The organism is Mesorhizobium sp. WSM4815 (genome assembly GCF_055811575.1).
Genome location: NZ_JBVVQS010000081.1, coordinates 1 through 53,179 on the forward strand (window position 1 = coordinate 1; position 53,179 = coordinate 53,179).

The 53,179-nt window shown below is 61.7% G+C and carries 52 protein-coding genes, 1 tRNA gene and 1 pseudogene; 25 read left to right on the forward strand and 29 right to left on the reverse strand.

Annotated features, from left to right (window positions below; all coding sequences use genetic code 11):
• The first annotated feature begins 646 nt into the window (after positions 1–646).
• Positions 647–1,174 carry a transglutaminase-like cysteine peptidase gene (locus AC0L2B_RS06515; protein ID WP_236389063.1) on the forward strand — a complete coding sequence of 176 codons (528 nt, stop codon included), beginning with the start codon at positions 647–649 and terminating at the stop codon, positions 1,172–1,174.
• Between the two features lie 197 nt (positions 1,175–1,371).
• Here AC0L2B_RS06515 and AC0L2B_RS06520 read toward each other — a convergent pair whose 3' ends face one another.
• A complete protein-coding gene (locus AC0L2B_RS06520; RefSeq protein WP_027156248.1) occupies positions 1,372–1,854 on the reverse strand; it encodes a hypothetical protein in 483 nt (160 codons plus the stop codon).
• Positions 1,855–1,862: 8 nt separating this feature from the next.
• A complete protein-coding gene (locus AC0L2B_RS06525; RefSeq protein WP_236377182.1) occupies positions 1,863–2,573 on the reverse strand; it encodes a helix-turn-helix transcriptional regulator in 711 nt (236 codons plus the stop codon).
• Positions 2,574–3,232: 659 nt separating this feature from the next.
• Between AC0L2B_RS06525 and AC0L2B_RS06530 the strand changes: the two genes are divergently transcribed.
• Positions 3,233–5,311 (forward strand): hypothetical protein, encoded by a 2,079-nt coding sequence (locus AC0L2B_RS06530; RefSeq protein WP_473744653.1) that lies wholly within the window; start codon positions 3,233–3,235, stop codon positions 5,309–5,311.
• A 147-nt stretch (positions 5,312–5,458) separates the two neighbouring features.
• On the forward strand, positions 5,459–7,462 hold the full coding sequence (locus AC0L2B_RS06535; protein WP_473744724.1) for a type I secretion protein: 2,004 nt from the start codon (positions 5,459–5,461) through the stop codon (positions 7,460–7,462).
• Between the two features lie 342 nt (positions 7,463–7,804).
• Here the strand turns inward: AC0L2B_RS06535 and AC0L2B_RS06540 are convergent, their stop codons facing one another.
• A complete protein-coding gene (locus AC0L2B_RS06540) occupies positions 7,805–8,455 on the reverse strand; it encodes a hypothetical protein (protein ID WP_473512709.1) in 651 nt (216 codons plus the stop codon).
• On the opposite strand from AC0L2B_RS06540, the gene AC0L2B_RS06545 reads away from it, so the two are divergent.
• The 3 genes from AC0L2B_RS06545 to AC0L2B_RS06555 are packed head-to-tail and all read left to right on the forward strand — an operon-like array spanning position 8,445 to position 13,388.
• Positions 8,445–10,328: a type I secretion system permease/ATPase gene (locus tag AC0L2B_RS06545; RefSeq protein WP_473512706.1), complete on the forward strand. Its 1,884-nt coding sequence runs from the start codon at positions 8,445–8,447 to the stop codon at positions 10,326–10,328. The genes AC0L2B_RS06540 and AC0L2B_RS06545 overlap by 11 nt on opposite strands.
• Positions 10,329–10,340: 12 nt before the next feature.
• Positions 10,341–11,678, forward strand: a complete 1,338-nt coding sequence (locus tag AC0L2B_RS06550) for an HlyD family type I secretion periplasmic adaptor subunit (protein ID WP_091597014.1) — start codon at positions 10,341–10,343, stop codon at positions 11,676–11,678.
• A gap of 21 nt (positions 11,679–11,699) precedes the next feature.
• On the forward strand, positions 11,700–13,388 hold the full coding sequence (locus AC0L2B_RS06555) for a GNAT family N-acetyltransferase (RefSeq protein WP_473744654.1): 1,689 nt from the start codon (positions 11,700–11,702) through the stop codon (positions 13,386–13,388).
• Between the two features lie 36 nt (positions 13,389–13,424).
• Here AC0L2B_RS06555 and AC0L2B_RS06560 read toward each other — a convergent pair whose 3' ends face one another.
• A complete protein-coding gene (locus AC0L2B_RS06560) occupies positions 13,425–14,105 on the reverse strand; it encodes a DUF2161 domain-containing phosphodiesterase (protein WP_473744655.1) in 681 nt (226 codons plus the stop codon).
• Positions 14,106–14,232: 127 nt separating this feature from the next.
• Positions 14,233–14,535: a DUF982 domain-containing protein gene (locus AC0L2B_RS06565; RefSeq protein WP_473744656.1), complete on the reverse strand. Its 303-nt coding sequence runs from the start codon at positions 14,533–14,535 to the stop codon at positions 14,233–14,235.
• A 302-nt stretch (positions 14,536–14,837) separates the two neighbouring features.
• On the opposite strand from AC0L2B_RS06565, the gene map reads away from it, so the two are divergent.
• Positions 14,838–15,665 carry a type I methionyl aminopeptidase gene (gene map / locus AC0L2B_RS06570; protein ID WP_023802538.1) on the forward strand — a complete coding sequence of 276 codons (828 nt, stop codon included), beginning with the start codon at positions 14,838–14,840 and terminating at the stop codon, positions 15,663–15,665.
• Here map and AC0L2B_RS06575 read toward each other — a convergent pair.
• Positions 15,662–16,165, reverse strand: coding sequence for a hypothetical protein (locus tag AC0L2B_RS06575; RefSeq protein ID WP_473744657.1), 504 nt, complete (start codon positions 16,163–16,165; stop codon positions 15,662–15,664). The genes map and AC0L2B_RS06575 overlap by 4 nt on opposite strands.
• Positions 16,166–16,401: 236 nt before the next feature.
• Here AC0L2B_RS06575 and radC point away from each other — a divergent pair, with 236 nt between their 5' ends.
• On the forward strand, positions 16,402–17,166 hold the full coding sequence (gene radC / locus AC0L2B_RS06580; RefSeq protein ID WP_473744658.1) for a RadC family protein: 765 nt from the start codon (positions 16,402–16,404) through the stop codon (positions 17,164–17,166).
• A gap of 45 nt (positions 17,167–17,211) precedes the next feature.
• Here radC and AC0L2B_RS06585 read toward each other — a convergent pair whose 3' ends face one another.
• Positions 17,212–18,660, reverse strand: a complete 1,449-nt coding sequence (locus tag AC0L2B_RS06585; protein ID WP_473744725.1) for an MFS transporter — start codon at positions 18,658–18,660, stop codon at positions 17,212–17,214.
• A 147-nt stretch (positions 18,661–18,807) separates the two neighbouring features.
• Between AC0L2B_RS06585 and AC0L2B_RS06590 the strand changes: the two genes are divergently transcribed.
• From AC0L2B_RS06590 to AC0L2B_RS06620, 7 genes are all read left to right on the forward strand, one after another.
• Positions 18,808–19,716, forward strand: coding sequence for a LysR family transcriptional regulator (locus AC0L2B_RS06590; RefSeq protein WP_473744659.1), 909 nt, complete (start codon positions 18,808–18,810; stop codon positions 19,714–19,716).
• A gap of 445 nt (positions 19,717–20,161) precedes the next feature.
• The gene (gene coxB / locus AC0L2B_RS06595; RefSeq protein ID WP_473744660.1) at positions 20,162–20,977 is read left to right on the forward strand and encodes a cytochrome c oxidase subunit II; all 816 of its coding nucleotides are present in this window, start codon (positions 20,162–20,164) and stop codon (positions 20,975–20,977) included.
• An 89-nt stretch (positions 20,978–21,066) separates the two neighbouring features.
• Entirely contained in the window at positions 21,067–22,836 is a 1,770-nt protein-coding gene (ctaD, locus tag AC0L2B_RS06600) for a cytochrome c oxidase subunit I (RefSeq protein WP_473744661.1), read from the forward strand.
• Positions 22,833–23,537, forward strand: coding sequence for a cytochrome c oxidase subunit 3 (locus AC0L2B_RS06605; RefSeq protein ID WP_287240594.1), 705 nt, complete (start codon positions 22,833–22,835; stop codon positions 23,535–23,537). Before ctaD ends, AC0L2B_RS06605 begins: the two co-directional genes overlap by 4 nt.
• Positions 23,538–23,550: 13 nt before the next feature.
• Positions 23,551–24,273 carry a heme-copper oxidase subunit III family protein gene (locus tag AC0L2B_RS06610; protein ID WP_023802546.1) on the forward strand — a complete coding sequence of 241 codons (723 nt, stop codon included), beginning with the start codon at positions 23,551–23,553 and terminating at the stop codon, positions 24,271–24,273.
• Positions 24,274–24,304: 31 nt separating this feature from the next.
• The gene (locus AC0L2B_RS06615; protein WP_287240597.1) at positions 24,305–24,709 is read left to right on the forward strand and encodes a cytochrome C oxidase subunit IV family protein; all 405 of its coding nucleotides are present in this window, start codon (positions 24,305–24,307) and stop codon (positions 24,707–24,709) included.
• Positions 24,710–24,889: 180 nt separating this feature from the next.
• Complete coding sequence (locus tag AC0L2B_RS06620; protein ID WP_023802548.1) at positions 24,890–25,363, forward strand: aminoacyl-tRNA deacylase; 474 nt, start codon at positions 24,890–24,892, stop codon at positions 25,361–25,363.
• Positions 25,364–25,420: 57 nt separating this feature from the next.
• Here AC0L2B_RS06620 and AC0L2B_RS06625 read toward each other — a convergent pair whose 3' ends face one another.
• The 3 genes from AC0L2B_RS06625 to AC0L2B_RS06635 form a co-directional block, all read right to left on the reverse strand.
• Positions 25,421–26,239, reverse strand: a complete 819-nt coding sequence (locus tag AC0L2B_RS06625) for a DUF2189 domain-containing protein (RefSeq protein WP_287240598.1) — start codon at positions 26,237–26,239, stop codon at positions 25,421–25,423.
• A gap of 405 nt (positions 26,240–26,644) precedes the next feature.
• On the reverse strand, positions 26,645–27,592 hold the full coding sequence (locus AC0L2B_RS06630) for a heme o synthase (RefSeq protein WP_287240599.1): 948 nt from the start codon (positions 27,590–27,592) through the stop codon (positions 26,645–26,647).
• A gap of 111 nt (positions 27,593–27,703) precedes the next feature.
• Positions 27,704–28,084, reverse strand: coding sequence for a c-type cytochrome (locus AC0L2B_RS06635; protein WP_091596987.1), 381 nt, complete (start codon positions 28,082–28,084; stop codon positions 27,704–27,706).
• Positions 28,085–28,379: 295 nt separating this feature from the next.
• Here AC0L2B_RS06635 and AC0L2B_RS06640 point away from each other — a divergent pair, with 295 nt between their 5' ends.
• Together AC0L2B_RS06640 and AC0L2B_RS06645 are read left to right on the forward strand one after the other, a co-directional pair.
• On the forward strand, positions 28,380–29,261 hold the full coding sequence (locus AC0L2B_RS06640; RefSeq protein WP_287240600.1) for an alpha/beta fold hydrolase: 882 nt from the start codon (positions 28,380–28,382) through the stop codon (positions 29,259–29,261).
• Between the two features lie 77 nt (positions 29,262–29,338).
• Positions 29,339–29,665 carry an antibiotic biosynthesis monooxygenase family protein gene (locus AC0L2B_RS06645; RefSeq protein ID WP_287240601.1) on the forward strand — a complete coding sequence of 109 codons (327 nt, stop codon included), beginning with the start codon at positions 29,339–29,341 and terminating at the stop codon, positions 29,663–29,665.
• Between the two features lie 94 nt (positions 29,666–29,759).
• Here the strand turns inward: AC0L2B_RS06645 and tig are convergent, their stop codons facing one another.
• Entirely contained in the window at positions 29,760–31,232 is a 1,473-nt protein-coding gene (gene tig, locus AC0L2B_RS06650) for a trigger factor (protein ID WP_287240686.1), read from the reverse strand.
• On the opposite strand from tig, the gene AC0L2B_RS06655 reads away from it, so the two are divergent.
• Positions 31,210–31,644: a hypothetical protein gene (locus AC0L2B_RS06655; RefSeq protein WP_287240602.1), complete on the forward strand. Its 435-nt coding sequence runs from the start codon at positions 31,210–31,212 to the stop codon at positions 31,642–31,644. The two genes, tig and AC0L2B_RS06655, sit on opposite strands and share 23 nt — an antisense overlap.
• Before the next feature lie 236 nt (positions 31,645–31,880).
• Here AC0L2B_RS06655 and AC0L2B_RS06660 read toward each other — a convergent pair whose 3' ends face one another.
• On the reverse strand, positions 31,881–32,681 hold the full coding sequence (locus tag AC0L2B_RS06660; RefSeq protein WP_473744662.1) for a hypothetical protein: 801 nt from the start codon (positions 32,679–32,681) through the stop codon (positions 31,881–31,883).
• Between the two features lie 342 nt (positions 32,682–33,023).
• Between AC0L2B_RS06660 and AC0L2B_RS06665 the strand changes: the two genes are divergently transcribed.
• Positions 33,024–33,106, forward strand: a tRNA-Leu gene (locus AC0L2B_RS06665).
• Positions 33,107–33,222: 116 nt separating this feature from the next.
• Here AC0L2B_RS06665 and AC0L2B_RS06670 read toward each other — a convergent pair.
• Positions 33,223–33,960, reverse strand: a complete 738-nt coding sequence (locus AC0L2B_RS06670; protein WP_473744663.1) for a hypothetical protein — start codon at positions 33,958–33,960, stop codon at positions 33,223–33,225.
• On the reverse strand, positions 33,957–34,118 hold the full coding sequence (locus AC0L2B_RS06675; protein ID WP_473744664.1) for a hypothetical protein: 162 nt from the start codon (positions 34,116–34,118) through the stop codon (positions 33,957–33,959). Before AC0L2B_RS06675 ends, AC0L2B_RS06670 begins: the two co-directional genes overlap by 4 nt.
• A 236-nt stretch (positions 34,119–34,354) precedes the next feature.
• On the opposite strand from AC0L2B_RS06675, the gene AC0L2B_RS06680 reads away from it, so the two are divergent.
• Entirely contained in the window at positions 34,355–34,495 is a 141-nt protein-coding gene (locus AC0L2B_RS06680; RefSeq protein ID WP_006335194.1) for a DUF1127 domain-containing protein, read from the forward strand.
• A 54-nt stretch (positions 34,496–34,549) separates the two neighbouring features.
• A complete protein-coding gene (locus AC0L2B_RS06685) occupies positions 34,550–34,690 on the forward strand; it encodes a DUF1127 domain-containing protein (RefSeq protein ID WP_023802557.1) in 141 nt (46 codons plus the stop codon).
• A 354-nt stretch (positions 34,691–35,044) separates the two neighbouring features.
• Here the strand turns inward: AC0L2B_RS06685 and AC0L2B_RS06690 are convergent, their stop codons facing one another.
• Positions 35,045–35,644: a hypothetical protein gene (locus AC0L2B_RS06690; protein WP_473744665.1), complete on the reverse strand. Its 600-nt coding sequence runs from the start codon at positions 35,642–35,644 to the stop codon at positions 35,045–35,047.
• 99 nt (positions 35,645–35,743) lie between these two features.
• Here AC0L2B_RS06690 and trmFO point away from each other — a divergent pair, with 99 nt between their 5' ends.
• From trmFO to AC0L2B_RS06705, 3 genes and pseudogenes are all read left to right on the forward strand, one after another.
• Entirely contained in the window at positions 35,744–37,153 is a 1,410-nt protein-coding gene (gene trmFO / locus AC0L2B_RS06695) for a methylenetetrahydrofolate--tRNA-(uracil(54)-C(5))-methyltransferase (FADH(2)-oxidizing) TrmFO (protein ID WP_473744666.1), read from the forward strand.
• 70 nt (positions 37,154–37,223) lie between these two features.
• The gene (locus tag AC0L2B_RS06700; RefSeq protein ID WP_091596942.1) at positions 37,224–37,526 is read left to right on the forward strand and encodes a type II toxin-antitoxin system ParD family antitoxin; all 303 of its coding nucleotides are present in this window, start codon (positions 37,224–37,226) and stop codon (positions 37,524–37,526) included.
• Positions 37,498–37,829: pseudogene (locus AC0L2B_RS06705) on the forward strand (type II toxin-antitoxin system RelE/ParE family toxin). Before AC0L2B_RS06700 ends, AC0L2B_RS06705 begins: the two are co-directional and overlap by 29 nt.
• Positions 37,830–37,891: 62 nt before the next feature.
• Here AC0L2B_RS06705 and AC0L2B_RS06710 read toward each other — a convergent pair.
• The 4 genes from AC0L2B_RS06710 to yajC all read right to left on the reverse strand — a co-directional run bounded on the left by AC0L2B_RS06710 (position 37,892) and on the right by yajC (position 42,365).
• A complete protein-coding gene (locus AC0L2B_RS06710) occupies positions 37,892–38,743 on the reverse strand; it encodes a phytoene/squalene synthase family protein (protein ID WP_473512677.1) in 852 nt (283 codons plus the stop codon).
• A 1-nt stretch (position 38,744) separates the two neighbouring features.
• A complete protein-coding gene (locus AC0L2B_RS06715) occupies positions 38,745–39,134 on the reverse strand; it encodes an Mth938-like domain-containing protein (RefSeq protein ID WP_023802563.1) in 390 nt (129 codons plus the stop codon).
• Between the two features lie 15 nt (positions 39,135–39,149).
• Positions 39,150–41,699 carry a protein translocase subunit SecDF gene (gene secDF / locus AC0L2B_RS06720; RefSeq protein ID WP_473744667.1) on the reverse strand — a complete coding sequence of 850 codons (2,550 nt, stop codon included), beginning with the start codon at positions 41,697–41,699 and terminating at the stop codon, positions 39,150–39,152.
• A gap of 327 nt (positions 41,700–42,026) precedes the next feature.
• A complete protein-coding gene (yajC, locus tag AC0L2B_RS06725; RefSeq protein ID WP_023802565.1) occupies positions 42,027–42,365 on the reverse strand; it encodes a preprotein translocase subunit YajC in 339 nt (112 codons plus the stop codon).
• A gap of 277 nt (positions 42,366–42,642) precedes the next feature.
• Here yajC and AC0L2B_RS06730 point away from each other — a divergent pair, with 277 nt between their 5' ends.
• The gene (locus tag AC0L2B_RS06730; RefSeq protein WP_473744668.1) at positions 42,643–43,518 is read left to right on the forward strand and encodes an ATP-binding protein; all 876 of its coding nucleotides are present in this window, start codon (positions 42,643–42,645) and stop codon (positions 43,516–43,518) included.
• Positions 43,519–43,712: 194 nt separating this feature from the next.
• On the opposite strand, the gene AC0L2B_RS06735 is transcribed toward AC0L2B_RS06730, so the two are convergent.
• The 10 genes from AC0L2B_RS06735 to nagZ form a co-directional block, all read right to left on the reverse strand.
• Entirely contained in the window at positions 43,713–45,218 is a 1,506-nt protein-coding gene (locus AC0L2B_RS06735) for a peptidoglycan DD-metalloendopeptidase family protein (protein WP_473744669.1), read from the reverse strand.
• Between the two features lie 199 nt (positions 45,219–45,417).
• Positions 45,418–46,083, reverse strand: a complete 666-nt coding sequence (locus AC0L2B_RS06740; RefSeq protein ID WP_027156219.1) for a protein-L-isoaspartate(D-aspartate) O-methyltransferase — start codon at positions 46,081–46,083, stop codon at positions 45,418–45,420.
• Positions 46,080–46,838: a 5'/3'-nucleotidase SurE gene (gene surE, locus AC0L2B_RS06745; RefSeq protein ID WP_473744670.1), complete on the reverse strand. Its 759-nt coding sequence runs from the start codon at positions 46,836–46,838 to the stop codon at positions 46,080–46,082. Before surE ends, AC0L2B_RS06740 begins: the two co-directional genes overlap by 4 nt.
• Entirely contained in the window at positions 46,838–48,142 is a 1,305-nt protein-coding gene (serS, locus tag AC0L2B_RS06750; RefSeq protein ID WP_473744671.1) for a serine--tRNA ligase, read from the reverse strand. Before serS ends, surE begins: the two co-directional genes overlap by 1 nt.
• A gap of 125 nt (positions 48,143–48,267) precedes the next feature.
• Positions 48,268–49,077, reverse strand: a complete 810-nt coding sequence (gene tatC, locus AC0L2B_RS06755; protein WP_051407946.1) for a twin-arginine translocase subunit TatC — start codon at positions 49,075–49,077, stop codon at positions 48,268–48,270.
• 44 nt (positions 49,078–49,121) lie between these two features.
• Complete coding sequence (tatB, locus tag AC0L2B_RS06760; RefSeq protein ID WP_473744672.1) at positions 49,122–49,802, reverse strand: Sec-independent protein translocase protein TatB; 681 nt, start codon at positions 49,800–49,802, stop codon at positions 49,122–49,124.
• A gap of 29 nt (positions 49,803–49,831) precedes the next feature.
• Complete coding sequence (locus tag AC0L2B_RS06765; RefSeq protein WP_023802572.1) at positions 49,832–50,053, reverse strand: twin-arginine translocase TatA/TatE family subunit; 222 nt, start codon at positions 50,051–50,053, stop codon at positions 49,832–49,834.
• A 177-nt stretch (positions 50,054–50,230) separates the two neighbouring features.
• Positions 50,231–51,010 (reverse strand): SMC-Scp complex subunit ScpB, encoded by a 780-nt coding sequence (gene scpB, locus AC0L2B_RS06770; RefSeq protein WP_473744673.1) that lies wholly within the window; start codon positions 51,008–51,010, stop codon positions 50,231–50,233.
• Entirely contained in the window at positions 51,007–51,807 is an 801-nt protein-coding gene (locus AC0L2B_RS06775) for a segregation and condensation protein A (protein ID WP_023802574.1), read from the reverse strand. The genes scpB and AC0L2B_RS06775 overlap by 4 nt, the downstream gene beginning before the upstream one ends.
• 126 nt (positions 51,808–51,933) lie before the next feature.
• A complete protein-coding gene (nagZ, locus tag AC0L2B_RS06780) occupies positions 51,934–52,953 on the reverse strand; it encodes a beta-N-acetylhexosaminidase (protein WP_473521749.1) in 1,020 nt (339 codons plus the stop codon).
• Positions 52,954–53,179: the final 226 nt, after the last annotated feature.

The window sequence follows — 53,179 nt, forward strand, 5'->3', positions numbered from 1 at the left end:
CCGCCGCCACCGCCGCCACCATTGCCGCCGTCGCCGTCGCCGTCACCATCGCCGTCGCCGTCGCCGTCACCATCGCCGTCGCCGTCGCCATCGCCGTCGCCGTCACCATCGCCGCCATTGCCGCCGCTGCCGCCGCCATTGCCGCCGTCACCATCGCCGCCCTCGTTCAAGGCGGCGGTGATAAGGGCCGTGGTAACCGGCGGGCACATGTCGATTTGCGCGGCGGAAAGAATGCTGGTGCGGTTGGCTGCAATACAGCAAAGCGCGAAATTGGCTTCAGTGAGAGGTTGGCACTGTGCAGCCGCAAGCCGAGGACGTTGACTCTGCTGTGCGGTTGCCGGTGTGATCATTGCCACCGTGAAGGCAGCGGATGAAAGGAGCAGTATTCTTAGAATCGTGCTTGAGACGTCAGGGTACAGGTGCATTTTCTTCCTCCTTGAGGGAAAAAAAGGCGCTCCCGTCCCCTTTGGTTGCGCGAAGGATCAATATTACCGACCATCGGTAACACTTTGTTAAGTATGGCAAACAATTTGTTCCTGCGCAATCGCGATTCTCAGGATTGATTTACCAACCCCCATAAGGATTATGGCGACCCACCAAAAGGGGACACTCAGTGATTCGTTCAGCGACGCTTCTCGCGGCGGCCATTTTGTTGGCCGGCTGCAGCAATCAAACAACCGGAACAGCAACGAAGATGGCCACGCAAGGCTACGCCTTTGCACCGGCCGCCTTCTACAAATTCTGCGCCAGCGATCCGGCGCTGTGCAGCACCCGCGGCAAGGTCAAAGCGGTCGAACTCACGCCGAGGCTGGAAGCGGAACTTGCGAGCGTGAACAAGTCGGTCAATCGCCGCATCAAGGAGAGAGGCGACAGAGACTCCGCAGGACGAGCCGACGTCTGGGGCTTGCCGACCGGCGAAGGCGATTGCGAGGATTTCGCCATCCTCAAGAAAGCCGAGCTGTTGAAACGCGGGTGGCCCGCATCCGCCATGTTGCTGACCGTTGCGACGCTTGGCGGCGCAGGTCATACGGTCCTGACGGTGCGGACGAACCAGGGCGATCTGGTGCTGGATAACAGGACGGGCGCGATCAGGAACTGGTCACGGACCTCGTACCGTTATTTTGCTCGGCAGTCCCAGTCCGAAAACGGCAAGTGGACGCGGATAAGAACCTGACACCCGTGCCTTGATCGCCCCGCGCCGATTTCGACGCGGCGCTAACCGGATCTATCTTTCATCTGGTGTCCTCAGCCCGACCGTTGGCCGCGACGTCACTGGCTCTGCGCGATAAGGCGTCCAGGCGGACGTCACGGCGGCCCGGACCCGATCGCCGCCTACGTCAACTTCGATGCGCGCGGCACAGGACAAGCAATTCAATGCGGGAAGGAATTGCTTTCGACGACCCGCCAAATATCCTTGTTGATTGCGCTGATCGCCTGGATGGAGGCGCTGATCCGCTTCATCTCGGAATCGTCGAGCTCCTCGATCTTCCCATATTTGATTGCATCCTTGCTGTCGAAGATGCGCATTAGTTGCGTGCTCGCATGCGTTCCCGTTTCGTCGAACGAATAGATGCAGTGGCTGTATTTGTTGCGCAGCTTTCCCTGCCGGGTAAGCTGGCTGGCGATCTCCAGGACCTGGCGTCGGCATTCAACCGGTGTTCCCGCCATCTTCGCCAACCGCTCGACCAGTTCGATCCGTGCACGCGTGGTGTTCAGCGTCAGGAAAATGACGATCGCAGTCTCCTTGTCTACTTTCGCCAGACCGGCAATCAGGTAAATAAGCAAGCTTTCTGTGTTGGTCCATGTGTAGTTCAATTGACCAACAAGCAGTAAAATCTCCTGGAAGCGTGGCATCGACCTGCTCACGTGAGAGTTGAGATCACCGGGCGATCCGCACCGGGAACCATTCCAGCGGCCGCAACCCGTCTGGCATGAAAAAGGGCTGCGGCTTCAGTCCTGTTGTGGGCGCCCAGCTTGTTGATGATGTTGTGCATGTGAATTTTGACGGTGTGTTCGGAAAGGCGAAGTGCGGCCGCTATGGTTTTGTTCTGCAGTCCCTGCGACGCCATCTCCAGGATCTGACTCTCCCGACATGTCAGCTGGCCTGACTCCTCTAGTGCGGCTTGCCGTTTGATGGCGGGCTTCGCTTCCTTCGCGTCGCTATGTGGGATGCCGTTGTTCAGGTACGGCTGGAACATGGCCAAGGGGAAATATTCGCCTCCGCGCAGCATGAGCCTGATTACGGAAAGCCACACATCCAGCTTCAGGTTCATGGGAAGCACGCCGCGCACCACTCGCGACGCAAAGACCTCATCGGGGGAAAGCGGCCTCCTGCCGTCGTCCTGCATCACAGCGGTCATGGCTGCCGGGTGGAAGCGGGCCAGCTGGGCGGAACAGGAATCGATCTCGCTCAGAAACACCGCATCGATCAGAATGAGGGAAACCGAGGGATCGAACGCAGCCCAGGTGGCGGACAGGTCGCGAACGCGCTCAGCCCCGATCCACGGGAATTCCCTTTCGACGGCATGCACCAGGCTATCGGAGATCGTGTCGTCAGGGGCGATGAACAGCAAGGTTCGTCGGGCCCAGGATTCTCTATCGGCTGTATCAGCTCGACCTCGTCCGCTCGCCTCCACCCCATCCACCCCACTCATGGCCCACCCCGTTACTAGCACTCACTAAAGGCCGGGAACCCCTACCCGGACGACACACGTTAACGACTTCCTAACTCAAAAATAGGCGAAAAAATATAGTCCTGACGAGCTAGGCAATTGCTAGGGCAACCCGTGCTGGCAGCGGCGCGGCGCGCAACTGTCCGCGATTCACGATTGCTGCCGACCTAGTCACCGTCCAGGATTTAACCCTTCATGGCGAGCAGCTCGTCCCAAACGGGCTAGCTCCAACTATCAGCTTACATTTTACCGCTGACGGTCACAGACTTCCAATGTTCCGAATTGGGAGCTTGGGGAACATCCAGAGAGTCACGAGAGCAGCGAGCGACCGCACCGTTGGGCGGCGCAGGCGGAAACTCGTGCGCAACCTGGCTGCCTCGCTCCCCCGTCAAAGGGAGGTGACGCCGTACAAACAGACGATGACCGGATCTCCGGCCTTAGTCCCCTAGGCGCAGGCGATCCAAACCAACCACATGAAAACTTAACGGCCGCGAGCAGCCCAAGACCACGTCAGAATGAATGTGGTTCGGTTGTCGCGGCCCCTAACCGAGGGAACGACAATGACTTCTCGCACCAACAATAACACCGGTTGGCAGTTCATCGGCGACGTCGCCGATGCCGATGCCGATGCAAAATCCGACGCTGACTCCAAGAGCGACGCCAGCGCCGACGCCAAGAGCGACGCCAGCGCCGACGCCAAATCCGATGCCGACTCAAAATCCGACGCTGACGCCAAGAGCGACGCTGACTCCACCGGTGTCGGCGTCGGCGTAGGCGTAGGCATCGGAGCCGGCATCGGCATTGGCGACGCTGACGCTACGGCCAATTCGACCAGCAACAACAACAACAACAATAGCAATTCGAGCAGCAACAACAACAGCAACAATAGCAACAACAACAACAACAACTCCAACTCCAACACCAACCACACCGACGTTAAAGCCAGTGTTAGCGCCCACGCGTCGTCGGACGGAAAGTCGGACGACGATTTCGCTGACCTCGACCACGTGGCTGTCGGCCTCGGCGGCGTCATGATGTTCAGCCGCGACGGCGACATCAGCTTCGATCCGGGCGACGACGTCAGCTTCTCGGATGTCCTGAACGGCGCGTTTGCCGGGGCTGGCAATGGCCACAGCGCCACCATCATCAACCAGACCGGCGACATGAAGGACAACGACTATCTCGGCAGCGCGACGGTCAAGAATGATGGCTACTTCGGCAACAAGGGCGACGCCAAGGGTGGCTACGCCAAGTCCGAGGAAGGCATTGATGCCGGCGGCGACGGCGGCCATGCTGGCGATTCGGTCGCTTTTGGTGGCTTCGGCGCCAAGGGCGGCGATGCCGATAGCGGCGACGCCAAGGCTGGCGACGCCAAGGGCGGCGGTGTGGCCGTGAGCGTGCCGATTGTCGTCGGCTCCGCTGACGCCAAGTCCGACGGCGGCAACGCCAATGGCGGCGACGCCGTGCCGATCGCGGTTAGCGGCGACGCCAAGGGCGGCGACGCGAACGGCGTGGCAGTCGGTGCAGGCCTCGGCGGTGACGGCAAGGGCGGCTACGGCGACAGCGGCGAAGCCGATGGCGGCGACAGCGGCGACGCCAAGGGCGGCGACGGCGGCGACGGCGTCGGGCTCGGTCTGGGCCTCGGCCTGGGCGTCGGCGTCGGCGGCGACTCCAAGGCCGACGGCGGCAATTCCGACGCCAAGGGCGGCGACGCTGGCGCGCTTGGCTTTGCCGACGCCAAGGCTGGCGACGGCGGCAACGGCGGCAATGGCGGCAACGGCGGCAACTCGACCGCGGTGCCGGTTGCCCTGGCGCTGATGGACGATGCCGAAGCTGGCAGCGACAGCGATGCCTGGTTCTCCAAGGATGACAACGTCGCCGTAGCTATCCCGATCGCCGCGAATGGCGACACCGATGCCGGCAACACCGGCGGCGGCGGCGGCGGTGGCGGCGGCGGCGGCGGCGGCGGCGCGAATGCCGGCAACTTCGCCGATGTCGATGGCGGTGCTGCAACCTCGACTGGCGGCGCCGCAGACTCGACCGGCGGCGCTGGCTCCGGCTCCGGCTCCGGCACTGGTTCTGGCTCTGGCGTCGGCGGCGCCGGCGGCAGTGGAACCAGCGGCGCGGGTGGGGCTGGCACGAGCGGCGACGCAACCGGCGGAGCCGGCAGCGGCGGCGCCGGCAGCGGCCTGGCAAGCAACGTCAACACCGGTGGCGCAGCTACCAGCGGTGCGGCCACGAACGGCGACGCGACTGGCGGCGATGCGACCGGCGGCGCTTCGACGGCGAACGGTGGAACGGGCGCGGTTGCTCTCAGCGGCGCTTGGGCTGACGGAGCGGACGGTGGCTATGCCTGGAGCGGCGACGCCACGGGCGGCGCTGGCGGCAACGGCGGCGCAGCGACTGCGACCGGCGGCGCGGCTGGCGCTGGCGGCGACGGCGGCAGCTGGGGGTCGAATATCGGCCACGACCAGCACATTGAAGCCATCAGCCAGGCCAACGCCAATGGCACCATCGACATGAACGGCTTCAACCAGCAGATCGTCATGGGCGCCAACCTGCAAGGCCACTCGGTCGACATGACCGTAGTGGGCGGCAACCTCACCAGCTCGGTGGTTGGCGAAGACGACGCGACATAACTGGCATGGCAGGTCTCGCAACGGCGGGACCTGCAAAAAAGGGACTGCGCGGGGGAAAACCCCGCGCAGTCTTTCGAACCAGAGAAGAGAAGCGCGACCCGGCAAGGGCGCGGATGATCTCGAAAACCGGAGGAAACTTCCGTGTATATGGACAAGATCACCGAGGCGATCAGCCACTTTGTGGGACTCTTTGAAATCACGCTGGAGCAAGCCCGTCTCAGGAAGGCCTATGACGAATTCAAGGCGGCCCAGGCGGTCGAGGAAGAAACGCCGGAGCTTGCTAGTCAGACGGTCAACGTCGACGCAGGATACACTCTGAAGGATTTCGTTCCCTCCATCGAGTATTCGCCAGTTCCACCAAAACTTGTCCTGTCGACACCCTGGTCGGATTTCCAATTCGTTCCTCCAGACATCCCCGCGATCCCGCAGCCGGACGTCGCCTATCCAGGTTTCCTGCTTCCCCAGGAAGCGTACCCGATGGGGAGTGCGCCCTCACGCCTGATCCTGCCCCATATCGAGCCCCCTGGCTCGGTGGCGGTCCTTATCAATCAGGAGGTTCGGCTCTCCGACAACGACTATACAGGCGCTGGCGGACATGGCCTGAAATTCTCTCCCGCAGCAGCGGACCATGCTGCCGAAATGGCAACCTTGCTGGGCGCGGCGGCGGATCTGTCGCCGATCGACGATCTGGAAATGCCGGGTTCGTCCGAGGAGATAGTGGCTGTCATCAAGACAGCCGGCGAACGGCTCAACGGCTATCCGGAGGAAACGGATGGCGAAGCCGATGTTTTCGTCGTCAAGGCCGACGTCATCGAGGGCACTTACGTCAATGGGCAATCCGTGGACGAAGCGCCCAAGCTCGACGATCACCTCCCGGAGAAGCACCGTCGAGCCGAGGAGGAGGACGAGGACAAGGAAGAAGAGGCCGAGCAACCCTCCTACACGCCTGGGTCCGGAAGCATCGACATCGATGTTTCGGTCGAGCTGGAAGCCGGCGGCAATCTCCTCGTCAACAGCGTGGCGATGGCCAACAATTGGCTGCAGTCGCCGGTTTGCGCGGTGATGGGCGACCATGTCGAGCTCAACGCGATCATTCAGATCAATGTCTCGTGCGACAGCGACCTCGTCAGTTCCTCCATCAACGGTTGGGGCCTGAACGCCACCGATCCGACCCAAGGCTTCAATATCGCGATGTTCAAGCGCATCGATCCGTCGGCGGAAGCTGCGGCGTCGCAGGCCAAGCAGGGTGACTTTCCCAAGCACTGGGTTGTCACCGAGGTCGAAGGCGACCTGCTCATCATGAACTGGATCCAGCAATACACCTTCATGATGGACAATGACGTTTCCATCCTGTCGTCATCGGGAGTCAAGACGCTGGTGACAGCCGGCGCCAACACGGCGGCTAACGACATTTCGCTGGACGAACTGGGCTTCAATTACGACCTGATCGTCGTCGGCGGAAACATTTACGACGCCAACATCATCCATCAGTTGAACGTGCTCCTGGACAACGACCTGATCGGCGCGGTCGACGGTTTCCAGACAACCGGCCAAGGCGCGGCCTCCACCAGCGACAATCTGCTTTGGAACCAGGCCAACATCGTCAATTACGGCGCCGGCGATCGCTTCGAGGCGATGTCTGAAGCTTATCGCAAGGCGTGTGAAAGCCTGCAGAACGGCAACGGCGACCTTTCCGACATACTGGGCGATGGCCCATTCGCGGGCATCGGGGCGATTCGGGTGCTCTACATCTCCGGCGACATCCTCAATCTGCAATACATCAAACAGACCACCATTCTTGGTGACAGCGATCAGGTGGCCCTGGCCATGAATGCGCTGGCGCATCCGGAGGCGGACTGGACAATTTCGACGGGAACCAACTCGCTGGTCAATTATGCCTACATTGCCGACGTGGATTCCACCGGCAAGACCTATGTCGGCGGCGGCATCTATTCGGACGAGATCCTCATCCAGGCAGAGCTGATTTCCACCGGCCCCGATCTTGGCGGCCAGAATCCCGACGTGCTGGTGAATGAAGCGGTCGCTTTCCTCGACGATGACATGCTGGCGCCGGAAGCCTCTCAAAACGTGGCGTATCCATCGCTCGTGCCTGAGACCTATTCCGATCCGATGCAAAGCGTTCTCGCGTGATTTTCGAACCGGGGTGGCAGCAATGACCGAAGATCGCGATCAAACCGGGCGCGCTTTCGCCCAGGAACCAGAATGGGATCGGCCGGATGACGGCGGCGAAGCAGTCGGGCGAAGCGCCGCCGAACCGATCGCACAGTCTTTGTTTCGTCACAGCAGGGCGGTCGATCGTTCGGTGGAAAAACTGGACGATGTCGTTGCCGAATTGTGGCGCATAGTGGACGCCCGGCCAGCCGAAACGCCGACATCGCTTCGCGACGCGACGCCAGCCAAGGTCACCGAACAAGCCAAGATCACCGAACAAGCGCGCCCTTCAACCGCGCCTTTACCTGGTGATAGAAGCGCTCAGCAACGCGAGGTGCAACCTCCCTCCCCGCAAGCAAAAGTGCCTTCGGCTCCGTCGCCGGCCACGCCCACTGCTCCAGCCGCAGACAGCATGAGAAGGCCCGACCCCATCCGGCCACCGAGCCCTCGGATCTCCGAGCCGGCCCAGCGCGCCGTAGCGCCAATGGAAGAGCCGGCGCGCCGGCCCGGGCCGGAAATATTGGAACGGAAGACGCCGAACGCACCGAAGGACCCGCCCGGCAAGCAGGACCAGCCGAGCGCGCGAGTAGAGCCGCCCACGCAGGAGATCCGGCCACCGAGCCCTCGGATCTCCGAGCCGGCCCAGCGCACCGTATCACCAAAGGAAGAACCGGCGCGCAAGCCCGAGCCGGAAATATTGGAACGCAACACGCCGAACGCGGCGAAGGACGCGCCCGGCAAGCAGCACCAGCCGAGCGCGCGAGTAGAGCCGCCCACGCAGGAGATCCGGCCACCAAGCCCTCGGATCTCCGAGCCGGCCCAGCGCGCCTTGCCACCAAAGGAAGAACCGGCGCGCAAGCCCGAGCCGGAAATATTGGAACGCAAGACGCCGAACGCGCCGAAGGACGCGCCCGGCAAGCAGGACCAGCCGAGCGCGCGAGTAGAGCCGCCCACGCAGGAGATGAAGAACAAGCCGGTTCTGCCCGGCGTGACAATCGAGGGCGACCGCGGTCCCTTGCTTGCCCGGGAAGTGCCTGGCGGCGGCGGCCCGACCGGAACCGGCAAGGGGGGCGGCGGTGGCGGCGGCAATGGCGGCGGCGGCGGCGCATTCCACAAGCGTCTCGGCCCAGTCGATCTCTCGGCCAGCCTCACAGCCGGCCTTCGCGCGGTCAAGAAGAACCTCATTGCGGTGATGATCTTCACGATCGCGACCAACGTGCTGGTGCTTGCGATACCTGTCTACCTCTTCCAGATTTCGGATCGCGTGCTGACGAGCCGCTCGGTCGACACCCTGGTGATGCTGACGATCGTGATCGTCGGCGCAGTCATCCTGCAGTCGGTTTTTGACGCCATCCGGCGCTTCATCCTCATGCGCACAGCGGTCGAGGTCGCCGCCCAACTGGGCGGACCAATCCTCAGCGCAGCCGCCAGGGCTTCACTGCACAGCAACGGGCGCGAATATCAGACGCTGGGGGATCTTCAGCAGCTGCGTACGTTTCTGGTGTCCGGCACGTTGCTGTCTCTTCTCGATGCGCCGATGGCCCCGTTGTTCATGCTGGCGATATTCCTGATCCACCCCGACCTCGGCTTTATCGTCGTGGCGACGGCGCTGCTGCTGCTGGCCATCACGCTCGCCAACCAGCGCGCAACCGCCAAGCCGTTCGGCGAGGCCAACACAAGCCAAACCAAAGCCAACCTCCACGTCGATTCGATGTCGCGCAACTCGCAGATCATCAACGCGCTGGCGATGATCCCCGAAGCCGTGTGGATCTGGGGCAAGGATACCGGCAACTCGCTCAAATGGCAGGTCATAGCTCAGGACAGAAACATAGCCTTTGCTTCTCTTTCCAAGGGCGTCCGGCTGCTGACCCAGGTCATAATGCTCGGCTGGGGCGCCTATCTGGCCATCGAAGGCTCGGTCACGGGCGGCATGGTCATCGCCGCGTCAATCATTGCCGGTCGCGCACTTGGCCCGATCGAGGGTGCGATTGAAGGGTGGAACCAGGTTGTGCAGTCACGCGCCGCCTTTGGCCGCATCAGTGCGCTGCTGAAGGAATCCCCGCTGAACTTCGAACGCCTGAAGCTGCCGCGTCCGGAAGGGCGCCTCGATGTCGAGCGGCTGCTGTTCGTGCCGCAAGGAACCAAACGTGTCGTGCTCAATGGCATCGGCTTTGGGCTGGAGGCCGGAGACTCGCTGGCGATCATCGGCAATTCGGGCGCCGGTAAAACGACCCTGGGCAAAATGCTCGTCGGCTCGATCCTTCCCACTTCGGGAAGCGTGCGGCTCGACCTGATGGACCTGCGGAACTGGGATCAGCGGCAATTTGGTGAAAGCATCGGCTACCTTCCCCAGGACGTGCAGCTTTTCCCGGGGTCGATCAAGGCGAACATCGCCAGAATGCGCGAAGACGTCGACGATGGCGCAATCTACGAAGCCGCCAAGCTGGCCGACGTTCACGAACTGATCGCCTCGCTTCCGCATGGCTACGAGACCTTTGTCGCCGCCGACGGCGCGCCGCTTTCTGGCGGGCAGAAGCAGCGTATCGCTCTGGCGCGCGCCTTTTTCGGCAGCCCGAAATTGGTGGTCCTCGACGAGCCGAATTCGAACCTCGACACTGCTGGCGAGTTGGCTTTGTCGCGCGCTCTACAGCAAGCCAAAGAGCAAAAGATCACGATGGTCACGATCACGCAGCGGCCTGCTTTGCTGCAGACCGTGGATAAGATCCTGGTGCTCGTCAACGGCACCGTGGCTCTTTTCGGAATGCGTCAGGACGTGCTCCAGGCTTTGGCGGCGCGCGGCATGAGCCTCGATGGCGGCCATTTTGCCAATATTCAGGTCAAATGAGAGAGAACGGCCGTGAAGGAAATAGCCAAGATCGAAGACGCTCAATGGTATGGCGCCGTTCCGCGTTCCATTTGGAAGCAGACGACCGCCGGATTGCTGCTGATGGCCGTCACCTTCGGCGGATTTGGCACCTGGGCATTCACGGCACCGCTCGCAGCCGCGATCGTCGCGCAAGGAAGCTTCGTGGCCACTGGGCAGAACAAGATCATCCAGCACCTCGAAGGGGGTATCATCAAGCAGCTTCTGGTTAGCGAAGGCGACCATGTCGTAACCGATCAGCCTTTGGTGCTGCTCGACGAAACGGCCGCGCGGGCAAAGGAACGGCAGTTGTTCTTCCGCCAGGCGCGCCTTGAAGCGATCGTGGCGCGCTTGACCGCCGAGGTGCATGGGGCGGAGACAATTACGTTCCCGGCCACAATAACCGAAAATCGCGACGACCCGGAAATTGCTTCGATCGTGCATAGCCAGCGTCTCAACTTCGAGGGCTCGCGCACCAAAATGAGCAGCGAGATCCGATTGCTCGACCAGAACATCGGCGCCCTGAAGTTCCGGGCGGGCGGTTATGAGCAGTTGCTGAAAGCGGTCACGATACAGCTCGGTCTGCTACGCGAGGAGTATACCGGCAAGAAGACCCTGCTCGACCAAGGATTGATCCGCGCGACCGAGATCAAGGCGATTCAGCGCGCCATAGCAGATGCCGAAGGGCAGATGGGGCGGCTCTCAGCCGAGATATCCGAGACCGGCGCCCAGGTCATCAAGCACGAACAGGAGATGCGGCAGACAGAAAACGCCTACCGCCAGGCGGCGCTCGACGAGCTCGAGGGCGTTGAAACCGAACTGGACAGCATCCGTGAACAGTCCCGCGAGGCGCAAAACGTGCTGCGCCGAGCGACGATCAATGCGCCGGTTTCGGGCACTGTCGTGCGGCTGTTCTACCACACGTCCGGCGGCGTGATCGAGAGCGGCAAGAGCATCATGGAGATCTTGCCGGCGAATGTGCCGCTTATCATAGAAGCGCAGGTGCCTCGCACCGAGATCGACAATGTCAAGGTCGGACAAAAGGCGACGGTACGGCTGGTCGCGCTCAACGCGCGCACGACGCCGGTTCTGAACGGCGAAGTCTACTACGTCTCTGCCGACTCGCTCCCCGACGCTTCCGGTCCGACCGCAAAGGAGGTCTATTTGGCGCGCGTCAACCTGCCAGTCAGCGAACTGGCTCGCGTGCCTGGATTTGTTCCGACGCCAGGCATGCCCGCTGAAATTCTCATCCAGACGGCGGAGCGGACCTTTTTCAGCTACCTGTCCAAGCCGATCAAGGACAGCATGGCTAGGGCATTTAATGAGCGCTGACTGTAGAGGCGGGGGGTAAGTATGCAGATCGACGTCTTGACACGCCCGGAAGAACTGAACGGGCTTCGCGACAACTGGGACGACCTCTACGCCAGGGATCCCGACGCGCATTTCTTCGTCTCGTGGGACTTTCTTTCCCACTATCTTCGACGCTTCGACGGTGAATGGTTCATTTTGGCGGCACGCAAGGGGCCGCCGGACTCTCCCTATGTCGCGCTTCTGCCGCTCCGGCTGCGCACCAGCATGAGGAAAAATACCGGCGAAATCTACCATGAAGTGTATATGGGGGGAAACCTCGCAGCCGATTATACCGGCATCCTCTGCGCGCCGGAATACGCCTACCGGGCAATCGCGGTATTCGCGAAACATCTTAAGACGATGCATTGGGCCAGCCTGCATCTGGAAAACCTGCGGATGTCGGAACGCAGGATGAGCTGGCTGATGGAGCAGCTTTCCGACAATCGGCTGACGATGCGTCGGATAAGGCGCGTCAACCAGGTTGACAATATTGACAACTGCATATGCCCGGCCATCGACCTCCCGTCCTCATGGGAAGATTATCTTCTGCACAATCTCAGCGCTAACACCCGCCAAAAGATGCGGAGATTTCTCCGGAAACTGGAGAACTCTGACGAGTTTCGCATAACGCATGCCGACGCCTCTACCATCGAGCGCGATATCGACATCCTGCTCGAGTTCTGGCGCATCAAGTGGACGCCGCGGAAGGGGAAGCTGGTTCCCGGCCTGGTCAAGAGCAACCGATCGCTGTTCAGGCAAGCTTTCGAACGGGGCACGCTGTTTGTGCCTGTACTTTGGCACGGCGACCGGCCCTTGAGCGCTCTCGCGATCTTCCTCGATCCGGTCAAGAAGAGCATGCTGTTCCACATGGTCGGGCGCGACGAGACGGCCGACATGCTGCCGTCGGGACTGGTCCTGCACGGTTATTGCATCCGCCGCGCGATCGAGAACGGTTTCCGGACATATGATTTCCTGCGCGGCAACGAACCTTACAAATATTCCTTCGGCACCCACGACACCGTCCTCAACTGCACTCTTGTGCGGACCAAAACCGGCCGGAACCTTGGCGACCAGTTGGACAGGCGATCCTTGGTCGGCGCGTTGCAGCAGGCGGCCGGCCTCCACAAGAAGGGTTGGATCATCCAGGCCGAAAACATCTATCGCCAGATCCTGAACACCGAGCCGACGCATGATCAGGCTCTGTACGGACTTGGTCACGTTCTGGGTACGAAGGGCGATCACCGTCAGGCCGCCGAGTGCTTCGCCGCGCTTGCAGCCATGTCGCCGCATTCTGTAAACGCCTGGCTTTGCCTGGGCATTGCGCAGCAGTCGCTAAACGACCACTCCGCAGCCATCGAGTCGTTTGGGCGAGCAACGGACCTCAATCCAGGCCTCATGCTGGCGCGTTATGCCCTGGGCCGCAGCCTTCTCGCCCTGCAGCGGACGGATGAGGCGGCCCAGGCCTTCACTCTGGTCCTTGAGAATGGATCGCCCGCCCCCGCGGAAACCGCCCTGCGCGCCAAGGCCCGGCGACAATTGCAGCAGTTGAGGACAGCCAAGCCGCTCTACATTCTAAAGAAACCTGAGCGCGAGAAGCCCGTCATCCAGCCGTCGCTGCCGCTGGGGCTGACCACTCTGCTCACGGTTGCGCGGCCGGCAACCGTAAGCCGCTCCACCTCCTCTGTCACTTGACGGGGGCTTCGTTGTCTGCCTGCCGCTGCAAGTCGCTCAAACGACTCGTGCCGCCTCGTCAGAAGCCGGTTGAGGCCAGCGCTGTAGCGCAGCACGGCCAACGTCGGTAAGCGCATAAACGCCGCGCTCGGCCCTGGCGAACCAGCCATAGACATTGTGAAGCAGGATATTGGCGGCGCGTGGCGAAATGGTTTTCAGATCGCGCGGGCGTTTTGGGCCGTCGACCATGGCAGCGGCGCAGGCCAGCGCGTCCTGCCGGTAAGCGGTCATGACCGGCGTACGGGAGCCGCCGCCGACTACAGGGTCGCCGCGCCGGCGCCGATGCTCGTCCACCAGGCGCGATCTTCGCCTCGGGTCTCGCCGGGGCGGCAAGGCGGCCGGACTGAGCAGCAATTCGACGTTGCCGGCGGAGCCAACCCCGAGAAGGCCGAAGCCGAGCCGCCGGCACAGCGCACGGAACCGGCGATCGTGCTCGCGGCCCTTGCCTCGACTTGACATCCTCGCCGCGAGCCAGACCTCATCGCATGACGCAGCACGGTCAACACCTTGAAGAATGAGTTCGAGGTTGAACTGCAGCTTCAATTCGCAGATGACGAGCACGGGCGGCTCGCCGTCACGCAGTCCCACGACATCGCAGCCGCCAACCTCGCCTTTGACAGTGAAGTCCAGACTCTCAAGAAACCGCTTCACCGGGATGTAAAGAGACGTTTCCTGCATGCCGCAGGCATAGCCGATTCGTGGCTGGTTGGCACAGCATCACCGACAGGCGTTGCCACCGAGGGCAGATTTGCCACTCGTCAACACACGGAGCCATGCATCAAGCAATTTGCTGGGACTTGCCGACTCAGCCGTTAAGCCTCAGCCCCCTCGCCTCGCCTCCGCGCTTGCGCGGGACCATCATATCCCTGGCCAGCAGGCGGCTCACCCGGCAGAATGCCATGAACGCCCGGCAAGCCGCCTCGGTCTCGACCAGGTCGACGGTGGCGCCGAAGCAGGCGTTGAACGCGGCCTGATAGACTGGGCCCTGGCGGCGAACCGGCCAGCCTTGCAGGAAATCCAGCGCCTGTTCGACGCTGTATATTTCCTCGACCGGCAGGCCAGGCGCGGCCGTGATGCGCACCGGCACCTCGAATTGCAATCTGTCCATTCCTGTCTCTCCAGAACGCGCAGCAACGCCGCTCGCCGCAAAAAGTTGCTTTGACCAGCTTTCCGCTCGGGCCCCGCTTCTTGCCCAGAAACTTCTTGCTCACAAAATATGTCGTCAGTGCGGACGAACGGCCCGGCATGGGGCCGGACACGCACAAGATGAAGCCGCAAAATCATGAATATCGCCGGCTTGAGCCCAATCGCCGGCAGTTCGTCCTTGAACCTGGCGCCGTCCGGTGCCAAATCTGGGGGACTTTTCTCGCGGGCTCAACAGAAGCCCTTTCACCCGGCAAGACGGACACAATGGTCACCTATCTCGACGCCGCCACGGCACCGCTCAGAAACACCGGCCAGATCCGCCTCTATGGCGAAGAAGGCTTTGCCGGCATGCGCAAGGCCTGCGATCTCACCGCGCGCTGCCTCGACGAACTGGTGTCGATCGTCGCGCCGGGCGTCACCACCGAAACCATCGACCGCTTCGTCTTCGAGTTCGGCATGGATCACGGCGCATTGCCGGCGACGCTCAACTATCGCGGCTACACCAAGTCGTCCTGCACCTCGATCAACCACGTCGTCTGCCATGGCATCCCCGACAGCAAGCCGTTGAAGGACGGCGACATCGTCAACATCGATGTCACTTACATCCTCGACGGCTGGCATGGCGATTCCTCGCGCATGTATCCGGTGGGCACGATCAAGCGCGCCGCCGAGCGCCTGCTCGAGGTCACGCACGAATGCCTGATGCGCGGCATCGCCGCGATCAGGCCCGGCGCCCGCACCGGCGCCATCGGCGCCGCCATCCAGACCTATGCCGAAGCCGAGCGCTGCTCGGTGGTGCGCGATTTCTGCGGCCACGGCGTCGGCCAGCTCTTTCACGATGCGCCGAACATCCTGCACTATGGCAGCGCCAGCGAGGGCGTCGAGATGCGGCCGGGCATGATCTTCACCGTCGAACCGATGATCAATCTCGGCCGGCCGCACGTAAAAGTGCTGTCGGATGGCTGGACGGCGGTGACACGCGACCGCTCGCTGTCGGCGCAGTACGAGCACACGATCGGCGTCACCGAGACCGGATGCGAGATTTTCACGCTGTCGCCAAAAAACCTCGACCGCCCCGGCCTGCCAGCCTAAGCTGGAGGCAAGGGAATATCAGACAGTTTGCAACCTTCTATTACTCGCTGCATAGCCTTGGTCGAACCACGGGAACTAAAGGAGGCGGAATCTTGGTTGCCGGAGATATCGTAGCCGACATTGACCTTTCCTTTTGAGTCTTTGATCTCTGAAACAACAGCCATCAACTCTGGTATTCGGCCTATCGCGACGACCCCTGCATAATTGTCATTCCACGTCCGCATTGTCGCCTCGAGCTTAAGCGGAGAGGCGCTGCTGCCTTGGATGTAGAGCATTGCCGGCGTTTCAGTTATCTCTTCAAACTCTTTCTTGCGGAGGACATAGGCAACAAATAACGACTCTTTACTATCACATTGAACAATTAGCGATTCGCGAACGCCACCTTCGGTCGCGATCACCTTTGTCACACCAAACACATCTGGACCTTCGGTACTAGCCTCCCAAGCACAAGCAGGCTGAATACTAATTGCCGCAGCAAACAGAAAAAAAGTCTTAAACATGTCAGAACCCTCCACCGAGACAAATAGAAGCAGATGGGCGAGGGTTTGTCGACTTCATATCCTCGCCCCGCCGTTTCAATTTCCTGCAGCGCACGCTAGTGCTGGAAGCGCAAGGATGCTCCAAGTTTTTTGAGTCCATCCACCGTGCTTTCGAAAATCGATTCCGAATTTCGAGCCGATGCTGTAGTGCTTCTCCCTGCGTCGGATCTTTCCGGTCAAGAAAATGCAGGCGGCCCATGGGGAAAACCAGCGATGATGACGAACGGATCTTCTTTCCCGAAACGTCGATAAAACCGCTCGCGAAAGCCAATTCGGTCGATAAGTCGCCCGAAAAGCCGCACTATCTCGGCCATCGCGACCGCTTGCGCCAACGATTTGCGGCCGGTTCCGACGCCCTCCCCGACTACGAATTGCTGGAGCTCTTGCTGTTTCGCCTGATCCCCCGCGCCGACACCAAGCCCGTCGCCAAGGCATTGCTGGCACGCTTCGGCACGCTGGCCGAGGTGCTTGGCGCCCCCGTCGCACGGCTTGAGGAGGTCAGCGGTATCGGTCCGGCAGTGGCACTCGATCTGAAGATCGTTGCTGCGGCCGCCCAACGCGCGGCGCGTAGCGAGATCAAGGGCCGCGAGGTCCTGTCGTCCTGGACGCAGGTTCTCGGATACTGCCGGTCGGTCATGGCCTTCGAGGAGCGCGAGCAGTTCCGTATCCTGTTTCTCGACAAGAAGAACGCGCTGATCGCCGACGAGGTGCAGCAGGTCGGCACCGTCGACCACACGCCGGTCTATCCGCGCGAAGTGGTCAAGCGGGCGCTCGAACTCTCCGCCACGGCGATCATTCTGGCGCATAATCATCCGTCAGGCGACCCGACGCCGTCGCGCGCCGACATCGAGATGACCAAGCTGGTCATCGAGACGGCCAAACCGCTCGGCATCGCCGTCCACGATCACATCATCATCGGCAAGAAGGGTCATGCCAGCATGAAGGGCCTGCTGCTGATCTGACGCCCTGTTTGGACAAGCATCGGCCCCAAAGCGTCCGGTCTCGTGTCATGACACGCCAGGCAGCGACGGGCGTGCCGCGAGAACGCGGCCTCCGACCGCAACGACGAGCGCGACGATGATCAGAATTGCCGCGACTGCAAACGTGATCCGCATACCGGTCGCGACGGCGTCGGGCCGCGCCGTTGCGATGTCGATGGCCTCTGAGGCGAATGCGAACACAGCGCCCATGACGGATGCGCCGGTGATGAGCCCGAGATTGCGCGACAAATTGAGCAAGCCGGAAATGACGCCCCGCTGGTCCGGGCGGATATCCGACATGACAGCGGTGTTGTTTGCCGTTTGAAACAGCGCATAGCCAGATGTGATGACGGCGATCGGGGCGATGTAGCCAGGGATGCGCGATATTGCCGGCATCACGGATAGAATGAAGCAACCGGCGGCTATCGCGATAAGCCCAATGATGGTCATCCGCCCAGCGCCAAAACGGTCGGCTATGCGACCAGCCGGCACACCTGTCAGCGCGGCGACAAGCGGACCGACCGACATGACGATGCCAACAACAGCGGCGTCGAGCCCGAGCGCACGAGACAGATAGAACGGCCCGACCACCAGTGTCGCCATCATCACCGTCGCCACGAGCGCGCTCATGGCGAGGCTCGCGCTCAACATCGTATTGCCGAAAGCGGCCAATCGGATCAAAGGCGACGCCACTCTCGCCTCGACAAGCACAAACAAACCGGCCGCGAAGACTGCAGCCACGAATAGAGCCAGGTTGAGCTGACCAAAACTGCCACGCCCGATCGTCATCGCGAGCGCATAGGCGCCAAGCGTCAGGGCAAGCAGCAGCGTGCCGACAATGTCGAAGCCGGCCCGATCCGTCTTCGGCTCCCGGCGATCAGCCGGCAGATAGCGGTAGGCGAGACAAAATGCCAGCAAGCCCAGTGCCACGTTGACGAGGAAGATCGCCCGCCAACCGGCTCCGGCAATCAGCAGACCGCCGAGCGAGGGACCGAGAGCGGTGCCGATCGCCGACATCGTTCCGAGCAGCCCCATGGCGCTGCCGGTCCTTGCCTTCGGCACCGTCTCACCGACAAAAGCCATGGTCAGGGTCATCATGATGGCCGCCGCCAAGCCCTGGGCCGCCCGGGCTGCAATCAGCAGCCAGAGCGTCGGCGCAACGCCACACAGGACCGAGGCCACCGTAAACAGGAACAGCCCGGCCAGCAGCAGCCGCCGGCGACCGGTGATGTCACCCAGTCGCCCGACGCTGACGATCAGGGTGGTGATGGCGAGGAGGTAAGCCAGCACGATCCACTGGACCTCCTGGAACGAGGCGTCGAACGCCTGCGTCAACGTCGGCAAGGCGACATTGGCGATGCTGATGCCGAGCGAGGACAGCAACATCGATAGCGAAAGGCTGGCGAGCGCCCACCGAACCGCAGGTGCCCGTTCTGGATTTTCGGCGACTGCCCGTCCTGCATCGATTGGCTTCAACATGAACTCCGTTTTCTGGCGCGACTCCCGAAACGGAGCTGGCAGACAGGTAGTCCTTTGCTTGTGATGGCGGAAGGCGCATCATTTGCACGTAATCATTGCGTTTGACGACATGTCAGATCGTCCCGGCCATGCTACGATCATCATATGTCGCATCCCGACCTCAATCTGCTTGTCACGCTTGACGTGTTGTTGACGGAAGGCAGCGTGGCGCGCGCCGCCAGAAGGCTGCGGCTGAGCCCGTCGGCGATGAGCAGGGCGCTGGCGCGATTACGTGAGACGACGGGCGATCCGCTGCTGGTCAGGGCCGGACGCGGCCTCGTTCCGACACCTCGGGCCCTCGAGCTCCGCGAGCGCGTCGGTCAGCTTGTGCAGAACGCCGAAGCCGTTTTGCGTCCTGTCGAGATGCTCGACCTGAAACGGCTTGAGCGGGCCTTCACGCTTAGAAACAGGGATGGCTTTGTCGAGAATTTCGGGCCGGATCTCATTGCGCGCGTCGGCGAACAAGCACCGGGCGTGCGGCTGCGTTTTGTGCTGAAGCCGGACAAGGACAGCACGCCTCTGCGCGACAGTAGCGTAGACCTGGAAACCGGCGTTGTCGGAAAGGCCACGGGACCGGAGATGCGCGCGCAAGCGCTGTTCCGTGATCGTTTCGTCGGCGTCGTGCGGATGGGACATCCATTGTGCGAGGTCACGATGACCCCTGCCCGCTACGCAGCCGGCCGGCACATCCTCATCTCCCGTCGCGGACTCGACAGGGGACCGATCGACGATGCCCTTGCGCCGTTAGGGTTGAAACGGGAGATCGTGACGGTCGTCAGCGGCTTTTCGGAAGCTCTGGCTCTGGCGCGTGCCTCAGACCTGATCGCCAGCGTTCCCGAACGCTATACGGGAAACCTGCGCGATGGAATGTTCTGGTTCCCTCTGCCGGTTCCCCTGCCGGAAATCGCGGTCTCACTTTTGTGGCACCCGCGGCTGGATGCCGATCCGGCGCACCGGTGGCTGCGCGGCTGCGTTCGAGACGTTTGCGCCGGAATAACCCACTGGATCTCTTAAAGCGCAGCGGTCAAGGGCGCGTTGCTGATTCGATCACAGCAACTCTATGTTGCAGGTGCCGGCGATTGCGACCGACCGCCTCGCTGAACCCGGTTAGGTCGAAAACGGCCTCGCGTCGCCCCGACAGCAGCCGAATCGCCAGGACAGCAGGAGCCGGTCGGCGAAAAAACAATCGCCTTAATCGCGTCGGCACCATTCCGAACCAGCCTCCTCCCCCGCGAGCCCGCGGCCTTTCACGATCCGGCAGAACGCCGTGTTGTTCGGTGCCCCAGCAGGTTTTTTCTTCGCCGCAGCCTTCTTCTTCTTGGGTTCTTCCACATCATCGCCATTGTGTTTTCGTCTGACGGGAAGACCGCACTAGAATTTCGACCGGAAATCGAGCTATGATGCATTTGGCATTTCCTGGGACGGCTTCGCGCCCTTGGAATGCCGGGAGGAACGGGATATGGCCATAGCGCTTGTACTCGTTTTGGTAGTTGTGGGCTCAGTGTTGTTCCACTTCCTGAGCCCATGGTGGTGGACGCCGATTGCCTCTAATTGGGACTATATCGACAACACCATTATCATCACCTTCTGGATCACCGGCGTCGTCTTCGCCGCCGTCGTCCTGTTCATGGCTTATTGCGTCTTCCGCTTCCGTCACCGGGAGGGCAACCAGGCTGCATACGAACCCGAGAACAAGCGGCTCGAATGGTGGCTGACGATCGTCACCGCAATCGGCGTCACCGCCATGCTGGTTCCCGGCCTGTTCGTCTGGAACCAGTTCGTCAGCGTCCCAAGCGACGCAACCGAGGTCGAAGTCGTCGGCCAGCAATGGCAGTGGAGTTTCCGCTTGCCCGGCAAGGACGGCAAGCTCGGCACGTCCGACACCCGCAACGTCAGCCCTGAAAATCCTCTCGGCGTAGACCCCAGTGACGCCAACGGCCAGGACGATGTCGTCGTCGAAGCCGCCGATCTGCATCTGCCGGTCGGCAAGCCGGTCAAGATGCTGCTCCGCTCGATCGATGTGCTGCACGATTTCTACGTGCCGGAATTCCGCGCCAAGATGGACATGATCCCGGGCTCGGTCACCTATTTCTGGTTCACCCCGACCAAGACCGGAACTTTTCAGGTCCTGTGTGCCGAGCTTTGTGGCCAGGGGCACCCGTTGATGAATGGCGTGGTGATGGTCGACACGTCGGAAGACTATCTGGCGTGGCTCGGCGAACAGCAGACTTTTGCGCAATTGTCGGCCCCCCAGCAGGTGGGCTCGGCAGAGTAGACGCCGGCAAAGACGGCGATTTGGATTGAAATTGCGGCACGGCTCGAAACTGTCGAGCCTGGCCGAAAAGGACACGGAGGTGTTCCTATATGGTCGATGTCACACCTGCAGATGGGGTACCGCCGGCCGAAGTCGCGGAGATGGAACTCTACCATCCGCACAGCTGGTGGACGAAGTACGTCTTTTCGCAGGACGCCAAGGTCATCGCCATCCAGTATTCGGCGACGGCGACGGCAATCGGCATGGTGGCGCTGGTGCTGTCCTGGATGATGCGGCTGCAGCTCGGCTTCCCCGGCACCTTCGACTTCATCACCCCGGAAGCCTACTACCAGTTCATCACCATGCACGGCATGATCATGGTGATCTACCTGCTCACGGCACTGTTCCTGGGCGGATTCGGCAACTACCTGATCCCGCTGATGGTCGGCGCGCGCGACATGGTCTTTCCCTATGTCAACATGCTGAGCTACTGGATCTACCTGCTCGCCGTGCTGGTTTTGGTGTCGAGCTTCTTTGCGCCCGGCGGACCGACCGGCGCCGGCTGGACGCTTTATCCGCCGCAGGCGATCATGACCGGCACACCAGGCGGCCAGGACTGGGGCATCATCCTGATGCTCGTCTCGCTGATCCTGTTCATCATCGGCTTCACCATGGGCGGCTTGAACTACGTCGTGACGGTGCTGCAGGCCCGCACACGCGGCATGACGCTGATGCGCCTGCCGCTGACCGTCTGGGGTATCTTCACCGCGACAGTCATGGCGCTGCTCGCCTTCCCGGCGCTGTTTGTCGCCTGCGTGATGATGCTGTTCGACCGTGCGCTCGGCACCAGCTTCTTCATGCCGGCCATCGTCGAGATGGGCGAACAACTGCAGCACGGCGGCGGCAGCCCGATCCTGTTCCAGCATCTGTTCTGGTTCTTCGGCCACCCCGAGGTCTACATCGTGGCGCTGCCGGCCTTCGGCATCGTGTCCGACCTGATCAGCACCCATGCGCGCAAGAACATCTTCGGCTACCGGATGATGGTCTGGGCCATCGTCGGCATCGGCGCGCTGAGCTTCGTGGTCTGGGCGCACCACATGTATGTCAGCGGCATGCATCCCTATTTCGGCTTCTTCTTCGCCACCACGACATTGATCATTGCCGTCCCGACCGCGATCAAGGTCTACAATTGGGTGCTGACGCTGTGGCGCGGCGACATCCACCTCACCGTGCCGATGCTTTTTGCCCTGGCCTTCATCGTCACCTTCGTCAATGGCGGGCTGACCGGACTGTTTCTCGGCAACGTCGTCGTCGACGTTCCGCTATCGGACACGATGTTCGTCGTTGCCCATTTCCATATGGTCATGGGCGTTGCCCCGATCCTCGTGATCTTGGGGGCGATCTATCACTGGTACCCGAAGGTCACTGGCCGGATGCTGAACGAGGCCATGGGCCAGTTCCATTTCTGGGTCACCTTCCTCGGGGCCTATCTGATTTTCTTTCCCATGCACTACATCGGCCTGATGGGCGTGCCGCGCCGCTACAACGAACTGACCGCCACGACGGTGATGACCGAGTCGGCCCACGATCTGAACGCGTTCATCAGCATCATGGCGTTCCTCGTCGGCTTCGCCCAAATCGTGTTCCTGTTCAATCTGATCTGGAGCATTCGCCACGGCCGCGAGGCCGGCGGCAATCCGTGGCGCGCCACGACGCTTGAATGGCAGACGTCCGAAACACCGCCCGCCCATGGCAATTTCGGCAAGGAACTGCCAATCGTCTATCGCTGGGCCTATGACTACAGCGTCCCGGGCGCCAATGAGGACTTTATCCCGCAAAACATGCCGGGCTCCTTCGGATCCTCCAGGGAGCCGGCATGAGCGTCATTCTGGTCTTCCTCCTCGTCATCGTCGGCTTTGTCGGATGGTGGCTTTCCCATCAGCGGCTGATGGCCAAGCCATGGCTCGAGCAAGGTTTGATCGGGGATATTATAGGCCCGGAAGGATCGGCGCTGCCGACCGCCAAGATCGGGCTCGGCGTCTTCCTCGCCGTCGTCGGCTGCCTGTTTGCGCTTTTCACCAGCGCCTACTTCATGCGCATGGCGCTGTCGGACTGGCAGGCGCTGCCGCTGCCGCGCGTGCTCTGGTTCAACACCGGCGTGCTGGTCCTGAGCAGCATCGCGCTGCAATGCGCCTCGGTCGCTGCGCGCCGGGGCGAGATCGACGCGGTCAGGCTCGGGCTCGTCACGGCTGGGCTCACCGCGCTTGCCTTCCTGGTCGGACAGCTTGCGGCTTGGCGGGAACTGACCGCCGACGGCTACTTGCTGACCGCCAATCCGGCCAACAGTTTTTTCTACCTGATAACGGGGATGCATGGGCTGCACATACTGGGCGGGCTGGTGGGCCTGGGCAGAACAACTGCCGGCGCCTGGAACGGAGCACGGCCGGAGCGGCTTCGCCTCAGTGTCGAACTGTGCGCCATGTACTGGCATTTCCTGCTTTTCGTCTGGCTCGCCATTTTTGCACTTCTGGCCGGTTGGGCCGCGACTTTTATCGAAATTTGCCGACAGCTGCTGACCTAGGAGGGCCGGACGGATGGCAGACACGACAGTGACGCATACCGGCCAAGCACAGGCGCGGCCGGCTGGCTTGCAAGGCGTCGCCGCCGACTGGTCCTCGGATCAGCGCGCGTTCAAGAACGTGTCCTGGGGCAAGGCCATGATGTGGATCTTCTTGCTCAGCGACACCTTCGTCTTCGGCTGCTTCCTGCTCTCCTACATGACCGCGCGCATGTCCACCCGAGTGCCGTGGCCCAATCCGAGCGAGGTCTTTGCCCTTCATATCGGCGGCTCGAATATTCCACTGATCCTTATCGCCATCATGACCTTCGTGCTGATCTCGAGCAGCGGAACGATGGCCATGGCGGTGAATTTCGGCTACCGCCACGACCGCCGCAAGACGGCGATCCTCATGCTTCTGACCGCAGCGCTCGGCGCGACCTTCGTCGGCATGCAGGCCTTCGAATGGACCAAGCTGATCTCCGAGGGGGTGCGGCCCTGGGGCAATCCGTGGGGCGCGGCGCAGTTCGGGTCATCCTTCTTCATGATCACCGGCTTTCACGGCACCCATGTGACGTTCGGGGTGATCTTCCTGATCATCGTGGCGCGAAAGGTCTGGCGCGGAGATTACGAAACCGGCCGGCCCGGGTTCTTCACCAGCCGCAGGGGCCGCTACGAGCACGTCGAGATCATGGGGCTCTACTGGCATTTCGTCGACCTGGTCTGGGTGTTCATTTTCGCATTCTTCTATCTTTGGTGAGAGGCAGACATGGCTTTGGTGAGAGGCAGATATGGCTGAAGCAACCGCAAACGGCCTGGGGCAACATACGCTGCACGGAGTTCAAGCGCATGATCCGGCAGCAGCAGGCATCGCGCCTGCGGAGGTTCATCAGGAGCACCCGATCAAGCTCTATCTGGTGGTCTGGGCATGGCTGTTCATCCTCAGCGCCTGCTCCTATCTGGTCGATTATGTCGGCCTCCAGGGCTATCTCAGATGGTCGCTGATCCTAATCTTCATGATGCTCAAGGCCGGGCTGATCGTCGCGGTCTTCATGCACATGGCCTGGGAGCGGCTGGCGCTGACCTATGCGATCATATTGCCGCCGATCCTGGTGCTGGTGTTCGTGGCAATGATGGTCTTCGAATCGGAGTACACGCTTCTCACCCGGACGCTGTTTTTTGGGACCGAGCCCTGACGCGCAATCCGGGTTTGGGCAGCATTTCCCGTCGCGAGCCGGAGGGGCTGTTCACGGCCCGCTCTGCGTTGCCTTGAAACGGTCGACAGCTGGCCCATTTTTGTCACCACCGGAAAACGACAGAAGGAGGAACGATTTTCGTCGGTTCTCCGTCGCGAACTCCAGGAAGGGAGGCTCAAGATGACGATCGCAAACAGATTGAAGGACTTTATCGACGAGAAGGGAATTTCCTACGATACCGTCGAGCACCACCGCACGTCGACAAGCAGGCAGTCCGCCTTAGCGGCACATGTGCCCGGCAGCATAATGGCCAAATCGGTGGTGGTTCACCACGACGGTGGCTATGCGCTGGCCGTGGTGCCCAGCACGCACAGGATCGAGCTCGGCACATTGCAGGACGTCATGCACCAGCGCATTGGGCTCGCCTCCGAGGACGAGGTGGTTTCGCTCTTCGAGGATTGCGACACCGGCGCCATCCCGCCGATCGGCGCGGCCTACGATGTGCCGGTGATTGTCGATGAAAGCCTCGGCAATGCCGGCGATATCTATTTCGAGGGTGGCGACCACAGGACGCTCGTGCATGTCAGCGGCAAGGATTTCCGCAACCTGACCAGCGACGCACAGCAAGCCCGCTTTAGCTACCCGGCTTACTAAGCACTCTTGCCAACCTGCCGCAGCGGCCTCTCGCCGGTGCGGCAGGGCAGAGTTTTTTCAGTCCGCCGGTCTGGTGGAGGCCGGCGATTCCACGACTTTCCGATAGACGTGCCAGGTGGCGTGACCGAGGATCGGCAGCACCACCGCCAGCCCGGCGAACACCGGCAGCGAGCCTATGATCAGGGCGACGGCGACAATCAGGCCCCAGACAGCCATCACGATCGGATTCGCCAGGACCACCCGCACCGAGGTGTGGATGGCTTCGTAGGCGCCGACGTCGCGGTCGAGCAACAACGGGAACGCGACGACCGTGGTGCACAACACGACCGCGGCGAAGACGAAGCCGATCGCGTGGCCAACGATAATCAGCGTCCAGCCGCGCCCGGTGGCGAATATTTCACTGATGAAGCTGGACAGTGATTCCGGCGGGGCTGGACCGAACACCTGCTGATAAAATATCTGCGCGGTCAACAGCCAGGCGACGAAGATCGCAAGCAGCATGATCCCGACCGCCGCGATGGCCGGCAGCGCTGGAGAATTCCTGACCTCGAAAGCGTGGCTCCATGAGGCGTCGAGCCCGGCCTCCCGCCTCCGGCTGATCTCATACAGGCCGAGCGCCGCGAACGGGCCGATCAGCGCAAAACCAGACACCAGCGGAAACAACAGCGGCAACGTGTTGTTGCCCGACGTCCAGACAGCGAGCACGACGCCGACAAGTGGATAAATCAGGCAGAGGAAAACGATGTGCGACGGTTTGACCATGAAATCGTCGACGCCACGCTTGAGCGCGTCGAAAAGGTCGGAAACGCCTATCTTTCGAATTCTGGTGTGCTCCAGCTTCTCGCTGGCGCCTGCAATCACGTGAAAACTTGCCATGACCATTCCTCCAGACCAGGTCCGGTAAAGGTCGCGATTTCACGGTGCTGTCGTTCAGCGTGACTGGCCACGCAAAACCGCGACCTGCACCATGATCAACATACGCTCTTGCATGGCATTTGTCGCCGCCCTTTGTCTGCGGGCACGGCTCCGGTGATCCCGCTGGCTCTAACGGCCTTTCTTCGCTAGTCTCAAAGCTGGGTTGAAGGGTGAAGGTCATGGATGGAAAGACCGTTCTTATACTCGGCCTTGGCATAGTTATTCTGCTGGTGCTGGGATTCTGCGCAGTGCCAACGTGAGGTTTGAGCAGGTTCGGACGCACCTCGTTCAGCAATCGCCGACTCTCAACCCGGCAACAATCCGAGAACATCAGGATTCAATGCAGTCACGAGGCAGGTCATGCCGTCAATTTCCGGCTGACATGACGACACGCATTGCAACGGTGTCGGCAAGCAGCACGGCAAAGATCGCGAAAAGATAGAGAATCGAATAGGCAAACAGCGCCTTTGCGCGTTTCATCTCCCACCCTTCAGCCAATCTTTTGTCGACCAGAAGCTTCCAGGCATGCCAGATGAAACCCGCGCCCAATGCGGCCGAAACAATCCCGTACAATCCGCTCGCGAATCCGACAGCCCAAGGGAGCACGCCGATTGGCGCCAGGATCAGCGAATAGACGAAGATTTGCTTTCTGGTCGAAACCTGGCCGGCCACGTTCGGCATCATCGGAATGCCGGCCGCAGCATAGTCGCCGATCTTGAACAGCGCGAGCGCCCAGAAATGCGGCGGCGTCCAGAGGAAAATGATCAGAAACAGGACGAGACTTTCAACCCCGACGGCGCCAGTGGCGGCCGCCCACCCGATGACCGGAGGAAGCGCGCCCGCGGCACCACCTATGACGATGTTCTGCGGCGTCGAGCGTTTCAGCCACATCGTGTAGATGACGACGTAGAAGAAGATGGTGAAGGCCAGCAGCGATGCGGCGAGCCACCCCACCAGCACGCCGAGCGTCATGATCGAAAGTACGGAAAGCACCATGCCGAAGCCGAGCGCTTCGCCTGGCGTGACCCGGCCTGACGGGACCGGCCGCTTTGAGGTGCGCGACATCAACGCGTCAATATCGGCATCGTACCACATGTTGAGTGCCCCGGCCGCTCCCGCTCCAACCGCAATTGCACCGATTGCAATCACGGCGATGACCGGGTTCATCGCCCCGGGCGCCACCATCAGGCCGACGAAAGCGGTAAAGACAGCAAGCGCCATGACGCGTGGTTTCAAAAGCGCGAAGAAATCACTGACCGTCGCTTCAGAGATCTGGATACCGGTATCCTTGAGGCCGCTTTCCCGAGCCGACATTTCAGGCGACTACCGATTGGCACACGCAATCTGGCCGGCCCATCGGCCGACGGAAGAACCGGGTTACTTCCTGGCGGAAGAACCGGGTTACTTCCTGGTGGAAGAACCGGGTCATTTGGAGAATTGCTTCAGATAGGCGATGACGTTGGCGAGATCCTCGTCCTTCTTGAGGCCGGGAAACGCCATCTTCCCACCTTTGATCATGGCCTTGGGATCGCGAAGATAATTCGTCAGCGTGGCGTCGTCCCATTTGACGCCGGACGCGCCCGCCTCAGTCATGGCTTTGGAATACTTGAACCCGGGATGCGTGCCGGCCGTCCGGCCGATGACGCCGCTCAGCGACGGCCCGACCTTGTTCTGGTCCTTGTCAACGACGTGACAAACCTTGCATTTGGCGAAGACCTTCTCACCGGCGGCGGCATCCTGTGCCTGGGATTGGCTCGTGACAAAGGTCGCAACGGACACGACTGCGAAAAACGCGATTGCACGCATGGCATTTCCTCCCCGATCGCCAAATCTGCCTTGGACGATCTGCGCCTGCCGACACTTTCGCCGTCATGCGCCCCTTGCACGACAGAGCGGAATATCCGCGTCTCCCGCATGGAATTGCGGCATCTACATACCACAAAATCTGGCCGGCAGATAGAAGAAGTCGACCAGCAAGATTGGCGCCGAAGCGACGAGGCAGGCCGATCGGCGTAGAGCGTAACCGGAACGCATACCGGGTAAAGGCGTTAGACCAGCTACGGTTAAACATCTGAAAGATCAAAAATTCAGAGAAGTGTCTATGAACGACAGGAGCGACCTGGAGGTGCGCCACGGCACCCGCACGATCGACGGCGACACCGTCTTTTACAGACAAGCAGGTCCTGAAACCGCGCCGGTGTTGCTGCTTCCGCATGGCTATCCCTGCTCATCCTTCCAATATCGCCGGCTGATGCCGGCGCTCGCCGATCGGTGGCGGACGGTCGCGCCGGATTTCCCCGGCTTTGGCTACAGTGGCGATCCGGCACGGTTCGGTTATGATTTTGATGCCTATGCAACGTTCCTTGAGCGGTTCACCGACGCGCTGGAGCTCGGTAGCTACGCGCTATGGTTGCACGACTACGGCTCGCAGATCGGCCTGCGCCACGCCATAGCGCACCCATCGCGGATCAGGGCCCTGATCATCCAGAATGGCGACATCTACGCCGATGCTCTTGGCCCGAAGTATGAAACGATCCGGCGTTTCTGGCGTGATCCTTCACCAGCGAACCGTGCGCCGCTCGAGCAGGCGGTGAGCGAAGACGGCTTTCGCGCCGAGTTCGTAGGCGAAGTCGATGACGACGTCGCTCGACGCGTCCCGCCCGATCTGTGGAAGTTGCATTGGCCGCTGATGGATACGCCTGTGCGCCGTGCGCTTTCAGTCGGACTGATGGAGAAGCTCAAGGCTAATCTCGACTGGTTCCCTCGTTACCAGGCATACCTGCGCGAGCAGCGGCCACCGGCAATGATCCTTTGGGGACCGAAGGACGAATATATGCCCGAGCCGGCAGCGCGCGCCTATCTGCGCGATCTCCCCGAGGCCGAGCTGCATTTGCTTGACGACGCAGGCCACTGGTTGCTGGAGACCCATTTCGAGGTCGCCCTGCCATTTGTGCGACGGTTTCTGGGCAAGGTCCTGCATTAATCGCCCGCACAACACCGCAGCGGAATCCGCCATCGCTGCCCCATCCTCATGACAACCCATCGAGAGGAGCGCACTCCATGATCGACAACGCCACAATCGCCCGGATCTGGCGGGGAACGACACGCCGTGATCTGGCGGACGCCTACGAGCCATATCTACGCCGCGAAGGCATTCCGCCACTCCAGGAGAAGGCACTTGGCGTGCAGTTGTTTCGCGAGGATCGTGAAGAAGAGACAGAGTTCGTGACGATCTCGTACTGGCCTGACGTCGAAGCCATGGCGAGCTTCACCGGCGGTGACCCGCATAAGATCCATCACCTGCCGCGCGACGAAGAGTTCCTCGTCGAGTTGCCCGAACGGGTCACGGTGATGCGGATCCTCGTCAATCAGTTGCCGCGCGAATAGAGCGGCAACGGTGACGGCAGCGGCCTTGCGACGTCGGCGTCGTCGAGAAAAGGCCGCCTCGAGGGCGGCCTTTCACATCCAGCAGAATGCCGTGTTACTCGGCGTCCTTGGCAGATTTCTTCTTCGGCGCGGGCTTCTTCTTGGGCTCTTCCGCATCGTCGGCCTTGTTGGGGTCGGCCTTCTTTGCTGCGGCTTTCTTCGCCGGCTTCGCCTTGGCCGTCTCGCTGTCCTCGTCGTCGGCCATCAGCTCTTCCTTGCTGACCTTGACGTCGGTGACCGAAATCTGGCTGAGCAGATGGTCGACCACCTTCTCCTCGAACAGCGGCGCGCGCAACGTGTTCAGCGCTTCAGGATTGCTGCGGTAGAATTCGAAGGCTTCCTGCTGCTGGTTGGCCGGATAGCGGCGCACCTGCTCGAGCAGGCCGCGCTGCAATTCCTCGTCCGACACGGTGACGCCGGCCTTCTCGCCTATTTCGGCGAGAACCAGGCCGAGACGCACTCGGCGCTCGGCAAGCCGCATATATTCGGCGCGCGCCTCTTCTTCCGTCGTCTCCTCGTCGGCGAAGGTGCGGCCGGCGGCTTCCAGATCGCGGTTGACCTGGTTCCAGATGTTGTTGAACTCGGCCTCGACGAGCTTCGACGGCGCCTCGAACGAGTAGGCGGCATCGAGCTGGTCGAGCAGCTGGCGCTTGATCTTCTGGCGCGTCATCGAGCCGAACTGGTTCTCGATCTGACCGCGCACCACCTCACGCAGGCGCTCCAGCGACTCCAGGCCGAGATTCTTGGCCATTTCGTCGTTGATCTCCAACGCACCGGGCTGGGACACTTCCTTGACGGTGACGTCGAAGGTGGCTTCCTTGCCGGCAAGATGCGCCGCCTGGTAGTTTTCCGGGAATGTGACCGTGACCTGCCTCTCGTCGCCGGCCTTGCTGCCGATGAGCTGATCCTCGAAGCCGGGAATGAATTCCTTGGAGCCGAGCACCAGCGGCTGGTCCGTGCCGGCGCCGCCGCTGAAGGCTTCGCCGTCGATCTTGCCGACATAGTCGATCGTCACGCGGTCGCCCTCGGCGGCCTTGCCGGTCTTCGGTTCGTAGGTGCGCGCCGATTCGGCGACACGCTTGACCTGCTCATCGATTTCCGAATCCGGCACGTCGAACACCTGGCGCGTCACCTTGATGTCGGAGAAATCCTTGATCTCGATCGGCGGAATGATCTCGTAGTTCAGGCGGAACTCGAAGTCGGCGCCGCCGGCCAGGATCTTCTCGGCCTCCTTCTCGTCCTCGGTCATGATCACTTCGGGCTGCATGGCAGCCTTTTCGCCACGGCCGGTAATGATCGAACGGGTCGAATCGTTGAGGATCTCGTTGACCACTTCGGCCATGAACGACTTGCCATAGACCTTGCGCAGGTGCTGCACCGGCACCTTGCCGGGGCGAAAGCCGTTGATGCGGACCTTGCTCCTGGCATCTGAAAGCCGCGCCATCAGCTTGGCTTCCATGTCACCGGCCGGCACGGTGATCTTGATCTCGCGCTTGAGACCGGAGTTGAGCGTTTCGGTGACCTGCATCATAGAACCTTCGTTTCCGCAGCCAAACGGCTCTTGCCGTTTACAGCCTGCCGGTATGATCTTGCCGGGAATGGCTTTTGGTGCGGGACTTGGCGATCTGTCCACTCAACGCGGCTCAAAATCGTCCAGAAACACGCTCCAAAATGTGAATAAGTCTTTGTTTTTCCGACTTCTTATCACATTCTGCAGAAGTGGATCGTCGCATCCCGTCACATTCGACACGCCTTTTGTCACAGGCGCGGCCGATTTTCAACCATCTTCGCGTCTACAGCGCCGCGCGTCATCTTGGACGCGCACAGGAAGCTGGAGCACCTTGATTTTGGCGCATGATCGCCAAAAATACGATTTTTCGTTTTTCGGGATCATGCGCCGGCGAACGGCCGCTATTTTGACCGCGACATTGACAGAATGATGGCTGCCTGCGGGCAACGCGGATGCGGCGGAATTGCTGGACGCGCTGGATTTTAGGCACCACTCCGACTTGGCTCCCGCTGGTGTAGCTACCCCGAAGTCGTCATCCGCTCAGCGCAGCGGTCCTGACGCAGAGAAGCCCGCCACCTTCCGAGTGGCGGGCCGGCCGCAAGGCCAGGAGAGTGTTGTCAAAGCCTGTACGGCCGATGCGACACTCCCGTTTGCGCAACAGTCTTCTCAGCGGCGTGCGATCAGCAAGCAAAGCTCACGCAGGGTGCGATCGTATGTGCCGCCGCTCCCGAGCACATCCACGCAGCGCTTCTTCATCCGTATCAACTGGCTGCTGGACATCTGCGCGACCACGCTCACGCCAGGAGTCCCGGGTGTTCCAGGAGTCGCGGGTGTGCCAGCAAGGGTCCCACCGCCGACGCCTACACCGACGCCGACCCCGGTCGTCCCACCAACATTGGCACTCACACCCGCTGCAACGAGGCCGGTGCCGCCTACATTTGCGCCTGCGCCAGCAGTGAAACCGCCGGTGCCGCCGGCATTGGCGCCCAGGCCGGCCGTGACACCACCTGTGCCGCCGGCACTGGCGCCCAGGCCGGCCGTGACGGCACGGGTGCCGCCGACATTGGCACCCAGGCCAGCCGTGACGCCACGAGTGCCGCCGACGTTGGCGCCGGCACCAGCGCTAACGCCCCTGCTGCCGCCGATCGACGCACCGGCGCCGGCATTCACCCCGCTTCGGCCGCCGATCGAAGCGCCGACACCCGCGATAATGCGTTTCTTGCTGCCGATCGATTTACCGGCTCCCGTGTTTACCCCGCTGCTACCGCCGATCGAAGCGCCGACTCCCGCATTGACGCCGCCACTGCCGCCGATCGAGGCGCCGAGACCGGCGTTTACGCCGCCTCGGCCGCCAACCGATGCGCCGGCGCCGACGCTAATGCCGCCTGCGCTGGAGGGAAAAGAAAGAGATAAAACAAGTGCACTACAGGCCAAAGCTGCGGCGAAGCTGTTAACGACGTTTGCCATGACACTCTCCTTTGGAAATTACCCCACAGCAGCAGTTTCAAATTTGCTACTTTAGCAATAACGAACCCAGAGAGTGTTTGAATCGCTAACACGAAACAATGTTGCGGTCATGACTTACGGGTAGAAAAATATTCCGAATCAATTTGAAAGAATTTGAATACATCCTTGGGCAGGAAGACCCGGCCGCCGACGAGTTCGTTCGCGCCGCCGTCGCCTACTTTGGACAGAAAGTCCGCGCCGTGCCCCCCGGACACCAATGCGAGGCCCAAAAACCTCGAAAATCTAAGTGTTGAACTTGTGACATGGGTTGTGACATAGACATGTCACGGTGACACGAAGCCAGCGGGTATGGCGGAATTGGTAGACGCACCAGATTTAGGTTCTGGCGTGAGAACGTGGGGGTTCGAGTCCCTCTACCCGCACCACTGTTCCCTCGAACAGTGGATCAAGGTTCCAGTACCGGAAGGCATCGAGTCAACCTGCGAGGCGATCATCGCCATCGCGGCAGCGGCCGGCGTGTGATTTGGCGTGACGATTAATTCTAACCGGGCCGACACTGTCGCACCCCACTGAGGCATTGAGCCCCGATGTCCTCGGCAACGCAGTTGGAAAGGATTTGGAGGGGAGGTAGTTTCTGATTGAAAACGTGACCAAGGCACCAACCCGTTTTACGCTTTGGCAAGCTTGACCAGTACTTCTCAAGTCGCAATCTCCGCGCCGTCTCCTCTTTAACGCAAATCTCTGACGAGCAATACTTGGCACCTTTGAAAGCCACTAGCTCTACATTTGTCTTGTCAGGAGTGCAAAATACGCGACCGACCAGGCAAGCCTTACCCAACGCGGACTCAACGAAGAACCCAACAGTTCCATACGTTTGAAACTTAACCTCGCGCATATAGTCTCTCATCAGCCTTTCCCGTTCGGATGGTTCGACGAGATTCCAGAAGGGTTGGAGCTTAGCCTTCATTGTCGTTTCATATGTCAGACACTTTTCCTTTTCGACCTGCTGTTCCGCCTTCACGAGCATCTTTGAGACCAGCGCTGTGCAATAGCCCTCAGTGTCCAAATCAGGAAAAGGCAACTCCTCCCCTGCACAGGCGAACTGTGCGGCCAGGAGAGCCGCCAAAACCAACAAGACCCGCATCGTACCCATCCCCATGTGTCCGTGAGCCGCCCTAAAGCAGCGGAAGTTGTCGGCAATGCCGACAGAAGCGACGGCCAGCGGGTTCGAGCGTAGCGCAATTGCCGCCAGGGCGGTGCCCGCGCCCCAGGTGATCAAGGCCGACGCTTCATCGCCAGGATTGAGCCGAAGCTCAGCGATTTGCGCTCATTGGCCTCGACGTCGCGCCGCAGCGCGTCGGCCGTCGAGGCGTCGATCAGGTCAGCCTGCAGCCATCGTGCGATATCAGCCCTGACCCGCGACGAATAGCTCGCCATGCCTTTCTCCTCCAGCTTGGTCGTTTCTTCAGCCGACCCGGACAAACCGTTGACGCTACGGCATTTTCCGATTCGGGCCTATCTATGTCGAAGACGAGAATTGCCGGTGATTGTGCATTGCACAATTTGCATTGCTGCTATGCACCGATAGCGCTTTTAAATCGATATGACCCGACCTATCTTCCGGTCGTACACAAAGACGGAATGATCCGGAAGAAAGACGAAACGAGAATACCATGAACCTGATCCGCAACTACCGCAACTGGCGCCGCTACCGGGACACCGTTTCCGAGCTGAGCCGCCTGAGCAACCGTGAACTGACCGACCTCGGCATCAGCCGCAGCGACATCCACTACGTCGCCCGCAAGGCGGTCTAATCCTCTTCGGACCGCAAATGGTCCGAACCAGTTTGACTTGAAAAGAGAACGACAATGAACCTGATCCGCAACTATCGTAACTGGCGCGTTTATCGCTCGACGGTTACCGAGCTGGGTCGCCTTTCGAACCGCCAGCTGCATGATCTCGGCATCGTCCGCGAAGAGATCAAGAGCATCGCCCGCAAGGCGATCTAGTCAGAATTTCGCCAGGGTCGACCTCCTCCCCGACCCTGACGGATACGGTCAGCCTTCACCTCCTCCCGAGGGTTGACCACAAAAACGGCGCCCGCCGCACCTCCTCCCGCGGCGGGCGTTGTTTCCCCCAGGGCGAAGCGATTTCGTCCAAAAGGGTTTCGCCCCCTTTCATCAGGCGAAAGGAATTTCGTCAAAGCCGACCTCCTCCCCGGCGATGGCGAATACGGTCGATCTTCACCTCCTCCCGAGGATCGACCAGCAAAACGACACCCGCCGGATCCTCCCCCGGCGGGTGTTGTTGTTTTTCAGGGTCGACGCACCTAGGAATTCGTTCTGGCGGGGAAGTCCCTGTCGTCAGTCGAGCGCACCGCTTTCCAGCACACCTCGCTTCCTCCACTGGCTGAGCGGAAAAATGTCCGGTGCGCCGCCCATCGGCGCATACCAGGAATCCACCACCCACTCGGTGCCCCTGCGGTCGCTGATCACCGCCGTCCAATGGGGATAGCGCCCGTCGACAAACAAGCCTCGCGAGGCCTTGTCCTCGACCTTGTGGAACCTGAGCAATTTTCGCTCGGCAAGATAGACCAGCAGCGCATGGGTATTGGTCGATTCGTCGACACAATCCATCTGGCCCCGGATGCGCGATGCGCCGAATTCCGACTGCGGCAGATCGCGAATGCCGGTGGCCCGGAGAATGCGCTGCTCGAAATAGCGAACAGCCTTCGAAATAGCCGCACGCTCGGCTTGGGGCGAACCGGCGCCGGCACGCAGGATAGAGCGGAAACGCGCGCCGTCACCGGGGCCAAGCGCCAGCATCGTGCGATAGTTGCAACTGTAGCCGTGGCAGATGGGGATCCGCTTGGAAGCCGTCGCAGCCAGTTCGCCGGCGGCCGCTGATCCGCCTACGGCGATCACGACTGTCAGAAATGTCGCTCTGGCAAAGATCCCAAGCATCCCGTCCATTCTCCGACAGTAGACGATTGCCGCACTTGGCGGCAACGCTGCCGGCTCGTGTAATTGCAATCGCAGCTACAAAGGATTATTTCGGCGCTCATGAACAAGAATTCTATTCACGTCATCGGCGGTGGCCTGGCCGGTTCTGAAGCCGCCTGGCAGGCGGCCGAAGCCGGCGTTCCCGTCGTGCTGCATGAAATGCGTCCCATCCGCGGCACCGATGCGCACAAGACGCATGGATTGGCCGAACTCGTCTGTTCCAATTCCTTCCGCTCCGACGATGCGCAGACCAACGCCGTCGGCCTGCTGCACGCCGAAATGCGGCTGGCCGGTTCGCTGATCATGAGCGCCGGCGACGCGCACCAGGTGCCGGCCGGCGGTGCGCTGGCTGTCGACCGCGACGGGTTTTCCGGAGCGGTGACAAGAAAGCTCGAAGCGCACCCGCTCATCACCATCCAGCGCGAGGAAGTGCCAGGCCTGCCGCCCGCGGATTGGGACCAGGCGATCATCGCCACCGGCCCGCTGACCGCACCTGGGCTCGCCCAATCGATCGCGGAAGTGACCGGGGCCGATGCGCTCGCCTTCTTCGACGCCATCGCGCCGATCGTCCATTTCGACACGATCGACATGGACATCTGCTGGTTCCAGTCGCGCTACGACAAGGTCGGACCTGGCGGCACCGGCAAGGATTACATCAACTGTCCAATGGACAAGGAGCAATATCTTGCCTTCGTAGGCGCGCTTCTCGAGGGCCAAAAGACCGAATTCAAGCAATGGGAAGGCACGCCCTATTTCGACGGCTGCCTGCCGATCGAGATCATGGCCGAGCGCGGCGTCGAGACGCTGCGCCATGGGCCAATGAAGCCGATGGGGCTGACCAATGCGCACAATCCGTCGGTAAAGGCCTATGCCGTCGTGCAGCTTCGCCAGGACAATGCGCTGGCCACGCTCTACAACATGGTCGGCTTCCAGACCAAGCTGAAGCACGCCGAGCAGGTGCGCGTGTTCCGCACCATCCCGGGCCTCGAAAACGCCGAGTTTGCCCGCCTCGGCGGCCTGCACCGCAACACCTATATCAATTCGCCGACGTTGCTTGACCAATCGCTGCAGTTGAAAGCACGGCCCGGGCTGCGCTTCGCCGGCCAGATCACCGGCTGCGAGGGCTATGTCGAAAGTGCCGCCATCGGCCTGCTTGCCGGGCGCTTTGCCGCCGCCGAGCGGTTGGGCCACGCGCCGGCGCTGCCGCCGATGACCACAGCCTTTGGCGCGCTGCTCAACCATATTACCGGCGGTCACATCGTTTCCGACGACGAGCCGGGAAAGCGCTCATTCCAGCCGATGAACATCAATTTCGGCTTGTTCCCTCCGGTGGAAGCGCCGAAAGCCGAGGGAAAACGCCTGCGCGGCAAGGACAGGACCGTCGCCAGGCGGCGTGCTGTGACATCGCGCGCGCTGGCCGCCTGCCGCGAATGGCTGGGGCTGCCTTCCCAGGCGGAAGCGGCGGAGTAGCCCGCCTGTCTGTTCTTGTCGATCGGTCGACAGGAGAGTAGGATTATATCCTACTATAGGGAGCAATTCCATGGAACCCGCCGAGAAACTGTCCGTCACTGTCACGCCCGCCATGGCGCGCATGATCCGCGAAAAAGTCGAGGATGGTACCTTTGGTTCGGCGAGCGAGGTGATCCGCGCAGCACTTCGTGCCTTCCAGCGCGAGGAGGAAGAGCATGCCGAGCGGATGGCGTCGATCAGGGCGCGCGTGAAGGCATCGATCGAGGATACAAGGCCCGCTGTTTCGCTCGAAGAAGCAATCGACAGGGTAAAGAGCCGGATTTCACAACGCGAGCGAGACAATGATGATACAGCGTCTCGCCGTCGCTCTTAGCGAAGAAGCTATTGCCGATCTCGAAGCGATGGCTGCCTACATCCTTGAGAGCAGCGGCAGCGAAAGCATCGCAAATGGTTTTGTCGATCGGATTAAACGACGCTGCCAGAGCATCGGCAATGCGCCTCGGGGTGGCCGGCGCGCGATGACATTGCGCCGGGATTGCGAACAGTGCGGTTCGAGCACTCTGCCATCATCGCTTACGTTGTCGATGACGATGTCGTCCGCATCGTCAACATCTTCTATGGCGGTCGCGACTATGAGGCGCTGATGCGCGATGGCGGATCGAGCGACCCATCGTGACAGACGTCTACGGCTGCCGTGATAGTTCCAGCTTTCCGGATTCCTTCTATGCTTGGCAGCCTTCAGGCGTCCGGCCAGCCTCGCGTCGCGCGGCGCAACAACAGAAAATGCCGGCGCCAGGCCGAGAGCCGCGCCACCTCGTTCAGAGGTGACTGACGAGAGCTTTCCATCTTGCCGAGATAGGCGCGCGACAAGGCCAGCGGCAAAAATGCTGGTCTGAGCGAATCCGGCAACGACGATGCACCGCTTTCGAAAGCTGCAAGATGTTCTTGCGCCAGCGCGATCATTGCGGCGACGGCGCGTTGTGCTCCAGGCCCGTCATCGCCTGCAACGAACTCTTCGGACGACGATCCTGCCGCGGCCAGAATGTCGGCCGGGACAAAGCATTGCCCACGCTTGCGATGCAATGGCAGCAGCAGCAAAAGGCCGGTCATCGCTTGTGCGCAACCTGCCCTGCCCGCAAGTTCGGCGAAACGCGGCGCTTCGACGGGATCGAGCACCATCGCTGCAAGCTGGATGAGCGCCGCTGCTGTCTCGCCGCAATAGCCTTCCAGATCGGTGCGCGACGGCATGGGGTCGTCATAGAGATCGAAAATACGGGCTTCGAGCATGTTCTCGAAGGCGGGCTTCGGCAGGTGATGGGCGGAAATCGTCGCCTTCAACGCGTCGGCGACGGGATGGCCTGTGCCTACCCCGGCGTCCTCGGCGGCGATGACATCGCGCCACCATTGCAGTCGCACCTCGCCGGGCAGTGCCTCGCGGATACGGTCGCGAATGCCTGATATCTCGGCATTGAAGGCATAGAGCGAAAATAGCGCGTCACGCTTGTCCTCGGGCGCATAGAGCGCGCAAACATAGCGATCATGGTCGGCGGCGCGCACCGTTTCCATGACGATTTTGGCGTTTTCGCTCACGTCACTCGACGGCAATCAGCGCGGCGGCCACCGCACGGTTTTCCGCCAGGAGAACATTGTAGGTCCGCACGGCAGCACCAGTCGACATCGGATCGGCCGCAATGCCCGCCGCCTTCAACACAGCACGCAGCGCTGCCGGCAACGGCCTCAGATCCTTGCCGGCGCCGACCAGCAGGATCTCGACCTGGTCAGCCTCGTTGAGCAGCTTGGCGAAATCCGCCGCCGTCAGCGCCAGGGGATCAGCCGGCTCCCAGCCATAGATGCCCGACGGCAGGCACAGGAGCGAGCCGCGATGCGACATGTCGGCGAAACGAAATCCGCCATTGCCATAGGCCTCGATCGGCGCACGGCCGGGGAAATGCGCCTCACGGATGACAATGCCTTTGGTCATCCCGTTGGCCGCCCGTCAGGTTGCTATGGCTTTGCCGCCGCTCACCGGCTTCTCCACATCGGCCGTCGCGGTTTCCGGCCGCAGCTTGAACAGGATGAGCAATGGCGCAGCGATGAAAATCGACGAATAGGTTCCGAAGACGACGCCGAACAGCATCGCCAGCGTGAACGAGCGGATCACCTCGCCGCCGAACAGCACCAGCGCCAGCAGCGCGAGCATCGTTGTCACCGAGGTCAGCGTCGTTCGCGACAGCGTCTCGTTGATGGCGTTGTTCAACAATTGCGGCAACGGCATCCTCTTGTATTTTCGCAAGTCTTCGCGAACACGATCATAGACGACGATCGTGTCATTGAGCGAATAGCCGATGATGGTGAGTATCGCTGCAAGCGACGATTGGTTGAATTCAAGACCGGTGATGACAAAGAAGCCGATGGTCATGACCACATCGTGGACCGTGGCGATGATGGCGCCGACCGCGAACTGCCATTCGAAGCGGAACCAGACATAGACCAGGATTCCGAGCAGCGCGATCAGCATGGCGATGGTGCCTTGCTTGGCAAGCTCGCCGGAAACCGTCGGTCCCACCACCTCGACGCGGCGGAAATCGTAATGGTCCTGCAACTCGCCACGCACCTTGTCGATGACGGTCTGTTCGGCGTTCTCGCCGCCCTCCTGCGTGCCGACGCGGATCAAGACGTCGTTCGGGTCGCCGAACTGCTGCACCTGCACTTCGCCGATATTGAGTTCCGAAAGCCTGCCGCGGATGTCGGCAATATCGGCGGTGCCATCCTTGGCCTGGACCTCGATCAGCGAACCGCCCTTGAAGTCGATGCCGTAATTGATGTCGACGGTCATGAACAGCACGACCGCCAGGATCGACAGCACGCTGGACAGCGCGAATGTCCAGCGGCGGATGCCCATGAACGAAATTCGCGTGCCCGGCGGGACGAAGGTCACCGGCGCGCGCGGCAATTCCTTCGGGCGGGCGCGGCGAAGCCAGATCGACACCAGCAGGCGGGTGAAGGTGAAGGCGGTGAAGACGGTGGTCAGAATGCCGATGGCGAAGGTTACGGCAAAGCCCTTCACCGGGCCGGTCCCGAGCCAGAACAGCACCACGGTCGCGATCAGCGAGGTGACGTTCGAATCGACGATGGTCGCCAGCGCTTTGGAAAAACCCGTGTCGATCGCCTGGATTACCGAGCGACCGTTTCGTCGCTCCTCGCGGATGCGCTCGTAGATGAGAACGTTTGAATCGACCGCCATGCCGATGGTCAGCACGATGCCGGCGATGCCGGGCAATGTCAGTGTCGCGCCAAGCAATGACAACAACCCGATGATCATCGCGACATGCACCGCCAGCGCGATGTTGGCAATGAAGCCGAGAAAGCCATAGGCCACGAACATGAACACGACGACGAGGATGGAGCCGATCACGCCGGCAACCTTGCCGGCGTGAATGGAATCTTCGCCGAGCCCAGGGCCTACCGTGCGCTCTTCGATCACCGTCAGCGTCGCCGGCAGCGCGCCGGCACGCAACAGCACGGCGAGATCGTTGGCGCTCTCGGCGGTGAAATTGCCTGAGATCTGGCCGCTGCCGCCAAGGATCGGTTCGCGGATCTGCGGCGCCGAAATCACCTGATTGTCGAGGATGATGGCAAACAGCTTGCCGACATTCTGCGAGGTGGCCTGGCCGAAACGCGCCGCCCCCTTGGAATCGAAGGTGAACGAAACCACCGGCTCATTGGTCTGGGAATTGTACGTCGCCTGCGCATCGACGAGATTTTCGCCAGAAACGATGACGCGGTTCTCGATCAGATAGGGAACCGGCGGATCATCCTGCGAATACAACACCGAGGATCCGGCCGGCGGACGACCGTTGAGCGCGTCCTGCACCGGCATCGACTGGTCGACCATCTGGAAGGTCAGCTTGGCGGTCTGGCCTAGAATGTCCTTCAGCCGTTGCGGATCCTGCAGGCCCGGCACCTGGACCAGAATGCGGTCGTCGCCTTGGCGTTGCACGATCGGCTCGGTGGTGCCGAGTTCGTTGACGCGGCGCTCGACGACTTCGAGCGACTGCGCCAGCGCCGTCGACGTGCGATATTTGATGCCGGCATCGGTGAAGGCGAATTTGAGCAGGCCGGACTCGGTATCCAGCGACATTTCCTGGACGGAGCCGCCGCTGAACAGGCCGGCGGCCACCGGATCGGTCAATGTCTTCAGCGCCGTCTTGGCGGCTTCGACCTGACCAGGATCGGTGATGCGGACCTGCACGGCCCGGCCTGATCCGGCAAGGCCGGTATAACCGATCTTGGCATCGCGCAGCCGCGTCCTGATTTCGTCGCGCGTCGTCTCCAGCCGATCCTTGATCAGATCGTTCGGATCCATCCTGAGCAGGATATGCGAGCCGCCCTGCAGATCGAGGCCGAGCGTCATCTGGCGCTTCGGCACCCAGTCGGGAAGCTTGGCGAGCGTGCTTGCCGAAAAAAGATTGGGCGCAGCCAGGATCACTGTGGCGGCCACGGCCAGCCAGATCAGGATCATCTTGAAGCGCGAGAAATAGAGCATATGGCGTCGTCCGTCACGGCATTCGGGCGGATCGTTCCGCCTGGAATTGGGTTATTTATAGGCGCTCTGGTTCGCCACTGGCTCGCCGTGGTCCGCACAAAGGTTGATGTCGAGCACAAGGCAGTTCACTTTGATGCTGGCCATCGGGCTTTCTTCAACTATTGTCAATCTTGCCGGCATGGGACCAGCGCGCAATGGCATCACGAGATCGTTGGCGCCCCGTGATACCGGCGGCCAGCCAGATCAGGTTCGTCCTGAAGCGCGAAAATACAGCAAATGGCGTTTGTCGGTCTGGGTGTATCCGCAGATCGTTCGCCGACAATCGGTTTATTTCTTGGCGTTCTGGTTCGCCACTGGCTCGCCCTTGACGCGCACATCGGCGATCGTCGAGCGCAGCGCCGTTACCTTGGTGCCACCGCCGAGATCGATCTCGAGCTCGTTGTCATCGATGACCTTGGTCACCTTGCCGACGAAACCGCCGCCAGTGACGACCGTATCGCCGCGGCGCACCGCCGCCAGCATCTCGCCGCGCTTCTTCAACTGCGTGCGCTGCGGCCGGATGATCAGAAAATACATGATCACGAAAATCAGGACAAACGGCAAAATGCTGATGAACATATCCGGGGAGGTGCCGACGCCTTGGGCATATGCCGGTGTCACGAACATCGAAGTACTCCTGAATTTTGAAAAACAGCCGCCAAACGGGTAATTTGGCGGCCCCGTGAAATTTGGCCGGAATATAGTCGGTAAAGTTGCCAATGCAACTGCGGCCGAGCATTTCAGCTGCTTTTCCGGCTGGATGAGCCGTGTTAGAGCATGGTCCCGAAAGATGGAGCCCGGTTCTCGAAAAAGATCGTGCCCTAACAAAAGGTTGGAGCCGGTTCCGAAACCGCCGGAATCAATAGGTTCCGTTGCTTCGTGAATGCAAAAACAAAAGACAAGAATGACCGACAGCACCACCGAAGCCCTGAACAGGAAGCTCGACCGCCTGATCGAGGCGGTCGCCCGCCTCGCCCCGCCTCCGGTGCCGGAAACCGATCTCGGCGGGGCCGACTGCTTTGTCTGGCAGGCTGATCCCGGCTATCTGGAGCCGGTGCGCAAGGTCAACCGCGTCGACATCGGTTTGATCCGCGGCGTCGACCGCGTCCGCGACATACTGGTCGACAACACCGAGCGTTTCGCCTCCGGTTACGCAGCCAACAACGTGCTGTTGTGGGGCGCACGCGGCATGGGAAAATCCTCGCTGGTCAAGGCCGTGCATGCGGCGGTCAACGCATCGGCAAAGCTGGACCTGCCACTCAAGCTCATCGAGATCCACCGCGAGGACATCGACACGCTGCCGAAGCTGATGGCGCTGCTGAAGGCAGCGCCTTACCGTTTTATCCTGTTTTGCGACGACCTCTCATTCGACCACGACGACACGTCCTACAAGTCGCTGAAGGCGGCGCTCGAAGGCGGAGTCGAGGGCCGCCCGGCCAATGTGATCTTCTACGCCACGTCGAACCGGCGCCACCTTTTGCCGCGCGACATGATCGACAACGAGCGCTCGACCGCCATCAACCCGTCGGAAGCGGTCGAGGAAAAAGTCTCGCTCTCCGACCGTTTCGGCCTCTGGCTCGGCTTCCACAAATGCTCGCAGGACGAGTATCTCGACATGATCGACGGATATGTCCGCCATCACGGACTTGCCATCGATCCCGAGACGCTGCGCGCCGAGGCGCTGGAATGGGCGACGACGCGCGGCAGCCGTTCGGGCCGCGTCGCCTGGCAGTACACCCAGGATCTGGCAGGCCGGCTCGGCAAGTCGCTCCAGGATTAGACCATGATCCCGAACCGAAGGTCAGCGTAGCAAAAAGTGGAGCCCGGTTTTCGGACAAGATCATGGTCCGGAAAAGCCCCTGAAAAAGCCCGCCCCTTGCGGAGCGGGCTGAGCCGGCGGGCCGGATTGGAGGTCAGGCGGCCCGCAATCGCTTTTCTTGTTCTATTTAAGATAGGTCGAAGGATCGACTTTCTTTATTCAAGATAGGTCGAAGGATCGACCGGCGCCGAATTCTTGCGCACTTCGAAATGCAGTTTCGGCGAGTCGGTGGTGCCGCTCATGCCGGACTGCGCGATTTCCTGGCCGCGCTTGACCTTCTGGCCGCGCTGGACCTCTATCGAACGGGCGTGACCATAGACTGTGACCAAACCGTTCTCGTGGCGCACCAGCACCGTATTGCCGAATTCCTTGAGGCCATCGCCGGCATAGATGACGACGCCGTTCTCGGCCGCCTTGACTGGCGTTCCTTCCGGCACGGCGATGTCGACACCGTCCTTGCCGCCGCCGAAACTGGAGATCACGCGGCCGCGCACCGGCCAGCGCATCTTGCCGATACCGGTGGCGTTCGGCGCGACCGCGTCGTCGTCCTCGGCCTGCTGGATGACCTTTTCCTTCTTCGGCGGCGTGTAGGCGGCGAGCGTTTCCGACGGCGTCGTCTTCGCCGCAGGCGGGGTGGTGGCAGTCGTTACCGGATCGACCTTTGCCGGCTTGGCGTTGGCAACTGTCGCGGTTCCGCCGGCCGGCACCTTCAATGTCTGGCCGATCTTGAGCAGACCGTCCTGCATGCCGTTCGCCTGCTTCAACGCAACCACGCCGACGCCGGTCTTCCTGGCGATGGCCGACAGCGTATCACCCTGCTGCACGGTGTAGGCGCCACCGGCACCAGCCGCCTTGGGTGCGGCGTCCTTCGGCTGGCTTGCTGCGGCCGATGCATCCACCTGCGCGGTGGACTTGCCCTCCTTGAGCTTGGGCTGTTGCGGCAGCACGGCGACCATCTCCGGCGCCTTGGCCGGCACATCGTGTTTGGTGTCGTTCGCAGGCTTGGCGCCGGCAAGCTTAGGCGCCGGTTTCTTGCCCGAATAGGCATAGGCCGGGATGACGATCTTTTGGCCGGTCTTCAGCCCGTTGGTCGCGCTTAGCCCATTGACCTTCATCAGGGCGTCGGCGGGCACGCCGTAGCGCCGCGACAGGCCGGAAATGGTCTCGCCGTCCTTGACGATGATCTCGGCTGCACGCGGTTCGCCGCCCGCCGTCGCCATGCGCGGAGCGTCGGGCTGTGACTCTTTGAACGGCTTTGCCACGATTCCGGTCGCAGTCCGGTCGACCCGGGGAGCGGCTGGCGCCGAAGCGGTGCGAGCCGGACTGGCGGCGGGCGCCGACGCGGTAGCCGGCTGCGCCTGGTCGACCGGCGGCAATTGCTGCGTCGTGACCGGTTCGAGGCTTGAACGGCTTACCGACTGGGTGTGGCTGCCGTCGAGTGGCGCGGCCGAAACCGCGGCGGCATCGCCGGGATAGGGCTGGGCGGCGTCCTGCTTGTCGATGATGGCGCGCTGGTTGTTTGTCGACGACGTGAAGACATCGTCGACACTGTTGAACCGCGAGACCTGGGAACTGCATCCCGTCGCGGTGCCCGCAACCATCAGGACGGCGATACCCCGCGCCAGGTTGCGTCCGTTTGCCTTCAAAATACTGAATTGCATCGCATTTACCCGCAGATACCCGGTACAGACTGACCGTGATTAAAGCGCGTTAATGTTACCGGCCGGTTAAACATCTAGAATCAGGCGCAAATTTTCTTAAAATATTTAAAGCTGCATTGGACGGGCGTGATTGAGCTGAGGCAAGCCGGAGACGGACCAGACAGGTGAGTTGCGGGCATCACCTAAATATCGACAGATCCTAGATGACGGCGGCCACGCTGCGCAGGATCGGCTGCAGGCGTACGAGACCGATGTCCTCGCGTTCGAAGCGGCTGCCGACCTTGGTCAGCTTGGCCAGCACCTGCTCGCCCTCCTCGGGTCCGATCGGGGCGATGACGATGCCGCCGCTCGACAATTGATCGAGCAGGAAGCGCGGCAGGCTGTCGAAGGCCGCCCACGCGACGATACGGTCGAACGGCGCTTCATTGGCCAGTCCGTTGGAGCCGTCCGCCTGGCGCACGATGACATTGCCGATGCCGAGCGCCTCGAAGCGCTGTTTGGCCTGCTCGACCAGCGTCTTGTAGCGATCGATTGTGACGACGCGCGCGGCGAGCCGCGACATCACCGCCGCCGTGTAGCCCGACCCGGTGCCGATCTCGAGCACCCGGTTGCCCGGCTCGATGGCAAGTGCTGCGATCACCGCAGCCTGCAGATCGGCGCCCTCGATCGCCTCGCCGCATTCGATCGGCAGCATGCGGTCCGACCAGGCGATCGGATGGAACTGTGCGGAAAGGAAGCCGCGCCGCGGCGTCGCCTCGAAGGCGGCGATCAGCGCCTTCGGCACCACGCCCTTGCCACGCAGGCGGAGCAGGAAAGCGGCGAAGCCTTCGCGGTCATCGGCCGTCGGACCATGGTTCAGGTTCATGCGAGCGCCTTGGTCAGTTGATCGCGGATTTCGTGCGCTGTGAGATCGAGCTGCAGCGGCGTCACCGACACCAGCCGGTTGCGCATGGCATGGAGATCAGTGCCTTGCTTGCCCTCGACCGGCTCGCGGCCGAAGCGCAGCCAATAATAGGGAAGCCCGCGGCCGTCGCGGCGCTCGTCGACCCACAGGCTGTGGACGAGCTTGCCTTGCGAGGTGACCACCGTGCCGGCGATCTCTTCGGGAAGGCAATTCGGAAAATTGACGTTGAGCAGCACGCCATCCGGCAGCGGCATGGCGACCAGTTTTTTGAGCAGCGCCGGCGCCAGCGCCTCGGTGGTCTCGTAAGGGACGAGGCGATCCTCGCCGACATAGGAATAAGCCTGGCTGAGCGCGATCGAGCGCACGCCGAGCAATGCGCCTTCCATGGCGCCGGCAACGGTGCCCGAATAGGTGACGTCGTCGGCGATGTTGGCGCCGGAATTGACGCCGGACAGGATCAGGTCTGGTGCTGCGGGCAGGATTTTTTTTATGCCCATGATGACGCAGTCGGTCGGCGTACCGCGCACGGCAAAGTGCTTTTCGCCGATCTTTCTCAGGCGCAGCGGCTCCGAGATTGACAGCGAATGCGCATAGCCGGACTGATCCTGCTCCGGAGCCACCACCCAGACATCGTCCGACAGCGTGCGGGCGATGCGTTCGAGCGATGCAAGGCCCTCGGCATGGATGCCGTCATCATTGGTCAGGAGGATGCGCATTATCTCGATTCGATCTTTTCCAGACCGCCCATGTAAGGCCGAAGCGCTTCAGGAATGGTTACGCTGCCATCCTCATTCTGGTAGTTTTCGATGACGGCAATAAGGGCGCGGCCGACGGCGGTGCCGGAACCGTTCAGCGTGTGGACGAAGCGGTTGCCCTTGCCGTCCTTGTCCTTGTAGCGGGCATCCATGCGCCGCGCCTGGAAATCGCCACAGACCGAGCAGGACGAAATCTCGCGATAGGCGTTCTGGCCCGGCAGCCAGACCTCGATGTCATAGGTCTTGCGCGCGCCAAAGCCCATGTCGCCGGTGCACAGCGTCACGGTGCGGAACGGCAGGCCGAGCCGCTTCAGCACTTCCTCAGCGCATTCGGTCATCCGCTCGTGCTCGGCAAGCGAGGTGTCCTGGTCGGTGATCGACACCAGTTCGACCTTGTAGAACTGGTGCTGGCGCAGCATGCCACGCGTGTCACGCCCGGCCGAGCCCGCTTCCGAGCGGAAGCACGGCGTCAGCGCAGTATAGCGCAGCGGCAGTTTTTCATGCGGCGTGATGTCTTCGCGCACGAGATTGGTCAGCGGCACTTCGGCGGTGGGAATGAGGCCAAGCCTGCCGTCCCCATGCGGGGCGAAGAACAGATCCTCCTCGAACTTCGGCAGTTGCCCGGTGCCGAAAAGAGCTTCGTCGCGCACCATCAGTGGCGGCTGGATCTCCTCGTAGCCATGCTCGGTCGTATGCAGGTCCAGCATGAACTGGCCGAGCGCGCGCTCCATCCGTGCCAGTCCGCCCTTGAGCACCGTGAACCGCGAACCGGACAGTTTCGCCGCCCGCTCAAAATCCATCATGCCGAGCGCTTCGCCGATCTCGAAATGCTCCTTCACCCAGTTCGGGCGGGCCGGCACCTTGCCGACGGTGCGCTTGACGACGTTGTCGTGCTCGTCCTTGCCGACCGGCACGTCGTCGAGCGGCACGTTGGTCAGCACCGCCAATGCGTCGTTCAGCGCCTTGTCGAGCTCGCGTTCGCGCGCCTCGCCGTTCTGGATAAAAGCCTTGATCTCGCCGACCTCGGCCTTCAGTCTTTCGGCAAGGGCGGCGTCGCCCGAGCGCATGGCGTTGCCGATTTCTCTCGAGGCGGCGTTGCGGCGCTCCTGCCTGGTCTGCAGCTCGGTCAGGTGTTCGCGCCGCGCCTCGTCCCTGGCGATCAGATCGTCGACCGTGGACTGCGCCTCCGCAACCGGCCACGAGCGCTTTTGGAGCGCCTCGACAAGGGCCTTCGGATTGTCGCGAATCCATTTGATGTCAAGCATGGTCTGTTCGTCCTCAAGTAGGCTAGAGGGGGCGTAAACCGCATCCTTGACCGATGCAAGATGTGAAGATCGAGTTCCCTCGCGCCCCGCGCTGTCCCGCAAACCTGAAGATAACGGCGATGCCGCTAGGTCGATGACGCGTCCGCCGGCTTTTCGGCCGCCGCTTCCGCAGCCTCCCGCTTCTCGCGCGCCAGACGTTCCCGTTCCTTGCTGCGCTCGATCAGCCGGGCCGACCAGATCGAGACCTCGTAGAGAAGGATCGTGGGAACGGCCAGGCCGATCTGGCTTATCGGGTCGGGCGGCGTCAGAATAGCCGCGACGACGAAAGCGATGACGATTGCCCATTTGCGCTTTTCGACCAGCGCCTCGGACGACAGCATGCCCACTCGCGTCATCAGGCTGGTCACCACCGGCAACTGGAACACCAGACCGAAGGAGAAGATCAGCGTCATGATCAGGCTGAGATATTCCGACACTTTCGGCAGCAGCGAAATCTGCACCTGGTCGTCGGTGCCGGCCTGCTGCATGGCGAGGAAGAACCACATCACCATCGGCGTGAAGAAGAAATAGACCAGCGACGCGCCCATCAGGAACAGGATCGGCGAAGCGATCAGGAACGGCAGGAAGGCGTTGCGTTCATTCTTGTAGAGGCCGGGCGCGATGAATTTGTAGATCTGGGTGGCGATCAGCGGAAAGGCGATCACCATGCCGCCGAACATCGCCAGCTTGACCTGGGTGAAGAAGAATTCCTGCGGCGCCGTGTAGATCAGCTCGACCTTGTGCGGGTCGAGCCCTGCCCATTGCGTCGCCCATTTGAACGGGATGACCAGCAGGTTGAACAACTGCTTGGCGAAGAAGAAGCAGAACAGGAAGGCGACGAAGAACCCGCCGATCGACCACATCAGCCGCCGGCGCAACTCGATCAGATGCTCCATCAGCGGAGCCGCCGACTTGTCGATCTCGTCCTTTTCCGAAATGCTCACTTGGCGGCTCCCGCCGTCTTTTTGGCGGCTGCGGCCGGCTTCTTCACCGTTGCTGGTGCGGGCTTCGGCTCGGCCTTTTTAGCCGCGGTCTTTGTCACAGCAGGTTTTGCCGCTGGCTTCACTGCGGCCTTGGAGGCCGGCATCGCTTTCGCTGGCGCGGCCTCCGTCTTCGCCGCCGAGGCCTTTGGCGATGCGGCCGGCGCCGCCGTCGCGACAGGCGGTGTCACCGAACCATCGGTCATCGCCGGAAAGGTCGGCGCCGCCGGCGCCGCTTCCGGGGCATCGACGCCCGGCAGCACCGTCGCGCCATTGTTCAGTTCGGTATCCTGCGGCGTCGAAGCAGCCGGCGCGACCGGGTCTGCGGCCGGCTTCGGCTTCATCACCGCGTCGACGCCTGAACGGACGTCGGCCGCCGCCTGCTCGAACGGGTTGAGCTGTTTCCTGATCTCGGCGGCCGGGTTGAGACTTCTGAGTGAATCGACCGACTTCTTGACGTCGTCAAGCTCGGCCTCCTTCAGCGCATCGTTGAACTGTTTCTGGAAGTCGGCTGCCATGCCGCGCATCTTCGCCGTCGTGCGGCCAAAAGTGCGCAGCATCTTGGGCAAATCCTTGGGCCCGACGACCACGATCATGACGATCGCGATCACCAGCATCTCGGTCCAGCCGATGTCGAACATGGCGATACGTTCCGACTAAAGTTTTGGGCTCAGCTCTTGCTGGCCTTTTCCTTCGCTGCCGAAACGGTTTCGTCGGCACGGTGCTCGACGGTGCGCTTGTCCTCGGCAACCTCGTCGTCGGCGATGCCCTTCTTGAAGCTCTTGATACCCTTGGCCATGTCACCCATCAGCTCGGGAATCTTGCCGCGACCGAACACCAGCAGCACGATCACCAGCACGATCAGCCAATGCCAAATCGAAAATGAACCCATAACAATCTCTCTCGAAAGTTTTCTCTGACGATGATCTATGCGCTTTCGCGCCGGGATTCAAACACAACCGCGACAGAGTTTATAAATGAGTGGCCGAAGTCACGCAGTTTCGGCGCCTCAGCCCGCTACCAATCGGCGCAGCCGTAAATACCATCGCTTTCGGCACGTCGCTTGCGGTCAATCTTCCTCGACACGCGGCGTCAACAGGCCGAGTTCCTCAAGGTCGATGTCGGTCAGCGGATCCTCGTCATCGGTCAGCACGTCCGGGTCGGCCGGCGGCATCGGAATGGAAAAATTCGACGGCATGCGGCCCGAAAGCAGCCCGGCACCCTTCAATTCCTCCATGCCTGGGAGATCGCGGATCTCCTCCAACGCGAAATGGTCGAGGAAGATGTCGGTGGTGCCGTAGGTGACGGGACGGCCGGGCGTGCGGCGCCGGCCGCGCATCTTCACCCATTCGGTCTCCATCAGCGTGTCCAGCGTGCCCTTCGAGGTCTCGACGCCTCTGATATCCTCGATCTCGGCGCGCGTCACCGGCTGGTGGTAGGCGATGATCGCCAGCACTTCGAGCGCCGCACGGGAAAGCTTCTTCTGCTGCACCGTGTCGCGGCTCATCAGGAAAGCGAGATCGCCGGCGGTGCGGAACGCCCAGGCATCGGCAACGCGCACCAGATTGACGCCGCGCCGCGCATAAATCTGCTGCAGCTCAGCCATCGCCGCGGCAATATTGATGCCGTCGGGCAGGCGCCCGGCAAGCTGCCTTTCGCTGACCGGTTCGGCGCTGGCGAAAACGATCGCCTCGGCCATGCGCACGGCCTCTGCCATATGCAGCCGCTCGCCGGGATTCTGGGACAAGTTCTGGGCCTGACTTTCTGCCGGCACCTCGGCGAGCACGCCGTCTTCGGTCTCGTCGTCGACCTTGAACGGAATGACCGAAGCGTTGGTGCGCTCGCTCATGATGCCACCTCAACTGCCCTGATGCCTTGCGCACGACCGCGCAGATAGAGCGGCGCGAACACGTCGTCCTGCCGCATTTCCATTTTGCCTTCGCGCACCAGTTCCAGCGTCGCCGCAAACGAACTGGCAATCGCGGTACGCCGCTCGTCCGGGTCGGTCAGATATTCGACCAGGAAACGGTCCAGCGCCGTCCAGTCGGCAAGCGTGCCGATCAGCCTGTTCAGGATGTCGCGCGCATCCTTGAGCGACCACACACCGCGCCTGGCGATCGTCACATTGGTGATCGCCTGCTTCTGGCGTTGCGCCGCATAGGCGGTCAGCAGATCGTAGAGCGAGGCCGAATAGGCGTTGCGTTTCTCGACGATGACCATTTCCGGCATGCCGCGGGCGAACACGTCGCGCCCGAGCCGATTGCGATTGACCAGACGTGCCGCCGCGTCACGCATCGCTTCCAGTCGCTTCAACCGGAATTGCAGCACCGCCGCCAGTTCCTCGCCGCTTTCACCGTCGTCGCCGGGTTGCTTGGGGATCAAGAGCTTCGACTTGAGAAACGCCAGCCACGCCGCCATCACCAGATAGTCGGCGGCAAGCTCCAGCCTGAGCGCCCTCACCTTTTCGACGAAGGCCAGATATTGCTCGGCCAGCGCCAGGATCGAGATGCGCGACAGATCGACCTTCTGGTTGCGGGCAAGATGCAGCAGAAGATCGAGCGGGCCCTCGAAACCGTCGACATCGACGACCAGCGCGGGATCGCCGGTCAGCCGCGAATCGTCGTTCTCGGCCCAAAGACGGTCCATCGGTGCGGCCTTGCCGGCCTTGCTGTCCAACGTTTCCGCCACTTCCTGTCGCTTCCTTTGCTTCTAACTTCGTGTTTGACCGTGATCTGTTCCGAAAAACCGGCTCCCACCGTTCGGGATCATGGTCTAGGCCACCGCATCGAAATAGGTGGCGAATTCGGCGCGTATCTCGGTTTCATCAGCCCGATCGCGGTTCTTGATATAGGTCAGCGCCCGTTGCGCGCGTTGCAGCGACGTGCCTTCGAGCCCCGTTGTGCGCGACGCAATGCCGACCATCTCCTCGAAAACGCCGTTGCAGTGAAGGACCAGATCGCAGCCCGCCGCAAGGATCGCCGCCGCCTTTGTCGGGAAATCCCCAGAAAGTGCCTTCATCGAGGTGTCGTCGCTCATCAGCAGCCCGTCGAAACCGATTTCGCCGCGGATGATCTCGTCGATGACCTTGCCGGAGGTGGTGGCCGGATTCTTCGCGTCGATCGCGCTGTAGACGACATGCGCCGTCATCGCCATCGGCAAATGATTGAGCTCCCTGAACGGGGCGAAATCATGCCGCTGCAAGTCGCTCATCGAGGCATCGACGGTCGGCAGTTCGAAATGCGTGTCGGCAAAGGCCCGTCCATGCCCGGGAATATGCTTCATCACCGGCAGCACGCCTCCCGACATCAGGCCCTCCGCCGCGGCGCGGCCCAGTTCGATGACGGCACGAGGCTCCTTGCCATAGGCGCGCGCGCCGATGACGTCGCTGGCGCCCTCGATCGGCACGTCGAGCACCGGCAGGCAATCAGCCGTGATGCCGTAGCGCAGCAGGTCGAAAGCATGCAGCCGCGCCATCAGCCATGCTGCGCGGTTGCCGGCATCGTGGTCGTTGCGCCACAAGGCGCCGAGCGCGCCACCGGCCGGATAATTCGGTGCCAGCGGCGGCCGCAGGCGCTGCACACGGCCGCCTTCCTGGTCGATGAACACCGGGGCGTCCGGGCGCTCGACACAATCGCGCATCGCGGCGACCAGATCGCGGATCTGCTCGGCCTCGCCGATGTTGCGGGCAAACAGGATGAATCCCCACGGGCATTCGCTGCGATAGAAACTGATTTCATCGCGTGTGAGCGATTTCCCGGCGCAGCCAAGGATCATGGATTTTGATTCGGTCATGGGCGGGAGTTTAGAGCTTCACGCAGACAAAGGGAATCGCATCGAGCCACATCGCTCAAGCCGGAATCCCTGCCACAAGGAACTCCTTCCACCATAGAAAACCGGGGCCGGGGGGGGGCCCCCCCGGGGGTTTGGGCCCAAGGGGGGGGGTTTGGAAATTTTTTGGCGCCCCCGAAAAAGTTACCCCCGGCCCCCGGGTGTTTGTGGGCACGGGGGTGGCCAGGTT

What these genes read in the sequence shown, in the direction of transcription:
- nagZ (WP_473521749.1), bottom strand. Translation starts at nt 52,953, where the DNA reads ATGACCGAATCAAAATCCATGATCCTTGGCTGCGCCGGGAAATCGCTC.
- radC (WP_473744658.1), top strand. Translation starts at nt 16,402, where the DNA reads ATGGGGAAAACCAGCGATGATGACGAACGGATCTTCTTTCCCGAAACG.
- tatB (WP_473744672.1), bottom strand. Translation starts at nt 49,802, where the DNA reads ATGTTCGACATCGGCTGGACCGAGATGCTGGTGATCGCGATCGTCATG.
- AC0L2B_RS06775 (WP_023802574.1), bottom strand. Translation starts at nt 51,807, where the DNA reads ATGGACCGTCTTTGGGCCGAGAACGACGATTCGCGGCTGACCGGCGAT.
- AC0L2B_RS06730 (WP_473744668.1), top strand. Translation starts at nt 42,643, where the DNA reads ATGACCGACAGCACCACCGAAGCCCTGAACAGGAAGCTCGACCGCCTG.
- AC0L2B_RS06620 (WP_023802548.1), top strand. Translation starts at nt 24,890, where the DNA reads ATGACGATCGCAAACAGATTGAAGGACTTTATCGACGAGAAGGGAATT.
- trmFO (WP_473744666.1), top strand. Translation starts at nt 35,744, where the DNA reads ATGAACAAGAATTCTATTCACGTCATCGGCGGTGGCCTGGCCGGTTCT.
- AC0L2B_RS06660 (WP_473744662.1), bottom strand. Translation starts at nt 32,681, where the DNA reads ATGGCAAACGTCGTTAACAGCTTCGCCGCAGCTTTGGCCTGTAGTGCA.
- AC0L2B_RS06740 (WP_027156219.1), bottom strand. Translation starts at nt 46,083, where the DNA reads ATGAACCTGAACCATGGTCCGACGGCCGATGACCGCGAAGGCTTCGCC.
- AC0L2B_RS06625 (WP_287240598.1), bottom strand. Translation starts at nt 26,239, where the DNA reads ATGGCAAGTTTTCACGTGATTGCAGGCGCCAGCGAGAAGCTGGAGCAC.
- tig (WP_287240686.1), bottom strand. Translation starts at nt 31,232, where the DNA reads ATGCAGGTCACCGAAACGCTCAACTCCGGTCTCAAGCGCGAGATCAAG.
- AC0L2B_RS06675 (WP_473744664.1), bottom strand. Translation starts at nt 34,118, where the DNA reads ATGGCGAGCTATTCGTCGCGGGTCAGGGCTGATATCGCACGATGGCTG.
- AC0L2B_RS06610 (WP_023802546.1), top strand. Translation starts at nt 23,551, where the DNA reads ATGGCAGACACGACAGTGACGCATACCGGCCAAGCACAGGCGCGGCCG.
- AC0L2B_RS06640 (WP_287240600.1), top strand. Translation starts at nt 28,380, where the DNA reads ATGAACGACAGGAGCGACCTGGAGGTGCGCCACGGCACCCGCACGATC.
- AC0L2B_RS06615 (WP_287240597.1), top strand. Translation starts at nt 24,305, where the DNA reads ATGGCTGAAGCAACCGCAAACGGCCTGGGGCAACATACGCTGCACGGA.
- AC0L2B_RS06680 (WP_006335194.1), top strand. Translation starts at nt 34,355, where the DNA reads ATGAACCTGATCCGCAACTACCGCAACTGGCGCCGCTACCGGGACACC.
- AC0L2B_RS06765 (WP_023802572.1), bottom strand. Translation starts at nt 50,053, where the DNA reads ATGGGTTCATTTTCGATTTGGCATTGGCTGATCGTGCTGGTGATCGTG.
- yajC (WP_023802565.1), bottom strand. Translation starts at nt 42,365, where the DNA reads ATGTTCGTGACACCGGCATATGCCCAAGGCGTCGGCACCTCCCCGGAT.
- serS (WP_473744671.1), bottom strand. Translation starts at nt 48,142, where the DNA reads ATGCTTGACATCAAATGGATTCGCGACAATCCGAAGGCCCTTGTCGAG.
- AC0L2B_RS06590 (WP_473744659.1), top strand. Translation starts at nt 18,808, where the DNA reads ATGTCGCATCCCGACCTCAATCTGCTTGTCACGCTTGACGTGTTGTTG.
- AC0L2B_RS06715 (WP_023802563.1), bottom strand. Translation starts at nt 39,134, where the DNA reads ATGACCAAAGGCATTGTCATCCGTGAGGCGCATTTCCCCGGCCGTGCG.
- AC0L2B_RS06735 (WP_473744669.1), bottom strand. Translation starts at nt 45,218, where the DNA reads ATGCAATTCAGTATTTTGAAGGCAAACGGACGCAACCTGGCGCGGGGT.
- AC0L2B_RS06605 (WP_287240594.1), top strand. Translation starts at nt 22,833, where the DNA reads ATGAGCGTCATTCTGGTCTTCCTCCTCGTCATCGTCGGCTTTGTCGGA.
- ctaD (WP_473744661.1), top strand. Translation starts at nt 21,067, where the DNA reads ATGGTCGATGTCACACCTGCAGATGGGGTACCGCCGGCCGAAGTCGCG.
- AC0L2B_RS06545 (WP_473512706.1), top strand. Translation starts at nt 8,445, where the DNA reads ATGAAGAACAAGCCGGTTCTGCCCGGCGTGACAATCGAGGGCGACCGC.
- AC0L2B_RS06635 (WP_091596987.1), bottom strand. Translation starts at nt 28,084, where the DNA reads ATGCGTGCAATCGCGTTTTTCGCAGTCGTGTCCGTTGCGACCTTTGTC.
- tatC (WP_051407946.1), bottom strand. Translation starts at nt 49,077, where the DNA reads ATGGAGCATCTGATCGAGTTGCGCCGGCGGCTGATGTGGTCGATCGGC.
- AC0L2B_RS06700 (WP_091596942.1), top strand. Translation starts at nt 37,224, where the DNA reads ATGGAACCCGCCGAGAAACTGTCCGTCACTGTCACGCCCGCCATGGCG.
- AC0L2B_RS06535 (WP_473744724.1), top strand. Translation starts at nt 5,459, where the DNA reads ATGGACAAGATCACCGAGGCGATCAGCCACTTTGTGGGACTCTTTGAA.
- AC0L2B_RS06690 (WP_473744665.1), bottom strand. Translation starts at nt 35,644, where the DNA reads ATGCTTGGGATCTTTGCCAGAGCGACATTTCTGACAGTCGTGATCGCC.
- AC0L2B_RS06530 (WP_473744653.1), top strand. Translation starts at nt 3,233, where the DNA reads ATGACTTCTCGCACCAACAATAACACCGGTTGGCAGTTCATCGGCGAC.
- map (WP_023802538.1), top strand. Translation starts at nt 14,838, where the DNA reads ATGGTCACCTATCTCGACGCCGCCACGGCACCGCTCAGAAACACCGGC.
- AC0L2B_RS06565 (WP_473744656.1), bottom strand. Translation starts at nt 14,535, where the DNA reads ATGGACAGATTGCAATTCGAGGTGCCGGTGCGCATCACGGCCGCGCCT.
- AC0L2B_RS06645 (WP_287240601.1), top strand. Translation starts at nt 29,339, where the DNA reads ATGATCGACAACGCCACAATCGCCCGGATCTGGCGGGGAACGACACGC.
- AC0L2B_RS06560 (WP_473744655.1), bottom strand. Translation starts at nt 14,105, where the DNA reads ATGCAGGAAACGTCTCTTTACATCCCGGTGAAGCGGTTTCTTGAGAGT.
- scpB (WP_473744673.1), bottom strand. Translation starts at nt 51,010, where the DNA reads ATGAGCGAGCGCACCAACGCTTCGGTCATTCCGTTCAAGGTCGACGAC.
- AC0L2B_RS06520 (WP_027156248.1), bottom strand. Translation starts at nt 1,854, where the DNA reads ATGCCACGCTTCCAGGAGATTTTACTGCTTGTTGGTCAATTGAACTAC.
- AC0L2B_RS06555 (WP_473744654.1), top strand. Translation starts at nt 11,700, where the DNA reads ATGCAGATCGACGTCTTGACACGCCCGGAAGAACTGAACGGGCTTCGC.
- secDF (WP_473744667.1), bottom strand. Translation starts at nt 41,699, where the DNA reads ATGCTCTATTTCTCGCGCTTCAAGATGATCCTGATCTGGCTGGCCGTG.
- surE (WP_473744670.1), bottom strand. Translation starts at nt 46,838, where the DNA reads ATGCGCATCCTCCTGACCAATGATGACGGCATCCATGCCGAGGGCCTT.
- AC0L2B_RS06630 (WP_287240599.1), bottom strand. Translation starts at nt 27,592, where the DNA reads ATGTCGGCTCGGGAAAGCGGCCTCAAGGATACCGGTATCCAGATCTCT.
- AC0L2B_RS06685 (WP_023802557.1), top strand. Translation starts at nt 34,550, where the DNA reads ATGAACCTGATCCGCAACTATCGTAACTGGCGCGTTTATCGCTCGACG.
- AC0L2B_RS06575 (WP_473744657.1), bottom strand. Translation starts at nt 16,165, where the DNA reads ATGTTTAAGACTTTTTTTCTGTTTGCTGCGGCAATTAGTATTCAGCCT.
- coxB (WP_473744660.1), top strand. Translation starts at nt 20,162, where the DNA reads ATGGCCATAGCGCTTGTACTCGTTTTGGTAGTTGTGGGCTCAGTGTTG.